We start from the raw sequence: 54,618 nt of genomic DNA, 5'->3' as shown, positions 1-54,618 counted from the left end.
CGGTCCTCACTTTGCTCGCCGCCGTCCTCGGGATGCTTCCGGGGACGGCCCGCGACCTCCCGGCGCCCCGCGCCCCCCGGCTGCTCTCGCAGACGGGGCTCTACGCGGCCCCGGGGCGCGTCGACACCCGCAACCGCCCCTACGCCCCCCAGTACCCGCTGTGGTCGGACGGGGCGGCGAAGTCCCGGTGGGTCCGGCTCCCCGAAGGCGCGGCCATCGACGGCCGGGAGGAGGACGCCTGGACCTTCCCCGTGGGCACGAAGTTCTGGAAGGAGTTCCGGTTCCATGGCCGCAAGGTGGAGACGCGCTTCCTCTGGCATGCCCGGCCCCGCACCTGGGTCTTCGCCAGCTATGCCTGGAACGCCACGCAGACAGAGGCCACCCTCGTGCCGGACGAGGGCCTCCCGGACGTCGCGGAGATCACGCCCGGCCTGCGGCACAGCATCCCCGGCGTGACCGACTGCCGGACCTGCCACGGGAACGGACGCACGGAACCGCTCGGATTCACCGCGCTCCAGCTCTCCCCGGACCGCGATCCCGGGGCCATCCACGGCGAGCCCCTCCAGCCGGGCATGCTCACCCTGGCCGAGCTGGTGGCAGCGGGGCGGCTCCGCCACGCCCGTCCCGATCTGCTGGTGAATCCCCCGCGCATCCGGGCCACCGATCCCGACACCCGCGCGGTGCTGGGCTACCTGGCCGCCAACTGCGGCGCCTGCCACCGCAGGGACCAGCCCATCGACGGCCTGGACCTGGACTTCCGCCATGTCCACGCCGCGGCGGGAGTCCCGGAACCCGGACAGGCCTCCACCGTGGGCCGGCCCAGCCGCTTCACCCTCCCCGGCGAGGCCCCGGGCCGCAGCCACCGCATCCTCCCGGGCGAGGCCGGCCACAGCACCGTGCCCTACCGGATGGCCTCCCGCCGTCCGACCTCCCAGATGCCCCCGCTGGGCTCGGTCCTCGCCGACCGGGAGGCCCTCGACCGCCTCCGAGCCTGGATCGACGCCGGCGCCGGGACTCGTTCCCGCTGACCCCCCTCAACCCGCTGATTCCCGGAGGCCCCCATGCCGCCAGCCCTTCCCCTGTCCACGTCCCGGCTCCTGCTGGAGCGGATGCTGCTCATCCGCGCCTACGAGGAGAAGATCATCGCCTTCCACGAAGCCGGCCCCTTCCCCCACGTCTGCACCTCCGTCGGCCAGGAGGCCGCGGCGGCGGGCGTGGTCTCGGCCCTGGCCCCCCAGGACCAGATCCTCACCAACCACCGGAGCGCCGGACACCTGCTGGCCCGGGGCGCCGATCCCGGCCGCATGCTGGCCGAGGTCATGGGCCGCAGCACCGGCTACTGCAAGGGCAAGAGCGGCACCCTGCACATCTCTGCGAAGGAGCTGGGGGTGATCCTCACCTCCACCATCGTGGGCGGGGAGCTGTCCCTCGCCACGGGCGCCGCGCTCTCCCGGGAGATGCTCGGCGGCGACGGCATCGTCGCGTGCTTCTTCGGCGACGGCGCGGCCTGCGAGGGCATCTTCCACGAGTCCCTGAACCTCGCCTCCATCTGGAACCTGCCCGTGCTCTACGTCTGCGAGAACAACCAGTGGCAGGCCTACGTCCACCGGAAGGAGACCATGGTCGGCGACCACATCGCGCCTCGGGCGGCAGGCTACGGCATCGAGGCCCTCACCGTGGACGGCAACGACGTGGAGGCCGTGTTCGAGGCCGCCACCGCCGCCGTGGCGCAGGTCCGCGCCACCCGGCGCCCCTTCCTCCTGGAGGCCACCACCTACCGCCAGCGGGGCCACATGGAGCCCCACGACCAGTCCTACGTGGACCCCGCGGAGATCGCCGAGTGGCGGGCCAAGGATCCCATCGACCGCCAGAAGGCCCGCCTCCTCGCGCAGGGAGGACTGGAAGAGGCGGACCTGGCCCGGCTGGAGGCGCGGATCCGCCGCGACATCGATGAAGCCGCCGACTTCGCCGCCGCCTCCCCCTTCCCCGATCCCGCCGAACTCGCCACCGAGGTCTACGCCTAGGAGACCGCCATGCCCCTTCTCACCGTGAACGAAGCCATCGGCCAGGCCATCGCCGAGGAGATGCGCCGCGACAGCCGCGTCCTCATCTTCGGCGAGGGCACGGCCACCAAGCATCCGGAGCTGGTGTCGGAATTCGGGTCCGCCCGCGTCCGCAACACGCCCCTGGCGGAGGGCATCATCGCCGGCACCGCCGCCGGGGCCGCCGCCACCGGGCTCCGGCCCATCGTGGACCTGCTCTTCGCGCCCTTCCTCTGCTTCGCCATGGACGAGCTCGTCAACAGCGCCGGCAAGCTCCGCTACATGTCCGGCGGCCAGTTCGCCTTCCCCATGGTGGCCCTGGCCATGACCGGCGGGGGCTGGACCGTCGGGGCCCAGCACAACCACAACCTCGAGGCCTGGTTCGTCCACAGCCCGGGGCTGAAGGTGGTGATGCCCTCCACGCCCGCGGACTTCAAGGGCCTCATGCAGGCCGCCATCCGCGACGAGAATCCCGTGCTCTTCTTCGTGGACCTGGCCCTGGCCTTCGTCCCCGGCGAGGTGCCGGAGGGCGACGTCCTCGTGCCCCTCGGGCAGGCGGCCATCCGCCGCGAGGGTTCGGACGTGACCCTGGTCTCCTACGCCAAGACCGTGCACACCTGCCTGCAGGCCGCGGAGACCCTCGCCGAGGAGGGCATTTCCGCCGAAGTGCTGGACCTCCGCACGCTCAAGCCCCTGGACACGGAGTCCATCCTCCGTTCGGTCCGGAAGACGGGGCGCCTGGTGGTGGTGCACGAGGCCGCCGCCCCCTGCGGTGTGGGCGCGGAAGTGGCCGCCCTCGTGGCCGCCGAGGCCTTCGCCGACCTGAAGGCGCCGGTGGTCCGCATCACGGGGCCCGACGCCCCCGCACCGTCCAGCTACCCCCTGGAGCAGGCCTTCATCCCCCAGCCGGACGCCATCTCGGCCGCCGCCCGGCGGCTGGTGGCGCTGGGCCTGCCCGTCAGCGCCCCAGGATCAGCAGGGTGAGGTCGTCGGCCAGGGGCCGGCCCTGGGTGAAGGCGGTCACGTCCGCGAGGATGGCCGCCTGCAGGTCCTCGGCGGGCCGGGCCAGAAGCTCGGCCAGCCGGGCCTCGCCGTAGAGGGCATCGAAGGGATCGAGGGCCTCGCTGAGGCCGTCGGTGTAGAACACCAGCCGGTCGCCGGGTTCCAGCGTCCCCTCGCAGAGCTCGAGGGCTCCGGCGAACCGGGCGGCGCTGAGGCCCACGCCCAGGCCCCGGGGGTTCAGCCGCTCCACGGCCCCCTCGGCCCGCCGGAGGAAGGCCGGGGGATGGCCGGCGCGCACGAAGGCGAAACGCCCCGTGCGGGGATGGAAGGTGCCGTACACCAGCGTGAGGAAGAGGTTCTTGCCGTGGCCCTCGCACCAGATGGCATTCAAGCGGGCCGCCACTTCGCGGGGATCCAGGGCTTCCTTGTCCAGGGCGGAGAGGACACCCTTGGTCTCCGCGGCGTAGAAGGCCGCGCTGGTGCCCTTGCCGCTGACGTCGGCGATGAGGAAGGCGAGGCTGCCCTCCGGAAGGGGGAACAGGTCGTAGTAGTCGCCGGCCACCTCACGCGCGGGCAGGATCGTGGCGCGGACCGAGGGCAGGTGCAGGGCCTCCAGGTCCGGCAGCAGGCGCATCTGCACCTCGCGGGCCACCCGGAGCTCCTCCTCCATGCGCAGCCGCTCCTCGCGCTCCACGTCCGCCTGCTGGAGGCGGCCCGCCATCTCGTTGAAGGCCACGGTGAGCCGGGCCACCTGGTCCCGACCCCGGGGGCGGATGCGGACGGTGAAGTCCCCGGCGCTCAGGCGGGAGACGCCCCGGAAGAGGCCGTCCACGGCCTTCCCGAGCTGGCGGGCCAGGTAGAACCCCATGACCAGGGCCACCAGCTGGAAGGAGAAGAGGAGGAAGATGCCCACCACCAGTCCGCCGATGATCAGGAGGGTCTGGCCGGAGAGGTTGCCGCCCTTGGACCCGAATCCGAATCCCCGGAAGAGCTCCTCCAGGTTCGTCTCCGGGGTCGCGCTGAGGAGCATGGGCCGGCCCGTCTCCCAGTCGATCACCCGCAGGCCCACGGGGGGCAGGCTGAAGGGGTGGAAGAGGCCGCGGCCCTGGGGCACCTCGCCGTCCTGGTAGGTGGTGACAGGCGAGGCGCCGGTGAACAGGCCCGAGAACTCCAGCGGGGCCTCCTCGTTCCCGAGTTTCGACCGCACCTTGCCCTTCTCGCCGGAGCCCCAATCCAGGCGGTAGATCATGCGCCCGCCCCAGATCTCCCGCCCCGAGGCGCTCATGCGGCCCAGGCCGAGGCTCAGGAGGCGGTGGCGGTCGCCCTCGGCGGCCACCGCCCGCAGGGCCACCACCTTCTTCCCCTCCGGCGTCACGTCGTACACGTAGCCCACGAAGCCGTCCTTCACGCCGGGCGGCAGGGCGTCCACCCGCCGCACGTGCGCCTCGCCCAGCACCTCCAGGGCCTTGAGGGCGGCGGCATCCGAAGGCTGGTTCACCGCCTCGCGCACGGCGGTCTCCATGCGCTTCAGGTCACCCTGGAAGGCGCGGCCCACCTGGGCGCCCAGCCCCAGCCAGCCCACGGACACGAAGAGCGCCGTCAGCGAGAGCGCCGGCAGGAAGGAGACGAGGATCAGGATCACCCAGAGCCGCCGGGAGACCTTGAAGAGGATCCGCCGCCACAGCCACCGGATCCCCAGGAATCCCAGGACGAAGGCGGCCACCCAGAAAGCCAGGCCCGACAGGGTCCACAGGCAGCCCGAACCCGTGACCAGCCGGCTGGACGGGATCAGCAGCCAGGGCAGCCCGCAGGCCAGGGTGATCCAGGCCCAGCGCGGACGCAGGGCGGCCAGCGCCCGCCGGAGCCCGGAGACCATCGGGGAATCCCGCCAGCCGGACATGTCAGGCCATCAGCATCCCGCCGTTGACGCTCAAGGTCTGCCCCGTGATGTAGCCGGCCTCCTCGCTGGCCAGGAACGCCACGGCGGCGGCGATGTCCTCGCCCGTGCCCATCCGTCCCAGGGGAATCTGTCTGGTGAACTCGGCCTTCACATCCTCGCCCAGCCCGGCGGTCATGGCGGTCTCGATGTAGCCCGGCGTCACGGCATTGGCCGTCACGTTGCGGCTGGCCAGCTCCCGGGCCACGGACTTCGTGAGGCCGATGAGGCCCGCCTTGGCGGCCACGTAGTTGGCCTGGCCCGGATTGCCCATCTGTCCCACCACCGAGGCGATGTTGATGATCCTCCCCCAGCGCTGCTTCATCATGGGCTTCGTGGCGGCCTGGATGGCGGTCCAGGCGCCCTTGAGGTTCGTGTCAAGCACCGCGTCCCAGTCCTCCTCCTTCATCTGGATCAGGAGCTTGTCCCGGGTGATGCCCGCGTTGTTCACCAGAATGTGGATAGCGCCATGGCGCTCCACCGTCGCAGCGATGGCGGCCCTCACCGAGGCCGTGTCCGACAGGTCGGCGGCCACCACATCCGCCTTTCCCCCCGCGGACTGGATGGCATCCGCCACCTCCTGGAGCTTGCTCAGCGTGCGGGCGGCGCACACCACCGTGGCCCCCTGGGCCGCGAGGCGCTTCGCAATGGCTTCGCCGATGCCCTGGCTGGCACCGGTGACGAGGGCGACCTTGCCGTCGAGGCGGAACATGGAACCTCCGGATGCGGAAGACCCCAGTCTAGCGCGGGTTCCGGGAGGCCATTGCCTCCGGTGCCGGCCGGGTCCACCCTGGATGACCCCTCCGGAGAACCCATGCGCCGTGTCGCGCTCCTGCTCGCCCTCGCCTCCCTCCTCGCCGCCCAGGAGGTGCGCTCGCCCCGCGTGGAACGGCTCGTGGCCTCCGTGGAGGCCCCGCGGCTGCAGGCCACGGTGGCGAACCTCGTCGGCTTCGGGACGCGGCACACCCTGTCGGAGACCACCTCCCCACACCGCGGCATCGGCGCCGCCCGGACCTGGCTCGCCGGCCAGTTCGCGGACCTGGCGGCGCTTCCCGGTTCCCGGCTCCGGCCCTTCGAGGACCGGTTCACCCAGCCGGCGGCGTCGAGGATCCCGGCTCCCGTGGAGATCGTGAACGTGGGGGCCGTGCTGCCCGGGATCGACCCGGTGCGGGCGAAGGAGGCCATCGTCCTCACGGGCCACTACGACAGCCGGGCCACGGACGTGATGGATGCCACCTCGGACGCGCCGGGCGCCGACGACGACGGCAGCGGCACGGCCATGATGCTGGAGCTGGCCCGGGTCATGGCTGCGGAGCGGCCCGCGGTCACCGTCTATTTCGTGGCCGTCGCCGGCGAGGAGCAGGGCCTATACGGCAGCACGCACCTGGCGAAGCGGCTGAAGGCCGAGGGCGTGGACGTCCTCGCCATGCTGAGCGTGGACATCGCCGGCAACACCGAGGGCGAGAACGGCGTGAAGGACAACGTCACCGCCCGCCTCTGGAGCGAGGGCGTGCCCGCCGGAGAGACGCCCGAGGCGCGCCGGCTGCGGCTGGCCCTGGGCACGGAGAACGACGGCCGGTCCCGGGAATGGGCCCGCTACGTGAAGCGCCTGGGCGAGCGCTACGTGGAGAACCTGGACCTGCTCGTCATGCTCCGCCGCGACCGCATCGCCCGCGGCTCGGACCACATGAGCTTCACGGCCGAGGGCTACCCGGCCGCCTGCCTCCGCGAGGCCCAGGAGCACTACGACCGTCAGCACCAGGACGTGCGCACCGTGGAGGGCCGCGCCTACGGCGACGACCTTGCCCATTTCGATGCACCCTACGCCGCGAAGCTGGCGAAGGCCCTCTGCGCCGCCGTGGCCACCCTGGCCGCTGCCCCGGCTCCGGTGAAGGACCTCACCCTGGGTGGCGCCGTGAGCCCCGACACGCGGCTGCGCTGGACCCTGCCGGCAGATCCGCGCATCAAGGGCCTCCTCCTCTTCCGGCGGCGGGCGGATGGCGTGACCTGGCAGCGCCTCCAGCGCCTGCCTGTGTCGGACCACCTGGTGATCCCGGACGTGGTGCCGGATTCCAACGTCTTCGCCCTGGCCACCGTGGATGCGGAGGGGAACGAGGGCCTGCCCGTGGGGCCCACGCGCCTCGAGTAGGCCTAGCCGCCCACCGGCGGCGGCGCGCCCCGGGCCACGAGCCAGTCGGCCACGGACCGCGCTGCGGGCGCACGGCCCAGCCGCAGCTGACCGCCGTGCCGGCCGGTCTGGATCACCAGCGTGGGGCCGATCCACTCCAGGGCCGCCTCGCGGATGGGCACGTCCAGGCGCCCGAGCCCGAAGGGCTTGCGGAATTGCGTCGTCACCGTGAGGATGCCGCCCTGCACGACCAGCACCTTGGCGTCGAGCCGGAGGGCCCCCTGCCAGATCACGACGGCCTGCAGCAACCGGAGAGCCATCATGAGGGCCGAATCCCCTCCCCAACGGCCCCGGTGCCAGTCCTCCCAGGCGGCGGCGAAGGCGAGGCCCAGGAAGGCCCACAGGCTGACCAGGGCCACCAGCCGCTGGCCCCGGGACACCTCCAGCTTCAGCTCCAGCGATTCGGGCATCGGCGGCTCCTGCGGGGAGTCTAGCCAGGGCCCTTGGAAGCGGCGGTTAAAGGATGTTAAGGCCGGCTACTTCGCGACCAGCCCGCCCGTCACCACCCTCGCCACCTCGGGGCGCTGGCCCGGGGCGGGCACCTTCAGCACCAGGCGGGGAGCCAGGTCCGGGCCGGCGAGCCCCACCTCGAGGGCCTCCGTATTCGGCTCAAGGAAGGTGACGCCCTGCCAGGCCGTCATCTCCCGGCCTTCCATCGATAGGACCGGGAGGCCCGACTGGTCCCCGAGGCGGGGCCGCACCGTCGCCGCGTGGAAGGTGGTGCCCCGCGCCTCCACGCGGAGGCGGACCTGCCGGGCGTCCACGCGCACCACCTCGATGACCATGCCCCGCCCCTCCTTCGCATCGACCGCGGCCTGGAGCTTGGCCAGCGCGCCTTCCCAGGTTTCGGCGCGCAGGCCGGGGAATGCGAGGCCGAGGCACAGCAAGGCGGGGACGAGGCGCATGGGGGCTCCTGTGGGTTGGCTGGAGCAGTCTAACCCCTCCCCGCTATTTCAGGCCCTTCAGCCAGGCGGCCAGGGGGGCCAGATCGGCCAGGGGCGTGCTGTCGCCGTAGGCGGTCATGGCGCTGGCGGGCGACAGCTCCGCGCGGGGCCGGGTCTCCCGCCTGAGCAGGAGGTTCGCCTCCGGCAGGTCGATCACGGCGCCGTGGTAGCTGGCGGGCACCGTGGCCGGGCGCCAGGTCTGGACGTCGCGGTCACCCCACACGATGGCCGCGGGACCGGTGAGCCGGGCCGCCAGGGTCCAGGGATCGAGGTCGAGGGTGTCGCGCACGAAGTCGAGGGTCTCGGGTGCCATGAGGCCCTTGGCGAGTCGGCCCATGGCGGGATACACGTCGGTGCCGGGCTCGGGCGTGGGCTGGTTCCGGCGGATGGCCTGGAACACCTGGTCCAGGTAGGCCAGGTTGGCCGCGGCCTTCTCCGGCGGGAGCTGCGGGCGCAGCTGCTCCTTGATGGTCGTGGCCATGTCCCGGCCCGGCAGGGCCAGCAGGAGCGTGGCATCCGCGCCACCCGCCGCCAGGAGGGAGAGGAGCGCACCCTCGCCGTGGCCCACGAGCAGGAGCTTCTTCCCCCTGGCCTCGGGCAGGGCGCGGGCGGCGGCCAGGGCGGCCTTGAGGTCCCCCATCTGGGCATCCAGGGAGATGTCCAGCTTCGGGTCCCGCGATCCGATGAAGCGCTTGTCGTAGCGCAGGCTCCCGATGCCCTGGGCCTGCAGCCACCCCGCGAAGTCCCGGCCGGCATGGCTGGCCACGGGGATCATCGGGTTCGACCAGTCCCGGTCCGTGGGCCCCGAACCCGCCACCATCACCGCGAAGTAGGGATGCGCCCCGCCGGCCCGGACGCTGGCGTGGAGCAGGAATCCGTTGAAGCCCGGGAAGGTGATCGGCCGATCCGCCGGCGCGGGTGCCGGCTGGGCACCCGCCGGAAGCGCCAGGGCGGGAAGACACAGCCAGACAGGTTTCATGCAGCCTCCGGGGTCGCGCGGCCCACCTCAAGACTAGACGAATCGGGCCACCCACCCTTCGAGTGGGCCGAGGGTCCCGGAGGTTCGGCGGCCGTCACCGGCCTGGCTGATTCCGCCCCACCGGCAGCAGGACGAGGGCCTTCTCCCCCTCCGGCAGGCCCAGGGCCCTTCCCACGGCCGCCAGATCCACGCCGGAGGCGGTGCCGGCGCCCAGATCCAGCGCCGCGGCCTGGAGCAGCAGGGCCTGGGAGGCGGCGCCGCATTCCCAGAAGGTGTAGTCCATCGCCGTGGCCGGATCCCGCGAGGTGATCGGCAGCGGTCTCCCGGTGATCACGAACACCGAGGGCGCCTTGGCGATCCAGGGCTGCATGCCCTTGATGGCACCCAGGAGGGAGGTGACGCCCCCGGCCCCGGTGGCCTGGAGGGTGTGCCCCGCCGGACGGTAGCGGTAGGTTCCCGCCGCGAGGGTGGGGCTCCCTTCTGTGACGAGGTACACCCGCAGCGGATAGCGGGCATGGGCGCTGGGCACCGTGCGCCGCCCCGGGCGGTTCTCCCCCTGGGCGCTCCAGAGGAGCTGGGCGGCCTCGCCCCGGGAGAGGGCCGGACCCGCGAGCTCGCGGAGGGTGCGTCGGGCCTTCAGGGCGCCGTCCAGCGTCGCGGGGCCGGCCGCGGGGGCGGGCAGCGCCAGGGCGGTCCCGGGTGGATCCGCCGGCGGGGCCAAGACGGCCGGGGACGGAACGGCCACCAAGGCGGAAAGGAGGATCGGTCGGAGGAGAGATGGGCGAACCACGGCAGCCTCCTGCAGGCATCCCTTCATTGTTCCACCGTCGTCCACCTGGAAATATCCGCCATACATCCACCCTTCTTCCCGGCAGGGTTGACAGGTGAAGGAGGGATTCTATACATTACTGCTTCGGCAGTAATTGCTTAGGCATCCACATGGAATCCGGGACATGAACGAGGCGACTGGCATTCCCGAACCGCTGTACACCCCCGAGAACTACAACCCGGAGGACAGCATCGGCCGCCTCATCGCGGAGACCTCCAGGCAGATCCTGGCGGCCCTCGACGATGAGCTGCTCCACCGGGGCACCGGCATCACCGGGGCCCAGTGGGCCATCCTCATGCGCATCTCCCGGGGCTGCGCGTCCACGGCCGCCGAACTCTGCCGCTACAGCCGCTACGACACGGGTTCCATGACGCGCATGCTCGACCGCCTGGAGGAGAAGGGCCTGATCCTCCGCGTCCGGAGCAGCAAGGACCGCCGGGTCACGATGCTGGAACTCACCGACGCGGGCCGGGACCTGCTCCCCCAGCTGCCGCCGGTGGCCATCAAGGTGCTGAACGCGCACCTCAAGGGCTTCAGCCAGTCCGAACTGGACCAGCTCAAGGGCTTCCTGAACCGCATCAGGGCCAACGGCGAGGCCTCCGCATGAACCGCACCACGATGCTTCGAAACGAGACGGAGGCTTCCATGTCCTGCCCCAGCACCCGGGCCTTCGGGTTCCCCCGCGTCCCCGGCCGGGCCCCGGCGCTCCTTCTCGCCCTGGCGGGTTCCGCCACCGCCTTCGCCCAGGCGACGGCCCTGCCGCCCGCCGCGAACTCCGCGCCGGCATCGAGCCCGGTACCCGCCGTCCAGCTCACCCTGGCCCAGGCCCTCCGGACGGCCCTGGCCCAGAATCCCCGCGTCCAGCAGTCCCTGCTGGCCGTGGCGGAGAGCCAGGAGGACCGGCGCGCCGCCGCCGCGGCCCTCCTGCCCACGGTGGCCGCCGAGGCCTACGGGCAGCGCAACAAGTACAACCTGGACGCCCTGATGGGCATGGCCCAGCCCAACGGTCCCCAGGTGGTGGGCCCCTTCAACTGGAGCCAGGTGGGCCTGGAGGCCCGTGCCCCGATCTTCGACCTGAGCCTCTGGAAGCGGTGGAAGGCCGCCAGCTACGCCGAGGACTCCGTCCGGGCCCAGGGCCGCGCCGTCCGCGAGGAGATCGCCGCCCTGGTGGTGGGGCAGTACCTGCGGGCCCTCCGGGCCGCCGCCTCCGTGGATGCCTCCCAGTCCCGCGTGGACCTGGCCGGGGCCCTCGCCACCCTGGCGGAGAACCAGCAGAAGCAGGGCGTCGGCACCAAGCTGGACACCCTGCGCGCCAAGGTGCAGCTGCAGACGGAGCGCCAGCGCCTCATCCAGGCCCAGACCCAGCGCCTCACGGCCCTGGCGGGCCTCGGGAAGCTGCTGGACCTGAAGCCCGGCACCCCCATCGAGCTGCAGGACACCCTGGCCGCCCCCGCCCTGCCCGAGCTGGACTTCCAGGCTGCCTACCAGGCGGGCCTGAGCCAGCGCCCCGAACTCGCCGCCCTGGACGCCCGGGAGAAGGCCGCGGAGAGCCTGCGCCAGGCGGCCCAGGGCCTCCGCCTGCCCTCCATCGTCGCCTCGGGCAGCTACGCCTCCACGGCCCTGCAGTCCGAGCCCCGGGCCACCACCTACCAGGTGGCCGTGGGCGTGAAGGTGCCCCTCTTCACGGGCGGCCTCGTCTCGGCCCAGGTCGCCAAGGCAAAGTCCGAGCAGGCCCGGGTCCAGGAGGCCCGCCGCGACGTGCGGTCCCAGGTGGGCCTGGAGGTCCAGGTGGCCCAGGCCGAGCAGGATGCCGCCCGGCACGAGGTGGAAGTGGCCGATCTCGCCGTCAGCCTCTCCCAGGAGGCCCTCACGCAGGCCCGCCACCGCTTCGAGGCCGGCGTCAGCAACAACATCGAAGTGATCAACGCCCAGGACGAGCTGGCCCGCGCCAACGACAACCAGATCAGCGCCCTCTACCGGCTCAACCAGGCCCGCGCGGACCTGGCCCGGGCCATGGGTCAGATCGAGAAGCTCTACCTGGCCGCGGCCGACCGGCCCTGAGGCCCGGGAAACCCCACCCTTCCGCGATTCCGACGACGACATGGAGACTGACATGAACCAAGACGCTGCCTCGCCCCAGGACGCCCCGGCCTCGGAGACCGGACCCGGCGGGACCAGGGCCATGCGGGCCCTGATGATCGGGACCCCCATCGCCCTCCTCCTCGGGCTCGGCCTGTGGTTCTACTCGCGCAACCGCGTCAGCACGGACGACGCGCAGGTCGACGGCCATCTCGTGCCCGTCTCGGCCCGTGTCTACGGCAGCGTGGAGCGGGTGGCGGTGGAGGACAACCAGGCCGTGAAGGCGGGCGATCTCCTGGTGGCCATCGATCCGCGCGACATCCAGGCCAAGGTGGACCAGGCCAAGGCCGCGCTCCTCCAGGCCGAGGCCCAGGTGGAGGGCGCGAAGGCCGACCTGGAGCGGGCCCGCGTGGCCTACCAGCAGGCCCGCAGCTCCGACCTGGAGGGGGCCAAGGCCAACGCCGAAGCCAAGAAGGCGGGCTTCGACAAGGCCCAGTCCGACTTCCAGCGCATGAAGCCCCTGGCCGCACGGGAGGAGATCTCCGCCCTGCAGTTCGACAGCTTCCGCACCCAGGCCGAGGTGGCCGACAGCGACTACAAGGCCGCCCGGGAGCGGCTGGCCTCCCTGCAGCACGAGGCCGAAAGCCGGAAGGTGGCCGTCGTCGCCGGCGAGGCCCGGCTGGCCTCCGCCCAGGCCCAGGTGGCCCAGGCCCAGGCCGCCCTGGAGGCCTTCCGCCTGCAGCTCGGCTACACGCAGGTGATCGCCCCCGTCGAGGGCGTGGTGACCCGGAAGTACGTGGAGACCGGCCAGACCATCCAGCCCGGCCAGGGCCTGCTCACCCTGATCCCCCTGCACCAGACCTGGGTCACCGCCAACTTCAAGGAGACCCAGCTCGCGAATGTGCGTCCCGGCCAGGAGGCGGAGATCAAGGTGGACATGAACGACGTGGTGCTCAAGGGCCGCGTGGACTCCATCGCCGGCTCCACCGGCTCCCGCATGAGCCTCCTGCCGCCCGAGAACGCCGTGGGCAACTTCGTGAAGGTGGTCCAGCGCATCCCCGTGAAGATCCGCATCGACGACGCCGAGGCCGCCAAGGTCACCCTCCGGCCCGGCATGAACGTCGATGTCACCGTGATCACCAAGTGACCACGAGGAACCGTACTTGAGCGATCACGCCCCCCGCCGCATCAATCCGTGGATCATCGCCATCACGGTGATGATCGCCACGTTCATGGAGGTGCTCGACACCAGCGTGGCGAACGTGGCCCTTCCCCACATCGCGGGGAATCTCTCCGCGACCGTGGAGGAGACCACCTGGGTGCTCACCTCGTACCTGGTGGCCAATGCGGTGGTGCTGCCCCTGGGCGGCTACTTCTCCAGCCTCATGGGACGGAAGCGCTTCTACATCCTCTGCGTGAGCCTCTTCACCGCGGCCTCGCTGCTCTGCGGCATCGCCCCCTCCCTGGGCTGGCTCATCTTCTTCCGCATCCTCCAGGGGCTCGGCGGCGGCGGGCTCCAGCCCATCTCCCAGGCGATCCTGGTGGAGACCTTCCCCCACGAGAAGCGCGGCGCGGCCATGGCCTTCTACGGCATGGGCGTGGTGCTGGCCCCCATCATCGGCCCCGTGCTCGGGGGGTGGATCACCGACAACTTCAGCTGGCACTGGATCTTCCTCATCAACATCCCCGTCGGGTTCCTCTCCATCGCCCTCACCACCTCCCTGGTGTTCGATCCGCCGACCTTCCACCGCATCTCGCTCAAGGACAACAAGTTCGACTACTTCGGCATCGGCATCATCACCCTGGGGCTGGCCTCCCTCGAGATCGTGCTGGACGAGGGCCAGCGGAAGGACTGGTTCACCTCGGGCTTCATCGTCTTCTTCGCCATCCTCGCCGTGGCCGCCCTCGTCTTCGCCGTGCTCTACGAGCTGAAAAAGAAGCGCCCGATCGTGGACCTGCGCCTGCTCAAGGACCGCACCTTCGCCGTGGCGGCGCTGATGCTGTTCGTCCTGGGCTTCGTGCTCTACGGCAGCCTGGCGCTCCTCCCGATCTTCCTGCAGACCCTCCTGGGCTACACGGCGGTGCTGAGCGGCTGGGTGCTCAGCCCCGGAGGCATGGCCGTGATGGCGATGATGCCCGTGGTCGCGGTCCTGCTGAAGCGGGTCGACACCCGCTGGCTCATCGGCATCGGCTTCGTCTTCTGCGGCCTGGGCCTCATCCAGATGTCGGGCTTCAACCTCCAGGTGGACTTCCGCACGGCCATGGAATCCCGGATCGTCCAGAGCATGGGCTTCGCCTTCCTCTTCGTGCCCATCAACGTGATGGCCTTCCAGCACATCCCCCACGAGAAGACCAGCTACGCCACGGGGCTGATGAACCTGCTGCGCAACATCGGCGGCAGTTCCGGCATCGCCATCGCCACCACGATGCTGGCCCGGCGGGCCCAGTTCCACCAGGCCAACCTCATCGGCAACCTCGCGCCCGGCAACCCGGCCTACCAGGGCTTCATGGACCGGGCCGCCCAGCTGGGGGTGCTGCGGGGCGGTCTCTCGCCCGCGGATGCGACCCGCATGGCGCAGGGGTCGGCCTACGGCCTGGTGATCCGGCAGTCCACCATGATGGCCTTCGCCGACACCTTCCTCTTCATGGGCGTGATCTGCTTCCTGCTCCTGCCCCTGCTCCTGCTGATCCGGAAGTCCCGGGCCACGGGGCCGGTGATGATCGACTGACGCCGGCGGCTCAAGGCCGCACGGCCACCACCAGGAACACCGGGTACCGCTTCCCGCCGCGGTCGATGACGTAGGGCGTGTCGAACCGGATGTCCCGGAAGCCGGCCCGCTCCAGTCCCGCGCGCAGGCCCTCCCGGTCGAACCCGTGGTGGACCTCCACCCCGGCGCCGTGGAAGGACCCGTCCTCGGTGTCGAGGTCGGCGATGCAGAGCAGCCCGCCCGGCTCCAGCAGCCCGTGGAAGCGCCGGAAGGCATCCTCAGTGTCCGGGATGTGGTGGAGGGTCATCAGGTTGCAGAGGAGGCCGTAGCGGTCCGCCGGCAGCGGCCCCTGGGTGAAATCGTGCTGGAGGGCCTCCATGCCCGGGAGGCCGGACGCGGCGATCTTCTCCCGCAATACCTCGAGCATCCCGGCGGAGGTGTCCGCCAGAGTCATGCGGGCCACGTGGGGCCGCAGGGCAAAGCCCAGAAGGCCGGTTCCGCAGCCCACCTCCAGGGCGCTCCGCCCGGACAGGTCGCCCACCTGGGCCCGGATGGCCGCGGCCACCCGCTCCGCCCGCGCCACCTTGTCGGCGTCCGCATCCCAGTCCCGGGCCTTCAGGTCGAATTCGCTCATGGGTCCATTCTACGGGTACCATCGGCCTGAGGTGCCCTGTGAGTCTCCGAGACCAACCGGCTTCCGAACGGGCCTTCGCGTCCCTGGTGGTGCTGGCCCTGGCTTCCGCCATGGCCCTCGGCGCCACCTTCGTGGCCACGAGGGAACTGGCCCCAGGGCCCGCCGCCGCCCAGGCCGGTCCGCCCCAGCACTCCCGCCTGCTCTCCGTGCTGGACGGCGTCATGGCGGTGAACACCAATCCCGCCCAGGTCGAGGTCTTCCGCACCTGGGTGAAGGGCGGCGCCACGCGAGAGGGCTGGCCGCCGGTGGAATCGATCGTGACCAACAACTGCTCCCGCTGCCACGACGCGGGAGGCCAATTCCCGCGCCTGGCCTCGTACGAGGACCTGCGGCCCATCGCCTTGGAGGAGACGCCGCAGGGACTCATGGGGCTCCTCCGTTCGCGCCCTCTGCACCTCTTCGGCTTCCCCGCGATCCTGCTGCTCAGCAGCCTGCTCTACCTCCGACGGACGGCCTGGTCCGGGAGGAAGGCCCTGATGGCCGCCACCGCGGCGGCCGTGGTGTTCGACCTCGCCCAGTGGATGCTCCGCCAGGGCGCCCCGGCGGGTCGCTGGGCCGCCTGGACTGCGCTTGCGGGCCTGGCCGCCGCCATGCTCGCCCAGGTCGGGGTGGTGCTGGCCGAGCTCTGGCGGCCCCGGAAGGCCTGACGCCCCGTCACGGCGAAGGCCACGAAGGTCGCCCTTCGTGGCCTTCGGGTCGCGGGTTCGGGCCGGCTACTGGGCCGTGGGCTCGTCCACGAAATCCTCGTCCGATAGGCCCGAGTCGGGCGGCAGCTTGGCCAGTTCGGCCTGCACGAGGTCCTGGTGCTGGACCTCCTCGTCCCGGAGTTCCTCGAAGAGGGCCTTCACGGCTGCATCCTTCAGGGCGGGCAGGGCCTCCACGAAGAAGGCGTGGGCCTTCACCTCGGAGGCCAGGGCCGCCTTCATCGCCTGGCGCGGGCTCATGAAGGCCCGGGCCGCATCGAAGTCCGGCGCCTCGATGTCGAAGATCATGGCGCGGGTGACGGCGCTCGGGGCGGAACCGAACAACTCCGCCCGGCGGGCGGCCAGGGCCTCGCCGTGCTTGGCCTCGTTGAGGGCCATGTAGCGGAAGAACCTGGCCGCGTCCGGGGTGCGGTGCTGGTCCATCTGCGCCGCGAAGTCCTCGTAGCGTTCCTTCGCCTCCTCTTCCACGAGGACGGCCAGGTCCAGCGCGTCCTTCAGGCTGAGGGCCTTGAAATCGATGCCGCGCGTCGTCATGGCTGCCTCACTTCTTGATGAAGAGATCGAGGATGCGCTCCTTCGGGGGCGCGTCCTTGGAGAGGGCGGCCTGCCGCTCGCGGATCAGCGCGTCGTAGGTCGGCGCCGGCTCTGGGTTCCGGTAGAAGACGCCGAGGTGCAGCTTCTCGCCGTAGTGCTGGGCCAGGTCCATGGCCGCCAGGCGGTCCGCCGGGTTGTGGCCCAGGCTGGCCAGGTTCTCGCTGATGGCCTTGAGGCCCTTGATCTGCTGGACCTCCTCGCCGTAGGTCACGCAGGGGGACTGGATGTTCACGAAGGCGAAGCCGGGGAAGCGGATGGCCTCCTCGATGATGGCGGCCATGCCCGCGAGGTCCGTGGGCGAGGCCTGCGCGACGAACCCGGCGCCGTAGGCCAACACGTAGAGCAGCGGATTGACGGGATTCTCGAGGCTGCCGTAGGGCGAGGTGCAGGTGGTGCGGCCCTTCTGGGAGGTGGGCGAGAGCTGGCCCTTGGTGAGGCCGTAGATCTGGTTGTCCATCACGAGGTAGGTGATGTCGATGTTGCGGCGGATCAGGTGGGCGATGTGGCCGCCGCCGATGGAGAAGCCATCCCCGTCCCCGCCCGCGGCCAGCACCAGCAGGTCAGGGTTCGCAAGCTTGATGCCCTGGGCGATGGGCAGGGCACGGCCGTGGACGGTGTTGAAACCGTAGGCGGTGGTGTAGCCGGGAATGCGGCTGGAGCAGCCGATGCCCGAGATGAAGGCGACCTCGTGGGGCGGGCGGCCGACGGCGGCCAGGGCGCGATAGATGCCCTGCACCACGGAGTAGTCGCCGCATCCGGGGCACCAGATGGGCTTCAGGTCGCTCTTGTAGTCCTTGGCCTGGAATTCGCAGGTGGCGTTGGCGCTCATGGTGGACCTCACTCCTGGGGCTGAAGCTTGCCCTCGTGGCTGCGCTGCAGCTCCGAGAGGAGATGGTGGAGGGCCGCGACGATCTCGCCGGGCAGGAAGGGGTTCGCGCCGCTGCGGGCCAGGGACTGGAGGCCCTTCGGAAGGTCCAGGTGCATACGCAGCACCTTGAAGGTCTGGGCCAGGTGGGACTGCTCGACGACGAGGCCCTTCTGCACGGAGGCGAAGAAGTCGCGGTAGGTCTGCTCGGCCACGGGGTAGAGCAGGTAGGGCACCATCAGCTTGACGTCGAGGCCCTGCTCTCTGGCCATCTGCAGCGCCTCGCGGCACACGCCGGCCACGCTGCCCCAGGCGATGAGGGCCAGCGGGGCATCGGGATTGCCGGTGATCTCGAAGAGGTCCCTGCGATCCTTCAACGGGTCGAACTTCCGGATGCGCTTGTCGTTCATGCGGGCGTGGACGGAGCCGCTGTTCGTCGGCGCGCCGGATTCGACGTGCTCGATCCCGGAAGCCAGGTAGGTGCCGCCGAGCATGCCCGGATGGCTGATGGGGCTGATGTGGTTTTCCGTCTGCTTGAACCGCTTGTAGTCCTGCAGATCCGACCCCGTGGGGAGCAGGCGGTTGACGATCTTGAACTGGCTGGTGTCGATGGGATCCAGGGTCTCCTTGCGCGAGGCGATCTCCTGGTCGGACAGCACGATCACCGGCGTCTGGTAGTACTCGGCGATGTTGAAGGCCTCGATGGTGGTCCGGAACATGTCCGCCACGGAGGTCGGGGCCAGCACGGGTCGGATCACATCGCCATGGGCGGAGAAGGCCGCCGCGAAGAGATCGGACTGCTCGGTCTTGGTGGGGAGGCCCGTGGAGGGGCCGCCGCGCTGCACGTCCACGATCACCAGGGGCAGCTCGGCGATGCTGGCGAGTCCCATCATCTCCGACTTGAGGGAGAGGCCGGGGCCGCTCGTGGCGGTCATGGCCTTCTTGCCCGCGAAGGAGGCGCCCACCGCGGCGCCGATGCCCGCGATCTCATCCTCGGCCTGGAGCACGGCGCCGCCGTACTTCCAGACGTGGTGGGTGAAGAACTGCATGATCTCGGTGGAGGGCGTGATGGGATAGCCGCCGAAGAACTGGCAGCCCGCGAAGATCGCCGCGGCGGCGCACATGTCGTTGCCATCCGTCAGGAGCTTCACGGCGCCCTTCGTCCGGGAGGGCTCGACGGTCATGTCGGCCTTGAGGGGATGGGTCTTCGCGAAGGCCACCCCGGCGTCGAAGGCCTTCTGGTTGGCGTCGACGAGTTCCTGGCTCTTCTTGGCCAGCTTCTTGGAGATGCCCTTCATCACCGCCTCGCCGCCGATGCCGAACCACCCGGCGATGAGGCCCAACACCACGGTGTTCTTGGCGCGCTCGGTGCCGGCGGTGCTCTTGGCCATCTCGGCGATGGGCACGGCGATCACCTGGAGGGGCGTCACGCCCACCAGCGGGATCTGGTTTTCCGGCACCCCCGTGGCGGCCTCGTAGATCACCACGGTCGTTCCGGCCACGGGCAGCTCGGCGCCGAACTTGAGGAAGTCCTCCCAGTTCAGGGCCACGGCCACATCAAGGTTCCCGCCCGGGTTCAGGACCGGATCCGTGCTGATGCGCACGCGGCAGGAGGACTCGCCGCCGCGGATCTGGGACCCGAAGCTCTTGGTCATCACGCCGTGGTAGCCCTCCGCCGAGGCGGCCTGGAGCAGCGAGTCGCCGGCGGAGACGATGCCGTCGCCTCCCGAGCCGGCCATTCCGAAGACGAGATCCTTGCGCATAGGCCCCTCGCGATGCGGAAAGGAGCGGCGTCGCCCTCCGGCGCAGCGCCCTTCCCCCCCGTTCCCGAAAATGATACCGGTATCAGCATCCAGGAATGGGCGCACGGGCCTTGCTTTTCGTCACATCTCGGACGCATCGCGGTGGAGGGTCGTCTCCGCCGGCAGGCACCCTCAGCCCAGCTGGGCGAGGTCCTCCGGAGTGCCCAGGTTGACGGCGACAACCTCCATCCCCCGCTCCTTGGCCTGCCGCTTCACGAGGCCGGACAGCACCTTGCCGGGGCCCAGTTCCAGGAACGTGGTGACACCCTGGTCCAGCAGGAACGACAGCGTGGCCTCCCAGCGCACCGCGCCGGGGATCTGGCGGATGAGGCCGTCACGAAGGGCCTCGGGGCCGCTCACGGCGGCGGCGTCCACGTTGTTCACCAGCGGGCAGCGCGGGGCCTTGAAGGCCAGGCCCCGGAGGATGGGCTCCATGCGCGCCTTCGCGGGCTCCATGAGGGGGGAATGGAAGGGCGCGCTCACGGGCAGCTTCATGGCCTTGCGCCCGCCCCGGGCCTTGGCGGCCTCCAGGGCCGCGTCCACGGCCTCGGCATGGCCGGCGATCACGATCTGGCCGGGACCATTGAAGTTGGCGGGCACCACGATCTTCCCCGTGGCCGCGGCGGCCTCGGCGCAGCTGGCCTCCACGTCGGCGAGGCTCATGCCCAGCAGGGCCGCCATGGCGCCCACGCCCACGGGCACGGCCTCCTGCATGGCCCGGCCGCGTTCCCGCACCGTGGTCACGGCCTCATGGAAGCTGAGCGCCCCCAGGGCCACCAGCGCGCTGTACTCGCCCAGGGAATGGCCGGCGGCGAAGTCGGGCCGCGGCAGCCGATGGGCGAAGGCCCGCACGGCCATGGTGCTGTGGGTGAGGATGGCGGGCTGGGTGTGCTCCGTGAGCTTCAGCGCCTCCTCGGGACCCTCCGCCATCAGCTGGGAGAGCCGGAATCCCAGGGCCGCATCCGCGTCCTCGAGCACCGCCCTCGCCGCCGGCTCGGAGGCGGCCAGGGCCATCCCCATGCCCACCGCCTGGGAACCCTGACCGGGGAACAGCCATGCCACCTTGCTCATGGGCACCTCAAAGAATCGGGAAGTCGGGCGCGCGCCCTCAGTCCTGCGGCAGCAGCTGGGCGACGCGCTCCTGGATGCGCTCGTGGAGCCGGTGCTCCACGGCCCGCAGGGCGGCGCGGATGGCGTTGCGGACGGCCTTGTGGTCGCTGCGGCCGTGGCCGATGATGCTCACGCCCTTCACGCCGAGGAGCGGGGCGCCGCCGTATTCGGTGTAGTCGAGCCGCTGCTTGAACCGCCGCAGGGCCGGGCGCGCCATCAGGCCGGCCAGCTTGGTGATGGCGCTCTCCATGAAGCTGTCCTTCAGGCCGCCGATGATGCCCTCGGCCAGGGCCTCGCTGGACTTCAGCACCACGTTGCCCACGAAGCCATCGCAGGCGATGACATCGAAGTTGCCGTTCCAGATGTCGCGGCCCTCGGCATTGCCCTCGAACCGGATCTCCAGCTCGCGGAGCATGGCGGAGGCGTCCTTGGTCACGTCCGTGCCCTTGCCGTCCTCCTCGCCGACGCTGAGGATGCCCACGCGGGGCCGCTCGAGGCCGAGCACCTCCTCGGCATAGACCGAGCCCATCACCGCGAACTGGGCGATGTGGTCGGCCCGGCAGTCCACGTTGGCGCCCACGTCGAGGAGCACCGTGGGCCCGCCCTGGGTGTTGGGCATGACGCTCGCCAGGGCCGGCCGGTCCACGCCCTCGAGCTTGCCGATCACGAGGCTGGAGGCCACCATGGCCGCGCCGGTGTGGCCCATGGACACCATCCCGTGGGCTTTCCCCTCCCGGACGAGCTGGGCGGCGATGCGGATGGAGCTGTCCTTCTTCTCCTTCAGGATGGAGGTGGCCTTGTCCTCCATCGAGACGACCTGGGAGGCATGCACCACCTCGGCCCGCGCCAGGAGGGCGGCCGAGAATCCGTGCTTCGCCAGGGCCGGGCGCAGCACCGCCTCGTCCCCCACCAGGTAGAGGAACAGGCCGGGCCAGGCCTCGAGGGCCTCCCGGGCACCCTGCAGGGTCACGTGGGGGGCATGGTCGCCCCCCATGGCATCCAGCGCGATGCGGTGGCCGTCCACGCTGTCAGGTCTCAGGCGGTCTCGGCGGTCCGCACCGCCAGCTTGCCGCGGTAGAAGCCGCAGCTCGGGCACACGCGGTGAGGCAGCTTGGGGGTCTGGCAGTTCGGGCAGGTGCTGGCGCTCATGACTTCGAGGGCATCGTGGGTGCGCCGGCGGTCGCGGCGGGCCCGGGAGTGGCGGCGCTTGGGATTCGGCATGGCTTGCTCCTAGCTTGAAACACGAATGTTCCAGGATAAATGCATCAGGATTCGGGGTCCAGCTTGATTCCTGCGAGGGCCTTGGAGAGGGCCCGGCTGAGGGCGGAAGGCGCCCGGTCCGCCTCGGGGCGGCACTGGCAGGGTCCCTTGTTCCAGTTCTTGCCGCAGGTGGGGCAGAGCCCCTTGCAGTCGTCGGAACAGAGGGGATGCATGGGGGCCTGGAGCTCGAACTGCTCGCGGACCACCTCGGCCTCCTCCAGGGTGTCCTCGGGGAGGAACACCACGTCCAGGTCCTGGGAGCCCAGGGTGTGCGCCCCCCGTCCCACCAGGTCGGGGTCCTTGCTGCCCAGGAACTGGCTGGACACCGCCAGGGGCCGGTCCAGCGGCACCAGGCAGCGGCTGCAGGTGCCTTCCCAGATGGCCTGCCCCTTCACCTCCAGGAAGATGTCCTGGCCGGAGGGCAGCGCGAACAGGGCCCATTCGAGGTCCCGCAGGGCGGCGTCGCCCTCCAGGGGGAGGCGGTCCACGGCGCCGTTCAGGCGGAGCCCCTCCGGGGGCAGCTTGTAGAGGTCGATCACTTCCCGCTCCCCGGTGCCGCCGGGGGCGGGGCACCGCCCTCCGCCGGGGCACTTCCGCCGGTGACCTGGCCCTGGCCGGGCGTACGGGTGAAGGGCTTGAACTCGTCCGGATGGTCCGGGTCGCCCTGGCACTTCAGCTCGTAGTTGCCGTGGGAGGCCTTGCCCTCGTAGGGCTGGCTGAAGGGATCCATGGGGCTCATGCCCACCTTGATGAGGCTCTCCTTCACCAGGGGCGAGTTGCCGTCCACCATGGCCTCGTAGCTGCTGAAATCCGGATAGCGGGCGTGCTTCAGGTAGTACTGGTCCAGGCCGTCGGCCACGATCTTGAGATCGTCCTGGGCCTTGAGGTAGCGGGCGTTGGCGCTGTATTTCTGGTACTGCTTGAAGCCCAGGGTGGCGATGACCGCGATGATCATCATGGCCACCAGCAGCTCGAGCAGCGAGAAGCCGCGGGCCTTGCGTCGGGAGGGGGTCGTCATGGGGCGGGTCCGTGAAAGGGGCTCGGGAGGATCCCCCGCGAGCGTTCCAGTGTGACAGGGATGGCCGGAAATGCAAGGATCCATGGGCATCATGCGTCCTTCGGCCCCTCGGTTCCGCCCTCATCCACGGAGGGCGCCGGATAGTCCTCCGGCCAGGGGAAGGCCGTCGGAAGGGCCTCCACCCCGCCGAGTTCTGCCAGCCAGTACCGGTAGGCGCGGAAGCTCATGCCCAGGCGCTTTCCGGCCTTGGTCTTCACCCCGCCCACCTCGTCCAGGGCGCGGCGCAGGAAGTGCCCCTTGAGGGCCGTGAGCCAGGCCTCCAGGTCGAAGCCGTCCGGGGGGATGGCCAGGGGGACGGGGCGGTCCGGGGCGGTGCCGGGCCCGCCGGAGGCCAGGTTCTCCGGGAAGAGCTCCCGGGTGATGGGGCCGCCGGGGTTGAGCGCCACGCAGCGCTCCATGAGGTTCTCCAGCTCCCGCACGTTGCCCGGGAACCGGTAGCCCAGCAGCAGGTCCATGGCCTCGGGGTGCAGCTGCATGGGGGGCTTGGCCAGCTTCTGGCAGAACCGGCGGATGAAGTGCTCCGCCAGCACCGGCAGGTCCTCGGGCCGCTCCCGCAGCGGGGGCAGCTCGATCTGCAGGATGTTCAGGCGGTAGAACAGGTCGTCGCGGAAGGCCCCGCTCTCCGCCCGGGCCCGCAGGTCCCGGTTGGTGGCGGCGATGACGCGGACATCGACCGGCCGCTCCTCGGTGGCCCCCAGGCGCCGCACCCGGCGCTCCTGGAGCACCCGCAGCAGCTTCACCTGCAGGGCCAGGGGCATCTCCCCGATCTCGTCCAGGAACAGGATGCCCCCGCCCGCCTCCTCGAAGAGCCCCCGCTTCATGGCGCTGGCGCCGGTGAAGGCCCCCTTCTCGAACCCGAAGAGCTCCGACTCCAGCAGGGCCTCGGGCAGGGCGCCGCAGTTCACGGCCACGAAGGGGCCCTTGGCGCGGTCGGAGTAGCGGTGGATGAGGCGGGCCACCACCTCCTTGCCCGTGCCGCTCTCCCCCGTCAGCAGCACCGTGGTGTCCGCCCGGGACACCTTGCCGATGAGGGCGTTGATCTTCCGCATGGTGGGCCCCACGCCCACCAGCTCGCCCAGGTCCTGGGGCGGGGCCCCCTCCGGCGCCTCCGCGGCCAGGAGGCCCTTCAGCGTGGCGATGAGGTCCTCGTGCTTGAAGGGCTTGGTGATGAAGTCCACGGCCCCCTGGTTCAGGGCCTGCACCGTGGTTTCCGTGGTGGCGTAGGCGGTCATGATGACCACCGGCGTCTCCAGGCCCTGCTCCTTCATCCAGGTGAGCAGCTCGATGCCGGAGCCGTCCTTGAGCTTGAGGTCCGACAGCACCCCGTCGAAGGTGGTCTCCGCCAGGGCCCGCTGCCCCTCCTCGATGCCCGAGACCGCCTCGCACTTGAAACCCGCCCCCTCCAGGGCGAGGGTCAGAACCTCCCTGAGGCTGGGCTCGTCCTCCACCAGGAGGATCCGTTGGGTCGTGGCGAGGGACATGGCAACCTGTGCGAGCAGCGCCCAAATAACGCCAGAGGGCTGTGACGCATTACGTCAATCACCCATCCTACCCTAGACCCGTTTTCGCAAGCACCTGAAAGAGATCAGATACCCCGCCCGCAACAGCGCAGTACGTCCTTATTCTTACGAAACAAAACTCTGAAAATCGATCCATCATCTATAGAATCACACTTGATATTATTCGCACATCTGGCAATAAAACAACAATTAGATTTATGGCTGACCCATGTAAAACACGATTGGGCTCTTCATGGGTCAGCCAGACAGATTAAAAAATTAGTGTCGATTCCCTTGACTATAATGACAATCCCATGTGGCTAGGTTATAACCGTAATACTGATAAAAGTAGGAAGGATCAATGCCCCATCTAGTGTAAACAACGAGATTACCATCATTTTGTATTTTAAGATAGTACCCATATCGCCCCATCGCAGGTTGAAAATGAGTATTTTGCCCAATATCCCAGTAAGGATAATTGTTTGAGTTATAAATTACAAGATTACCATCAGATTGCATTGTAAGTCGACCACTACTTCCAATCCAATACCCGGAGGTTGCAGAATCCCAGTAGGCGACCGTCAAATTTCCATTATAAACAACCAAGTTGCCATCACCTTGCAAAAGAACTCTATAAGCACCATTCTGAGAAACCAGAGATTGACCCACACCTAATGACTGGTTTTCCAGAAGAGTATCACCTGGCAGGGTTGGGATCGGGCCCCAGGGATATCCTGGCGAGGTCGTAATATCATAGGCAGGAAGAGTTGGTGTTGTACTGCCCGTTCCTCCACCCGTCCCACCTGTTCCTCCACCTGTCCCGCCGGAACCATCGGTGATAGGAGGCATTCCCATCAGAAGCGCAGGGGCAAACAGTAGAGTTAGAAAGATTTTTCGTAGCACGTATTCCTCCTAAATAGGGGTGTGTGGGTTGCCACACCAGACGATAACCATGATCAAACTACTCCAAGATAGAATTCCTCTGAACGGTATCAAAACCACCCCCGAACGGTATTCGAGCTGATCTCATAGGGGGACTTTATACCAATCGTATTCAGCCAATCCAGGTTGTACTATAATAGGCTCAACCTCGCCCATTCTAGACCTTTAAACCAGTAAGCACATCGTCGAAGGCGGCCCCACACACGGGCCACAACCCATACTTGATTCTTGAGAGGGGCTTGCCCCATGAAGCGGCTCCTGCCTGGAAGGTTTCAGGGCCCCCAAGGGGCGGGCCGTCTTCTCACTAGCGAAATCTATTGGGGGGAGACAGAAGTCCCAACATCTCGGGAATTGAGGCTCGGAAAGGCACACAAGAGTTGCGATGCCCTGGAACGATCGTTCTATCCTTAACAATTCAAGGGAGCCCTGTGAAGCAATCTGTGCCCGGTCTCAACACGCTGTCCTTCAAAGACAGCGAGTGCGTGTTTCTGGTTTTTTTATGCACCGGACCAATCGCGAGCGCTCCCGGATGCACGCTATGCGCTTCCTGATTAGCCGGACAGATGCCATCGGGGACCTAGTTGTCAGCCTGAGTCTGGTGGAGCGCATTCTGTCGAGGAACCCTTTGGCAGAGATTCATCTCCTGGTACGCGAGAACACCGCGCCGGTGCTGGAAGCACATCCCGGAATCCATGCCATCCACCTCCGGGGGAATGGGTCTGAGCTTGAGCGCCTTTTTAAGGAAATTCGGCCAGAGGCCGTCTTGAACCTTTTCCACAGGGATCAGATCGTGACCGTCGCCGCGAAGCGGGCCGGAGTGCCTATCCGAGTTTCAAGGGCCCGCGGCCTGAATCAGATCCTCTCCGCTACCCACCTCATCTGGAAAGGACGATACGGGACCGGGAGGCATGAATCCGAAAATGTGCTCGATTTCCTGGCGCCATTCGGATGGGACGGAGGATGGCCCTCTCCTCCGAGGCTGTTCCTGACAGACGAAGAACGTTCGCGAGGCCTTGCAGAACTGGGGAGATATCCGCGTCCCAGGATCGGCATCGTGCACAGGGGCAGCGGCGCGGGCGCGAATCCCTCCGACCGATGGTGGGATCGGGCCGACTCCACTTTTCGCCAAGCGGGGTGGCTCCCCATTTCGCTAGCCCCCGCCGAGGCCAGTGAACTCCCAGCCACCGGATTGAGGGGGCTCATGGCGCGCATCGCCGCCTGCGATGCAGTCATTAGCCCATCGACAGGCCCCGCCCACATCGCCGCAGCTCTGGGTGTGCCCCTGCTGGTCCTCATGGGCCTCCGTCCGAATCATTCTCCCGATCGCTGGGCTCCAATGGGTGCACGGGTCCAGGTGATCCAGTACCCTGGCCCGGAGGCCGACCTCGAAGACGGCATGGACCGCCTCGATCCCAATTCCCTCCTTACCCACCTGGATCGCCTTCGATGATCCCCGACCACGCCACCTGGGTGCGCTTCCCGCGGTTCGTCGGAGACGCCGCCATGCAGCTGCCCGTGCTGCGGTTGCTCCGGGAAATCGGGGAAGGCCCCATCGTCGTGTGGGGCCCGAAGGCGGCGGTGGGCCTGGTGGAGGGCACCGGCCTCTGCGACGCGACCGTCCCGGATGAGGGCAAGCCCGGCCCCTGGGCCATGGCCCGCCTGCTCCGGAAGCACCGGGCCGCCCGGAGCATCCACTTCCCGAAGTCCCTGCGCCCGGCCCTCGCCGCCTGGCTGGCCCGGGTGCCTGAGCGCATCGGCGTGGACGAGAGCCTGGCGGGCCCCTTCAACACCCACAGCGGCCCCTTCTGGAAGGCCGACGGCCCCTTCCTCCTCCGCTACCACGCCGTGCTGAAGCGGCGGTGGCCGGACCTGCCCCCCATGCCCTTCGCGGACTTCGACCCCGGGGTCCCCATCGACCGCCCGGCCCAGCCCTACCTCTGCCTCATGCCCGGCTCCACCTGGGCCTCGAAGGCCTGGCCGGCCGAGTCCTACCGGATGATCCTGCTCCGGGCCCGCGTGGAGGGCTTCGCCGTGGCGGTGCTGGGGTCCCCCGACGAGGCGGCCGTCTGCGCCGCGGTGGCGGGCACGGAGGGCATCGACCTCTGCGGGCGCACCACCCTCCAGGAGGCCGCCGCCTGGCTGCGGGGCGCGCGGGGGGCCCTCGGCAACGATTCGGGCCTGAGCCACCTGGCCGCGGCCTGCGGGGCCCCCACCCTCGCCATCTACGGCGCCACGGACCCCCGGGGTTCCACGCCCTGGGGCCCCAGGAGCCGCGGGCTCCGCCGGAACGACGTCCCCTGCGCGCCCTGCTTCCTGCCCGTCTGCGCCGTGGAGGGGCACCCCTGCCTCACCCGCATCGGCCCCGACGAGACCTGGAAGGCCTTGATGGAGCTGATCTCCGCGTAGCATGCTGTCTTCCCACCCCGAGGTGCCCGCATGATCCGCCGTCTCCTGTTCGCCTGCGCCGCCGTCACCCTCATGGCCCAGGCCCCCGCCATCCACTTCGACAGCTTCAACCACGACTTCGGCCGCATCACGCCCGACCGGAAGGTCTCGGCGAAGTATCGGGTGACGAACACCGGCAACGCCGTGCTGAGCATCTCCCAGGTGCGCCCCTCCTGCGGGTGCACCGCGACCGTCCTGGGCAAGTGGTCCATCAACCCGGGCGAGAGCACGGAGCTGGAGGCCACCTTCGATCCACGGGGCTACCGCGGCCAGGTGCGCAAGTCCATCGAAGTGCTGTGCAACGATCCCAAGACCCCGGCCGTCACCCTGACCTTCGAGACCGAGGTGGTGCAGGAGGTGATGCCCTCCCAGGACGCCGTCTACTTCAACACCGCTCGGACCGCCTCGGCCCATGCCACGGTGCGCTACGCCTCCGGCAACGGCGATCCCGTGAAGATCACCGAAGCCCGCGCCCCCGGAGCTCCCTTCCTGGCCTTCACCTGGCGCCAGGACGGCAAGGACGCCCTCCTGGACGTGGCCTTCACCGGCCGGAGCGTGCCCAAGGGCCAGTTCCGCGGGGTGGAGACGGTCACGGTCCGGTTCACCAGCGCCCACGTCCCCCAGCTGCCCCTGGACGTGCAGTGGGAGCTGAAGCCCTCGGTGGTGGCCAGTCCCGCGGGCCTGGTCTTCGAGGGCAATGCCGGGACCGACCTGCGGGACAAGCTGGTGCTCAAGCAGGCCGAGGGCCGTGCCTTCCGCGTCACCGGCATGTCCTGCTCCCTGTCCCAGGTGCGGGTGGAGGGGCTGCTGCAGAAGGCCGCGCCCCAGCAGGAGCTGACCATCGTGGTGCCCGCGTCCATGAAGGCCGGTCGGTACAGCGAGACCCTGGCCCTCAGCACGGACGATCCCGACCAGCCGGAATTGACGATCCGCATCAGCGCCATCCTCAAATAGGCTCCATCCGTCAAGGGAACCGTCCGCAGCCTTGCGGATCGACGGCAATTCTCTAGTCTGAAGGGATGCAGGCATCCCGCAGGTCCCATCTCGTCGCCGTCATCAGCCTGGCGCTCACGGCCGCCATCTGGGGCGGGGGATTCCCGGCCACCAAATACGGCCTCCAGGCCGGCCTCTCCGTGGGCGCGCTGCTCACGCTCCGGTTCGCCATCGGCACCGCGGGGCTGGGCCTCATGGTGGCGCTCCTGCGGGTCCCCATCCGGCGGCAGGCCGTGAGGGACGGCCTCTGGCTGGGCCTGGTGCTGGCCACCCTCTTCTGGCTGCAGACGGATGGCCTCCGCTTCACCACCACCTCCAAGTCGGGGTTCATCACGGGCCTCTATGTGATCTTCACGCCCCTGGTGGCCCTCCTGGCCGGGGACCGGCTGCGCCCTTCCCACGGCCTGGGCGCGGCGGTGGCCCTGATCGGCCTCCTCCTGCTCGTGCGGGAGCCCGGGGCGGCCTGGGGCGGCTGGAACCGCGGCGACTCCGAGACCCTGCTGGCGGCGGTGCTCTGCGGGTTCCACATCGTCATGACGGCCCATTTCTCGCGCCGCTCCTCGGGCTGGATCCTGGCGCTCATGCAGGTGGCGGTGACCGGCCTGGCCTCGCTCCTCATCACCCTGGCCCTGCCCGCCCCCTGGGGCTTCGAGGGGGCGGCCCGGGCCCTGGCCCGCCCCGGGACCTGGGTGGCCCTGGCCTTCATGGGGATCCTGGCCACCACCCTGGCCTTCTACGTCCAGAGCACCATGCAGGCCCGCCTGGGCGCCACGGAGAGCGCCATCCTCTTCTCCACGGAGCCCCTCTGGACCGCCCTGCTCGCCATCAGCGGCTGGATCCCCGGCATCCGGGAGCACCTGGGCCCCGTCCAGCTGGCCGGGGGCCTGCTCATCCTGGCGGCCACGCTCGTGGCGGAGCTGGGGCCGCGCCTGCTGCGGCGCCTCCAGGCGTCCGAGGCCGAGGACGCGATCGGCTAGCCGCCGGTATCCTGGGATCAGGCAGAGGAGTTCCCGATGTTCATCGTCACCGGCGGCGCCGGATTCGTGGGCAGCAACCTGGTGAAGGCGCTGAACCGCTCGGGCCACACCGACATCCTGGTGGTGGACAACCTGGCCCGGGGCGAGAAGGCCCGGAACCTGGCGGACCTGGTCATCTCCGACTACCTGGACAAGCGTGAGTTCCGGGCCCGCCTGGACGCCGGCACCCTCGACCTCCGCCCGGAGGCCGTGTTCCACAACGGGGCCTGCTCCGACACCATGGAGGCCGATGGCCGCTACATGATGGAGAACAACTTCGGGGACTCGAAGGCCCTCCTCCACTGGTGCCTGGCCCGGCGCACGCCGCTGGTGTACGCCTCCAGCGCCGCCACCTATGGCGCCAGCCGGGACTTCGAGCCCGTGCCCCGCAACGAGCGTCCCCTCAACGTCTACGGCTACTCGAAGCTGGCCTTCGATCAGCACGTGCGGAGCCTGCTCCCCGCGGTGCAGAGCCCCGTGGTGGGCCTCCGGTACTTCAACGTCTTCGGCCCGCGGGAGGACCACAAGGGCCGCATGATGTCCGTACTGCACCAGCTCCTGCGCCAGCTGAGGGAGCAGGGCGTCTGCCGCCTCTTCGAGGGCACGGACGGCTACGGCGACGGCGGGCAGCTGCGGGACTTCGTCTTCGTGGAGGACATCGTCGCCATCAACCTGCACTTCGGGGGCTCCTCCACGGCCAAGGGCATCTTCAACGCCGGCACGGGCCGGGCCCGCAGCTTCAACGACATCGCCACCACCCTGATCCGACTCCTGGGCCGGGGCCGCATCGAGTACATCCCCTTCCCCGAGGCCCTGCGGGGCAAGTACCAGAGCTTCACCCAGGCCGACGTGCGGAGCCTCCGCGAAGCCGGCTTCACCACCCCCTTCACGGAGCTGGAGGACGGCATCGAGGCCACGCTGGCGGAGCTGGGCTAGGCCCCTCCGTCCATCCGGTCGACGATCACCAGGGTCACGTCGTCGATGAAGGCCGCGGGGGCGTTCTGGGCCCGCGCCTGCGACACCACCACATCCGCCGCGGCGTCCGCGTCTTCGGGCAGCTCGGCGCAGATGCGGCGCAGGCCGGCCTCCTCGAGCATGGTGCGGTCCTCCCGTTCCACCTCCACCAGGCCATCCGTGTAGAGCAGCAGACGGTCCCCGGGCAGGAACTCGGCATCCTGCTCGACGAAGGGGAGCTGGGCGTCCAGGCCCAGCATGAAGCCCTTGCCGCGCAGCACCTCGGAGCGCCGCAGGCCGCCCCGGGCACCGCCCACGATGCGGAGGGGGGCGCAGTGCCCCGCGACGACGTACCGCACGACGTTGCGGACCGGATCCACGCGCCCCAGCCACGCCGTGGCGAACTGCTCGGCCAGGGTGGAGCGGCAGAGATCCTCGTTCATGCCCTGGGCCCAGGCCAGGGGCCCCCCGCCCAGCCGCACCTGGTTCTCGAAGGAGGTCTTCACCATGGCGGAGATCAGGGCCGCGGTGACGCCATGTCCGCTCACGTCCGCGATCATGACGGCGGTGCCTCCGTCCGGGAGGGGCAGCACGTCGTAGATATCCCCGCCGATGCCGGAAGCGGGCAGGTAGCGGTGGGTGTAGCGGACGCCGTGGGCCTCGCCCGGCAGCTTGGGCAGGAGCCCCATCTGGAGCGCCGCGGCCAGTTCCATCTCCTCCTGGACGCGGGTCTGGAAGGCGGTCAGTTCGCGGTTCTGCCGCTTGATCTCCTTCTGCATCCCGATGAGGCGGAAGGTGGAGTCCACCTTGGCCAGCACCTCCTGGGCGTGGAAGGGCTTGGGGATCATGTCGTCAGCCCCCAGCGACAGCCCGCCGATGCGGGAGGCGGTGCCATCCAGGGCCGAGAGGATGATGAAGTAGATGTCCTGGGTCGCAGGATCCGCCTTCACCCGCTTGCAGAGCTCGTCCCCGGGCATCTCCGGCATGCGGAGATCCGAGATGATGAGGTCGGGCTTCAGGTGCCCCATCTCCACCAGCGCCTCTGCGCCGTTGCCGGCCGTCAGGACCTGGTAGTCGGCCCGCTTCAGGTAGAAGCTGAGGATGTCCCGGATCGGGGCCTCGTCATCGACAACCAGAACGACGCCCTTGGCCATGGGAACTCTTCACTGGGGGATGGTGGAAGGCTTCAGACGCGCGCACCCGGCTCCGCCAGGGCCATGCGTGGGGAGCGCGAGGGGGACGCGGTGCGACCAGAGGGCGCAGGCAGTCCCCCCTCGAACAGGTCAGGCGCCGCGGAGGGCATCCTGTTCGGTGGCGAAGATGGAGAAGTAGTTGGTGAGGTTGGTCTGGTCGAAGGTCTTCTTGACCGGGGGAGGCAGGCACGCGAGGTGCAGCTTCCCCCCGGACTTGTCCACGCTGTTGCGGGCAGCGACCAGCAGGCCCAAGCCCGAGGAATCGATGAAGCTGACGCCCTCCAGGTTGATCACGAGGAGCTTGGGCTGAGCCGTGGCCACCGTCTCGCGGATCACGTCGCGGAGCTGGGCGGTCACCTCGAAATTGACCTTGCCCTGGATGGACACCACAGAGGCGGTTCCGTCTTGGCGGGTCTGGATGTTCAGCATGGTTCCTCCTGAAGGATTCCCTGGAGCACTCGCCGCCGGGCGGCGTCCCGCTGGCGCTGTTTGTATTCCGAATGTGAAGCGGGCCCGGATTGGGCGCTTTGGAAACCTGATCTCTCCATCACTTGAACTTCGTGTGCGAAGAAGAAGGTAAACTCCTCCTGTTCCTGGATCAACATCGGAATTCGGGCGGGGTCAGCCAGATGCGTCTGACCCGGTTCCTTCGCGGGTGTTCCGGGGGCCCCCACCCCCTGGGACCAGGGGCTGGGGAGGCGGATGAGGGTGCGGGCCGTGAACTGAACCGCCGAGTAATCCTTGCTTGAAAAGGGGTTCTGTTCCGTGGACGGCCGCTTGGCGGCCAGGGTCCGGTTCAGCTCCAGGCGCTCGGAGGGGCTGAGGTCCTGGATGCAGAAGGCCGGGGGGAGGGCCTCCATCCAGGTTTCCAAGGCCTGCATGTCGATCATCAGGTTGCGGCTGCGGCTGGGCTTGATGTGGGTCGGCATGAGCACGTGGTGGTCCAGGAGGAACCGGATGACCATGAGCACGCCCAGCTGGTCCTCCGCCACCAGGCGGATGCCGATCTGGTCGTAGATGGTCTCCGCCACGTTCTCCGGCTTGTGGAGCATCTTGAGCAGCATGGACACGCGGTCCTTGTTCTCCTTGCGCTCCACGGCCACCAGGGGCACCTCGTAGGCCCCCCGGAGCAGCCACTGGTTCCCTTCCCGCACCAGGTACCGGTCGTAGCGCTCGAAGACCTGGCGCTGGATCTCCGGCAGGAAGCGCAGGTTCACGTTGTGGTCCACATGGAAGAGGGTGTGCATCACCCGGAGGAGGGCGCAGGCCCAGCGGCCGCGGAGCGAGCGGGGACGCTCCGAGGCCCACAGCAGGAGGTCCAGGGGATCCTCGAGTTCCTGGAGGTCCGGGGGGACGTGCAGGTCCGTGCCGTCCAGGACCACGGCCTCCAGGAAGTCCACGGCGTCCTCGAAGACCCTCACCACATGGGCCCGCTGGGCGGGGATCCCCATGTCGTAGCCGTAGTTCAGGGCGAAGTCCCGGGCGTCCTCGGGCGCATGGATCCGCAACCCGTCCAGGTCGATGGGCGACCCCCCACCGAGGACCACGCGGGTCACCTCGGGGGGCATGGGGAAGAGGGGCTGGGGAGTCATGGCGTCGAAAGTCTCATCGGCAGGACGATAGCATCATAAAAAAACGGGGCGCCCAGAATCCGGGCGCCCCGCAAGGTCGGCGTTCGGCCTACTTGATGGCGAAGGCGGCGACGAGCACGTAGATCACGAGGGCCTCGATGAGGGCCAGGCCGATGATCATGGTGGTGCGGATGTTGCCGGCGGCCTGGGGGTTGCGGGCCACGCCCTCGCAGGCGGCGACCACGGCCTTGCCCTGGGCCAGACCGCAGCCGGCGGCGGCGATGGCGAGCGCGATGTGGGCGGTGAACTGGCCCTCGAAGAGGCTCTTGGCCACGGGGGCGGCCGCGGGCGCGCCCTGGGCGAAGGCGACGGCGGCCAGGGTGAAGAGGAAGGCGGTGGTGAGGAACTTCTTCATGGGAGTGCTCCTGGTTGTGCCCGGAGGGTTCGGAATCCGCCGGACGGGTGAAGGTTTTCACATGCGCAGAAAGCGGCTGCGCCGCTTTCTGCGTCAGGTTCAATGCTCGTGGCTGACCGCGCCACTCAGGTAGATCACCGCGAGCATCGTGAACACGAAGGTCTGGATCAGGCCGAAGAAGAGGCCGAGCACCATCATGGGCACCGGCAGCAGGAGCGGCATCAGGCCGAAGAAGATGCCCGCCACCACGTGCTCGCCGGCGATGTTGCCAAAGAGTCGCAGGGAGTGGCTGAGGATGCGGCTGAGCAGGCCGAGGATCTCGAGGGGGAACATCAGGGGCATCAGCCACCAGATGGGGCCCGCGAAGTGCGCCCAGTACTTGCCGAAGCCCTGCTCCTTCATGCCGTGGAAGTTGTAGTAGGCGAAGACCACCAGGGCCGCGCCGAGGGTGACGTTCCAGTTGCTGGTGGCGGGGCTCAGGCCCGGGATGAGGCCGAAGAGGTTGTTGAAGAACACGAAGAGGGCCATGGTCCCGATGAAGGGGAGGTAGCGCTCGCCGTGGTGGGCGATGTTGTCGCCAATCATGCCCTGCACCCACTCGACCACCCCCTCGAAGACCTGCTGCAGGGGGCCGGGAATGCGGGAGAGGTTCTTCCGGACCAGGGTCGTGATCGCCATGGCCACCAGGGCGGCCAGCAGGGCGTTCAGCAGGTGGTCGTAGCGCTCCAGGACGGAGAGCGGTTCCCCGTGGGCGAAGCCGGGCCAGGCGTGGCGGGCCAGATGGAGGATCTGGGTGAGCCACTGGGCGAGGAGCGAGGGGTGGTGTTCCATCTCGGGTGGACCTCAGGCGGGAGGGATCGGGTCGACGCGGTGGAAGGCCAGCCGGATGGCTTCCAGGAGGATGCCGCCCACGAAGAGCAGGACCCCCGTGGCGAGCGGCAGGGCTTCCGCCGGGTATCGGTCCATCATCCCACGCAGCACCAGCGCGATCAACGCCAGTTTTCCCAGCGAAAGGAAGCCGTAGAGCCAGCGCCGGCGCACCGAGGGGGTGAGCATCCGGGCCGTGAGGTACCGGTGGAGGGCCCAGAAGGCCAGGCTGGTGACGCCGCCCACGAGGAAGGCCAGGGCGGCCTGCCCCGAGCGCAGGAGCCCCCACAGGGGCACGCCCAGGGCCAAGAGGCCCACCTGGAAGCGGGTGGCCCAGCGGAGGTGGTCCTCCCCCTCAGCGGCCATCGGTCCCCCGGTCGTCGCCGTCCTTCCGGTCCCCCTGGGATCGGCGGAGTTCCTCCTCGTCCCTGCGGGACATGCGGCGGCTCACCTTGTAGAGCTCCCAGAAGGCGGTGCCCACGCCCCAGACCAGGCCGACCCACTGCCCGCCGGCGGCGTGGCCGAACCACCCGCCGATCCACCGGCCCAGGAAGAAGCCCAGCACGATGCATAACGGGAAGGTGAGCCCCAGGGACAGGAGGTCGCCCCAGAGGGCCCGCTCCCCCGGATCCACACCCTCCTTGTCGCGCCGCAGGATCACCCGGAACCCCAATGGAAGAGGGCGCGGGAACCTCCCGCGCCCTCCAGTGTAGGGCCCAACGTCAGCTCAGGGCGACCTTGCCGGCCCACTCCAGCAGCCAGGGGCCGAAGGCCGTGCCGACCAGGATCACCAGGCAGGCCACGCCCACGATGAAGGTGGGCAGCGTCCCCAGGGCCGGAGCCTCGCCCTCCGCGGGTTCCCTGAAATACATCTGGTTCACGACGCCCAGGTAGTAGTAGGCGCTGACGGCACTGGTGAGGAGGGCGATGACCGTGAGGGTGACGTGGCCCTGCTCGATGGCCAGCTTGAAGAGGTAGAACTTCCCGAAGAAGCCCAGGAGCGGCGGGATGCCGGCGAGGCTGAGGAGGAACATCATCATGGCGAAGCCGAGGACGGGGTGCTTCCGGCCCAGGCCCTTGAAGTCCTCGATGCGCTCCCCCTCCCCCTTGCCCTGGAGGTAGATCACCACGGCGAAGGCGCCGATGTTCATGAAGATGTAGATGGCCATGTAGAGCCACACAGCCTGGGCGCCGGCCACGGGATCGGCCGACAACACCCCCAGCAGCATGTACCCCACGTGGGCGATGCTGGAGTAGGCCAGCAGGCGCTTCATGCTGACCTGCTTCACGGCCGCCACGTTGCCGAGGATCATGCTGGCACCGGCGATGTAGGAGAGGGGCAGGACCCACTCCGTGAACAGGCCGTGGAAGCCCGTGCCGAACACGCGGAGGAAGGCCGCCAGGGCCGCGGCCTTGGGGGCGGTGGCCATGAAGGCGGTGATGGGCGTGGGCGCGCCCTCGTAGGCATCCGGCGACCACATGTGGAAGGGCACCGCGGCCACCTTGAAGGCCATGCCCACCAGCACCATCAGCACCCCGCCGAAGACCAGCAGGGAATCCGGCTTGGGCACGAGCGCCAGGGCCTGGTTCAGGTCCGCCAGGTTCGTGGTGGTCCCGCCGGCGGCCCCGTAGAGGAGGCTGATGCCGTAGACCAGGATGCCGCTGGAGAAGGCCCCCAGCAGGAAGTACTTCATGCCGGCCTCGACACTGGTGCTCCAGTCCCGCAGGTAGGCCACCAGGATGTAGATGCAGACCGCCATGAGCTCGAGGCTGAAGTAGACCGAGATGAGGTCCGTGGCTCCGCAGAGGAAGAGCATGCCCGACAGGGAGAAGAGGATCAGGGCGTAGTACTCCACCGTCTGCTGCTTCAGGCCGTTCAGCACCCGCTGGCTGAGGGCCACGGCGCCGGCGGCGCCCAGGATGCTGAGCAGCTCGAAGCCGCGGGTGAGGCCGTCCATCTGGAACATGCGGCCGAAGCCCAGGCCGTTCTCGGTCCGGACGACCAACATGGCCGTGATGGCCAGGATGACGAGGGTCACCGGGGCCCACTGGTGCTTCGACCCGCGGTTCACGAAGAGGTCCCCGGGCCACAGCATCAGCGTGGCGACCGTCATCAGGAAGAGTTGGGGGGTGATCAGGTGCGCATCCCGGAGGAGCGCATCCAGAAGCCCCTGCGCGAAGCCGGTCATCAGTGGCCTCCCCCGTGGGTGGTCTCGGCCGGGACCTCATGGCCTTCGGTTCCATGGGCGGCCGGGGCCTCCATGCCGCGGAACCCCACCTTCGCGGCCTCGGCCTGCCGGGCGGACAGGTTCTCGGCGGCGTAGTAGCCGGGGTTGACCTGCATCACCAGCTTGCGGACAGGCGCGTCCATCACGTCCATGATCGGCTTGGGATACATGCCGATCCAGAAGGCGGCGACGACCAGGGGCGCGAAGTAGAGGATCTCGCGCATGCTCAGGTCCTCCATCTTCTCGTTGACGGGGGTGATGGGTCCGAACATCACGCGCTGGTACATCCACAGCAGGTAGGCCGCGCCGAGGATGATGCCCAGGGTGGCCACCAGGGCGGCCCAGGGGAAGGCCTGGAAGGAACCCATGAGGATGATGGCCTCGCCCACGAACCCGTTCAGCAGGGGCAGCCCCAGGCTGCTCATGGTCATGATCATGAAGATGGTGGCGTAGACCGGCATGCTCTTCGAGAGGCCGCCGAAGTCCGCGATCATGCGGGTGTGCCGGCGCTCATAGACGATGCCCACCGCGAGGAAGAGCCCGCTGGTGCTGATGCCGTGGTTGAGCATCTGGAAGAGGCCGCCCTTGATGCCGTAGGGGTTCAGGGCGAAGAGGCCCAGCATGCACATGCCCAGGTGGCTCACGGAGGAATAGGCCACCAGCTTCTTCATGTCCTTCTGGATCATGGCCACCAGGGCGCCGTAGACGATCCCGATGAGCGCGAGGGCGATGAACCAGGGCATCAGGTCCTTGGTGGCGCCCGGTAGGATGGGGAGCAGGAACCGGACGAAGCCGTAGGTGCCCATCTTCAGGAGGATGGCGGCCAGGATCACGGAGCCGGCGGTGGGCGCCTGCACGTGGGCGTCCGGCAGCCAGGTGTGGAACGGGAACATCGGCACCTTGATGGCGAAGCCGATGAAGAAGGCCAGGGCCATCAGGTACTGGAAGGCCTTGGTCTGCTGGGCGATCACGGGGGCCATGGCCTGGAAGCTGGCCAGGGAGAAGTCGTAGGTTCCGGTGGTCTTGTGCTGCAGGAAGTAGATGGCGAGAATGGCCACCAGCATCAGCACCGAGCCGGCCAGGGTGTAGAGGAAGAGCTTGATCGCGGCGTAGAGCTTCTGCGGGCCGCCCCAGATGGCGATGAGGAAGTACATCGGCACCAGCATCACTTCCCAGAACAGGTAGAAGAGGAACATGTCCTGGGTGATGAAGACGCCCAGCATGGCGGTCTGGAGCACCAGCATCCAGAGGTAGTACTCCTTGTGCCGCTCCGTGATGGAGCTGAAGGAGCAGGCGATGGCGATGGGGCCGATGAAGGTGGTCAGCAGCCAGAGCAGGAGGCTGATGCCGTCCATGCCCACGGCGAACTTGACCCCGATGGACGGGATCCAGGTCCAGGCGGCGAACCACTGCACCGCGTCGCTGGTGCGGTCGTAGCCGAACCAGAAGGGCAGGCTCAGCAGGAAGCTGACGATCATCACGGCCAGGGAGCCGTACTCGAAGACCTTGCGCTGGCCCTTGGGCACCAGGAGCAGGACCAGCGCGCCCAGGAAGGGCAGGAAGGTCGCCACCAGCATCAGTGTCGTGTTTGCGGTGAACATGGGGACTCCAACCAGAAGGGCGTGGGCCTAGACCAGGAATTTCCAGAATGCGAAGACGAGGAAGCCGAGGAACATGACGAAGGCGTAGTGCTGGACCCGGCCGCTCTGGAGGCGCCGGAACACCAGGCTCACCTGGTGGATGAGCCAGGCCACGCCGTTCACCAGGCCGTCCACGATCTTCTGGTCGACCCAATGCATGCTGTCGGCCCAGAGCACCGTGAAGCGGGCGGCGCCGTTCACCATGCCGTCCACCACCCAGGTGTCGAAGCTCCAGAGCTGCGCGGAGAGCCGCTTGCAGGGACCGATGAGGGCCGCCTCGTAGAACTCGTCCACGTAGTACTTGGCGTTCACCCAGCGGTAGAGGTTCGGGAAGCGGCCCACGAAGGCCTTGGCGCGGCTCCAGCTGGGATCCACCTTGTAGATCCACCAGGCCAGCAGCATGGCGCCGGGGGCCCACACCAGGGTGGCCCAGGCCATCAGGCCGTATTCGATGGCCGGCGGCACGTGCTCGCCGTGGGCGGCAGGCGCCACCTGGTAGAGCAGCGGTTCGATCCACTTGGTGAACAGCTCGGCCGGCACGATGGGCAGGATGCGGTGGAGGCTCTCGGGGTAGTTGAGGAAGCCGCCCACCACCGCCAGGCCCGCGAGGATGGACACCGGCAGCCACATGCGCCAGGTGACCTCGTGCGGATGGTGCCCGGGGACGAAGTCGTGGTCCTCGGGATCGTCCACGTGGTGGTCGTGGGCCTTGTCCAGTTCGTGGACATGGTTCTCGCCGTGGGCGTGCGCATCATGGCCATGGGCGCCGTGGCCGTGATCGTCGTGGGCGTGGTGGGCCTCGGACTGCACGGTCAGGCCGTAGGGATCGTCCCCTGCCCCGCGGTAGTTGCCGTAGAAGGTCATGGCGATGAGGCGGGTCATGTAGAAGGCGGTGCAGAACGCGCCGAGCATGCCCAGGATCCAGGCCACCAGGTTCAGCGTGGGGCCGTCGTAGTGCCCATGGTGGTACCACCCCTCGAAGACCTTCCAGAGGATCTCGTCCTTGGAGAAGAAACCCGAGAAGGGGAAGATGCCGGCGATGGCGAAGGTCGCGAGGATCATCGCCATCGAGGTGATGGGCATGAGCTTGCGCAGACCGCCCATGTTCCGCATGTCCTGCTCGTGGTGGCAGGCGGCGATCACCGCGCCGGAACCGAGGAAGAGGCTGGCCTTGAAGAAGGCGTGGGTGAAGACGTGGAACATGCCGGCCGCGAAGGCGCCGGCGCCCATGCCCATGAACATGAAGCCCAGCTGGCTGACGGTCGAGTAGGCCAGCACCTTTTTGATGTCGTACTGGGCCAAGCCCATGGTGGCCGCCACGAAGGCCGTGAGGGAGCCGAAGGCCAGCACCACCGACAGCGCCACGGGGGCGTTGATGTAGATGAAGTTCAGGCGGGTGATCATGTAGAGGCCGCTGGTCACCATGGTCGCGGCGTGGATCAGGGCGCTCACGGGGGTCGGGCCCGCCATGGCGTCCGGCAGCCAGACATAGAGGGGGATCTGCGCGGACTTGCCCATGGCGCCCACGAAGAGGCAGCAGCCGATGAGGTTGAACCACCAGGTGGGGGTGGCGGCGTGGCCGAAGAGGGTGATGGACGGCAGGGCCATCACGCCGCGCACGGAACCCATGAGCGTGTCGTAGTCCAGGCTGCCGAAGACCATGAAGATCAGGAAGAACCCGATCATGAAGCCGAAGTCGCCGATGCGGTTGGTGACGAAGGCCTTCTTGCCCGCGACCGCGGCGAACTCCTTCTCGAAGTAAAAGCCGATGAGCAGGTAGGAGCAGAGCCCTACGCCCTCCCAGCCCAGGAACATCATCAGGATGTTGGCGCCCAGGACCAGGTTGAGCATGCTGAACACGAACAGGTTCATGTAGGCCATGAACCGGTAGTAGCGGCCGTCGTTGCGCTCCTCGGCCATGTAGCCGGTGCTGAAGAGGTGGATGAGGAAGCCCGCCCCGGTCACCAGCAGGGCCATGCAGCCGCTGAGCACGTCGAACTTGTAGGCCCACTCGATCTTGTAGGTGGAGAGGCCGCCCAGCACGCGCGCGCCACCGGCGTCGAACCAGGTCCAGAGGCTCTGGTGGATGGATCGTTCATCGGCGGGCAGCCCGATGAGCTGGCCGAAGTGGACCAGGGTGAGGACGAAGGCCAGCCCCACGCTGCCGAGGGCGAAGAAGTCGACGACCTTGGTGTTCTGCAGCCTCCGGCCGGAAAGACCGTTGATGAGGAAGCCGAAGAAGGGCAGGAAGGGGATCAGCCAGAGGAGGCTGCCCGCGTGGGATGCGGCGGTCATGGCGGATGGCTCCGTGATCATGGCGAGACTCATGGTCGTCATCCCTTCAGCAGGTTGATGTCGTCCACCTGGACGGTGTCCCGCCTCCGGTAGAGGGCCACCACCAGGGCGAGGCCCACGGCCACCTCGGCAGCCGCGAAGCCCATCACCAGCAGCGCGAAGGCCTGCCCGGAAGCCGAGCCGCTGTGCCGGGCGAAGGCGATGAAGTTCAGGTTGGCGGCGTTGAGCATCAGCTCCACGCACATGAGGATCACCAGGGCGTTCCGCCGGATGAGCACCCCGGCCACGCCGATGGAGAACAGGGCGAAGGAGATGAGGAGGACCGAGTTCAGGCTGACCATCACACCCTCTCCGACTTGGCCAGGACCACGGCGCCCACCAGGGCGACGAGGAGGATCACGCTCAGGATCTCGAAGGGCAGCAGGTAGTCCGCGAAGAGGCCGCGGCTGACGGCCTGCGCGTTCTGCTTGGCCACATCCAGCCCCCGGGCCAGTTCGGGCCGCAGCACCAGGGCATCCGGCGAGGCCTTGCCGAAGATGGCGTTGCGGAACACCCCGGCGAAGGCCGCCACGCCCGCGAGGACCGCCACGATGGCCACGCGGGACTGGTTCTGGAAGACTTCCAGCCTCGCCTTCTGCTTGAACTTGCTGATCTCGACGAGCATCACGACGAACAGGAACAGCACCACGATGCCGCCCGCATAGACGAGGATCTGCGCCACGCCCAGGAACTCGGCCTCCAGGGATAGGAAGCAGCCGGCCACGCAGAGCATGGTGAAGAGGAAGGCCAGGACGCTGTGGACCGCGCTCCGGGCCGTCACCATGAACGCGGCTCCCGCCAGGGCCAGGAGCCCGAAGATCCCGAACATGTTCCGGCCGAGCGTTTCGAGTAGGTGTTCCATGGGGTGTCCTTCGAGTCCGTGTTGGGGCGGTTCAGTCCTCGGCCACGCTGTACTTGCCCACCGGCGAGGGGACGAACATGTTCTGGCCGTCGCCCTCCATGCCGAGCGAGAAGTCCTCGCGGTTGTAGGTGGCGAGCTCGAACTGGTGGTTCAGGATGATGGAGTCGAAACCGCAGCTCTCCACGCAGAACTCGCAGAAGATGCAGCGCTCCATCTCGAAGTCGTAGCGGACCGGGAAGGGCATCTTGCGCCCCTCCTTCTTGCCCTTCTCGATGGTGATGACCTCGGTGGGGCAGATCTTCTCGCAGGCGAGGCAGCATACGCACTTGATCTCGCCCTGCTCGTCCTTCAGCAGGGTGAGCCGCCCGCGGAAGCGGGGCGCCAGGCGCACCGGGATCTCCGGGTACTCCTGGGTGAAGTGCTTCAGGTGGGCGCGGACCTTCTTGCGATTGGCGGACAGGAAGACCTTGCCGAAGTACTTGCCGGTCAGCGCAAGGCCGGCCGCGATGTCGGAAGGGATCAGGGTCTTGAGCAGGCGCACGGATCCTCCCTCAGTAGGCGAAGCGGATCAGGGCCGCGACGAACAGGTTCACCAGGGTGAGCGGGATGAGGTACTTCCAGCCCACGTCCATGAGCTGGTCGTACCGGTAGCGGGGCAGCGTGGCCCGCACCCACAGGTAGGTGAAGAGGATGAAGAAGACCTTCCCGAAGAAGAAGATCAGGCTCGGCTGCCCGAAGAAGGGCACCGTGGCGGGGATGAACCGCTGGAGCCCGAAAGGCAGGAAATGGTAGCCACCCAGGAAGAAGCCGCTGGCGAAGGTGGAGACCACGATCATGTTGGTGTACTCGGCCAGGTAGAAGAACCCGAACTTCATGCCCGAGTACTCCGTGTGGAAGCCCGCCACCAGCTCGTTCTCCGCCTCGGGGAGGTCGAAGGGGGTGCGGTTCGTCTCCGCAAAGCCGCAGGTCGTGTAGATCAGGAAGCCCGCCATGAGGGGGAAGGTCGCCAGCCAGCTCATGCCCTCGCCCGTGGCCAGGCGGAGGGACATCTCGCGGAAGTTGAGGGAGCCGGACAGCACCACCGGCACCAGCAGGCTGAGGGTGAGCGGGACCTCGTAGCTCACGATCTGGGCGGCGGAGCGCAGGCCACCGAGCAGCGGGTACTTGGAGTTGGAGGCCCAGGCACCCAGCACGATGCCGTACACGCCCACGGAGGCCAGCCCGATGATGTAGAGCAGGCTCACGTTGACGTCGGAGATGAAGCCCATGAAGGGCAACCCGCCCACCACCGGGAAGCCCGCGGGGAAGGTGAACAGGACACCGGGATAGAAGGCGATGGCGGAGAACACGCCGAAGGCCGCCATCACGGAGAGGATAGGGGCGAGGGTGAACACGGCGCGGTCGGCCTTCTCAGGAATGATGTCCTCCTTGAGGATCAGCTTCAGGATGTCGGCGATGAAGACCGGCAGGCCGCGGAGGATGGAGAGCACGGGCACCTTCCCCATGGCCCACATGCCGCGGTTGAGCGCGCCGGTGAGGCCGCGGTGGCCGCCGGCGGTGCGGGTGGCGCCCAGGCGGACCTGGACGTAGCCGATCACCTTGCGCTCGGCGAAGGTGAGAAGGGGCACCATCACGAAGATCAGGACCAGCACGGCCACGATCTGGATCAGGCCCATCACCAGGGTTTGTGTCAGGGTCATCGTCGGCATGGAGGGAATCCTCAGCGGTCAATCTCGCCCAGCACCACATCAAGGGTGCCGATGGCGGCAATCACGTCGGCCAGGAGCCGGCCTTCGACCATCTTGGACAGGGCCTGCATGTTCACGAAGCTGGGGGCCCGGACATGCATGCGGTAGGGCGTGGTCCCGCCCTTCTCGCCCACGAAGTAGTAGCCCAGCTCACCCTTCGGCGCCTCGATGGAGTGGTAGACCTCGTTCACCTCGGACTTGAGGATCTTGGGGATCTTGGCCATCACCGGGCCCTCGGGCAGCCCGTCGATGCACTGCTGGATGATGCGATGGCTCTGGCGCATCTCGGCGAGCCGCACCAGGTACCGGGCGTAGGTGTCGGCCTCGGGCCGGGTGGGGATCTCGAAGTCCATCTCCGCATAGGCGGCGCTGGGGAAGGCCTTGCGGATGTCGTAGGGCACGCCGGCCGCGCGCAGCACGGGGCCGGTGACACCCAGGGCGATGCAGTCCTCGGCGCTGATCTTTGCCACGCCGACGGTGCGCTTCTTCCAGATGCGGTTCTCGGAGAGGAGGGTCTCGTACTCCTCCAGGCAGTCGAGGAAGATGCCCTGGAAGGCCTGGGCCTGCTTGATGAAGCCGGGAGGCAGGTCCTCGCGCAGGCCGCCGATCCGGAAGGCCGTGGTCGTGAGGCGGGCGCCGCAGAAGGCCTCGAAGAGATCGAGCAGGTACTCCCGTTCCCGGAAGGTGTAGAGGAAGACCGTCATGGCCCCGATGTCCAGGGCGTGGGTGGCCAGCCACAGCAGGTGGGAGGCCAGCCGGTTCATCTCGGTGAGCATGGTCCGGATGTACCGCGCCCGCCGGGGGACCTCGATGCCGAAGAGCTTCTCGACGCCCTCGGCCCAGCCCAGGTTGTTGCTGATCGCCGCCACGTAGTCCATGCGGTCGGTCCACACCTGGCCCTGGAAGAAGGTCTTGTTCTCGCAGATCTTCTCCACGCCGCGGTGCAGGTAGCCGATGATCGGCGTGCACTTCACCACCGTCTCGCCGTCGAGCCTCAGCTTCACCCGGAGCACACCGTGGGTGGAGGGGTGCTGGGGCCCGAGGTTGATCTCCATTTCCTCGTTCTTGAACACCGTCCGCTCCTAGTCCGCCTGGGGTTGCTTCAGGTTGATGCCCATCTGGCCGGCCTTCTCCATGGCGATGCGCATCAGCACGCCGCCCCGGTCCTCCCGGAGGTCGATGTCGCGCTGACCCCAGCCCACGGTCGGGTATTCCTTCCGCAGCGGGTAGCCCTCCCAGTCCTCCGGGCAGAGGATGCGGGTCATGTCCGGGTGGTCCTTGAAGCGGATGCCCAGCATGTCGTAGGTCTCGCGCTCCATCCAGTTCGCGCCGGGGTAGAGGGAGCAGGCGCTCTCGGGCTCGAAGCCCTCCGGCACCAGGATCCGCACCCGCAGGCGCTTGCGCCGGCTGATGCTGGTCAGCTGGTACACCACGGAGAAGGCGAAGTCCTTGGCGGCCGGATAGTGGGTGCCGGTCTGGTCCGCCAGCATCTCGTACTTGAGGGACGCGTCCTCGCGGCAGAAGCGGAGGGTCTCCAGCAGGGCCTCCTTCCGCACCTGGCAGGTGAGTTCACCCGCCTGCTCGAAGACCTCCTCGACCTTGTCGCCCAGCAGCTCCTGGAGGCGCAGCAGGTCGGGGTCCTTGGCCTCCTGCGGCCAGGGGGTCTTCATGTCGTTGTCGTCCTTCCGCGGCACGGGCTTCACCGGGGGCTTGGGAGCCTCCTTGCCCTCCGCCTCGGCCTTGGCCTTGGCGGTCTCGTAGTCCGCCTGCATCTTCTGCCACTTGGCCTCGTCCGCGGCCTGCTGGGCGGCCACCTCGGCCCGGTAGGCCTTCAGGCTGGGCAGGGGCACGGTCTTCGGCAGGACGATCTGGCGCTGGGGTGAGGCGGCGTAGTCGTAGACATAGGGACCGGCGGGGACCTCGGGCTCGGCCGGGGTCTGGGGTTCGATCGGTTCGGACATCAGCCGACCTCCTCGAAGATCTCCTTGTACCGGTCCGCCAGGCTGCTGGTCATGATCTTGTCCTGCAGCTTGAGGAACCCGTAGATGAGGCTCTCAGGGCGCGGGGGGCAGCCCGGGATGTAGATGTCCACGGGCACGACCTTGTCCACGCCCTGGATGGTGTGGTACGAGTCGAAGGGCCCGCCGGCGGTGGCACAGGAGCCCATGGCGATGACCCACTTGGGCTCGGGCATCTGGTCGTACAGCTTCCGGATGATGGGCGCCATCTTGTAGGTGACGGTCCCCGCCACGATCATCAGGTCGCTCTGCCGGGGGGTGGCGCGGAAGATGCCGGCCCCGAAGCGGTCGAAGTCGAAGCGGCTGGCCCCGGCGGCCATCATCTCGATGGCGCAGCAGGCGAGCCCGAAGGTCATGGGCCACACGCTCGAGGCCCGCGCCCAGTTGACGACCTTCTCCACCTTGGTGGTGATGAGCACATGCTCCAGGGCGGTGGGTTGATTTACTCCCATGTCAGGGCTCCCTTGGACCAGATGTAGCCGTAGCCGAACAGCAGGAGGAAGAGGAAGATCCCCATCTCGATGATTCCGAAGACGGCCAGTTCCTTCATTTGAATGGCCCACGGCATCAGGAAGACCGTCTCCACGTCGAAGACCAGGAACATGACGGCCACCAGGTAGTAGCGGACGCTGAACTTCTCCCGGGCCTCGGAAGTGGCCGTGATGCCGCACTCGTAAGCCGAGTATTTCGTGGGATTGGGGAATCGCGGCCGCAGCAGCCGGGAGAGGGTCCAGACCAGCACCGGCAGGATGGCGGCGATCAGAACCAGAAGCAGTATTGGCGCATACCCACGCATGGGCCCTCCCGAGCAGGACGATTGTGCCGCCTGTGTCACGGAAGGGTCAATGTTTCAGACCTGACCGGACGGTCGGTTGTGATCCATGACCGCCCCACCTCACCCGCCGGTTTTCTCCGCTAGGATGCTTCCATGTCCCCACAGCCCCCCACGGCCCCCGCGGAACCTGTCGAGCCCGGCGATTCGACCCTCACGGACTTCCGTCCCGCCCGGGAGCTGTACCCGACCCTGGACCTCACCCGCGAGCCGGTGGATTTCGCCCTGTTCCAGGCCCTGCCCCTCGACCTGATGCTCAAGCACCACTTCGTGCCCGTGCAGGAGCGGGAGGGCGTCCTCTGGCTGGCCATGGCCGATCCCCTGGACATCACCACCCAGGATCTGCTCCGCCTCCGCCTCAAGCGCCCCCTGCGCTTCGCCGGCGCCCCCCAGGCCCAGATCCAGGAGGTCCTGAAGAAATCGGAGAGCGGGCAGAAGGTCATGGACGAGGCCGGCGAGGCCCTCAAGATCCAGGTGCTCCACGAGGAGGATCTCGACGACGAGGTGCTCGACCTGGAGCGCCTGACAGACAAGGACGAGGCCCCCATCGTCCGCCTGGTGGACACCACCGTCTTCAACGCCCTGCAGCGGCGCGCCTCGGACATCCACCTGGAGACCACCAGCACCGGCTTCCAGATCAAGTACCGCATCGACGGCAGCCTCTACCCCGCGGCGGATCCCATCGACCGCCGCTTCGCCTCGCCCATCATCAGCCGCATCAAGGTCATGTCCGAGCTGGACATCGCCGAGAAGCGCAAGCCGCAGGACGGCCGCTTCAAGCTGAAGGTGCGCGGCCGGGCCATCGACTTCCGCGTCAGCATCATGCCCACCATCCACGGCGAGGATGCGGTCATCCGCATCCTGGACAAGGAGAACCTCACCGAGGAGTTCCAGTCGCTCACGCTGGAGATCCTCGGCTTCTCCGCCCACGAGCTGCAGCGTCTCCGGCGCTTCGCCCGCGAGCCCTACGGCATGTTCCTGGTGACCGGCCCCACCGGATCGGGCAAGACCACCACCCTCTACGCCGTGCTGAGCGAGATCAAGGCCCCCGAGGACAAGATCATCACCATCGAGGATCCGGTCGAATACCAGCTCGAGGGCGTCACCCAGATCCCCGTGAACGAGAAGAAGGGCCTCACCTTCGCCCTGGGCCTCCGGTCCATCCTGCGCCACGATCCCGACAAGATCCTCGTGGGCGAGATCCGCGACCCCGAGACGGCGCAGATCGCCATCCAGTCGGCCCTCACCGGCCACCTGGTCTTCACCACCGTCCACGCCAACAACGTGCTGGACGTGCTGGGCCGCTTCCAGCACATGGGCGTCGAGGTCTACAACTTCGTGTCCTCCCTGAACTGCATCCTGGCCCAGCGCCTGGTGCGCGTGCTCTGCCCCAAGTGCAAGCGCCCCGCCCCGCCGCCCAGCCCCCAGGAGCTGGAGGAGAACGGCGTGGACGAGGCCTGGCTCCGCAGCGCCACCCTCTTCGACCGGGTGGGCTGCGTGGACTGCCATGGCACGGGGTTCCGCGGCCGGCAGGCCATCATCGAGTTCATGGGCCTCAACGACGAGCTGAGGGAGCTGCTGGTCCAGCGGGCTCCGGTCCGCGAAGTGAAGGCAGCCGCCCGCCGGGGCGGCATGCAGTTCCTCCGGGAGAGCGCCATCGAGAAAGTCAAATTGGGGATCACGACTTTCGCCGAGATCAACAAGGTGACGTTCCGCGAAGGAACCTGAGGCCGGGGTTCACGCCCCCCGCACCAGCTCCCGCTCCAGGCTCTGCAGCTGCTTCAGGCGGGCGTAGGTGCCCGGCTGGGCAGCCAGATCCTCGGGGGTGCCGAGCTGCTGGACCTTCCCCTCGTGCAGCACGAGCACGCGGGCGCAGGTCTCGGCCACGAAGACGCGGTGGGTGGCCAGCACCAGGGTGGACTTGCCGAGGAAGGCCCGGAGGTTCTCCAGGATGCGGCTCTCCGTCTCGGCATCCACCGCGGACAGGGCGTCGTCCAGCAGCAGCAGCCGGGGGCGGCGGAGGAGGGCCCGGGCCAGGGCGGCCCGCTGACGCTCGCCGCCGCTGAGGGCCACGCCGCGTTCGCCCACCACGGTGTCCAGCCCCTGCGGCAGCCGCTGGATCAGCTCGTCCAGGCACACCACCCGGGCGATGTCCCAGACCTCCTCCTCCGTGGCCTCGGGCCGGCCCATGGCCAGGTTCACCCGCAGGGTGTCGGAAAACAGGAAGGCCTCCTGGGGCACCCAGCCGAGGCCGGCCCAGTGGCGCCGGAGGCCGGTCTCGTCGAGGGTCTCGCCGTCGACGCTCAGGCGCCCCCCCTGGGGTTCCCGCAGGCCGGCCAGCATCTGCAGCAGCAGCGTCTTCCCCGACCCGATCCCGCCCACCACGGCCAGGCTGTCGCCGGGGGCCAGCTCCAGGTCCAGGGGACCCAGGCCGCGGCCGCTATCGAAACGGTGAACGGCCCCCTCCAGGCGGAGGGCGGCGGGCTGCTCCGGCAGCAGGATGGCTACGGCCGGCGGCAGGGCCGGCTCCGGGCTGTTCAATACGAAGTCGATGCGCTCCTGCCCCGCCCGGGCCCGCTGGAAGAGGTTCACGGACCAGCCCAGGCTCATCATGGGCCAAGCCAGGGCCACCAGGAATCCGGTGAAGGCCGTGAGGTCGCCGAGGTCGAGGACCCCCCGCACCATCAGGCTGCCGCCGTAGGCCACCAGCACCAGGGCGGAGACCCCGCTGATGAAGGCGGAGAGGGGGGCGTAGGCGCTGAACACCACGGTCTGCTGCATGCTGAGCGCCGCATGGCGCAGGCTCAGCTCCCGGAAGTGGCCCACGCGGGCCTCCTCCAGCCCGAAGGCCTGGACCACCCGCTCCCCGCTGATGGTCTCGTGGCTGAAGGTGGACAGGGCCGAGAAGGCCAGCTGGAGCTTCTGCTGGATGGCGTGGCTGGCCTTTCCGATCAGGTAGAAGCCCAGCGCCAGCAGGGAGAAGGGCAGCATCACCGCCAGGGTGAGCCGCCAGTTGATGTGGATCATCAGGGCCAGGGTGACAGGCAGGATCGACACCACCTGGAGGAAGCTCATGAGGCCTGGTCCCGTGGCCATGCGGACCGTGCCCACGTCGTCGCCCACACGGGACATGAGGTCACCCACCCGCTGCCGCTCGTAGAAGGCGAAGGGGCGCCCCAGGAGGTAGGTGTACAGGCCCTCCCGCTGCTCCCGCTCCACCTCGCGGCTGAGGCCGATGAGGGTGTTCCGCATGAAGTAGCGGCCGATCCCCGCCGTCAGGGTGAATGCCAGCATCCAGAGCAGGTAGATCCGTGACCCGTGCCAGTCGCGAAGCTCCAGGGCGTGGACCGCCTTGCCGGACCAGAAGGGCACCACGGACGCGGCCACGCTGCACCAGACCGTCGCCGCCAGCCCCCCGTAGAGCTTCCGCCGGTGGCGGGCCAGCAGGGGCCACCACCAGAACAGGCTGGATCTCGAAGCGTCCGCCACGGTTCCTCCTCGTTCAGAGTAGCAACACCCATCCCCCTGCCGGGGCATGGCCCCCGAAGGGGACTTGGCAAGCCCCGGCCGCCGGCGCATCCTGGGAAAATTCAGGAATGACACCATGCGGAACAAACTCGCCATCCTCCTGCTCTCCCTGGCCACCCTCATGGCCCGGGCCCAGATGGTGGAAGAGAGCTTCGCCCGGGACCCCGGCCCCCTGGATTTCGTGAAGGGCGAGGGCTACGAGCAGGCCATCCTCCAGGCCCTCACGGGCGACGCCCTGGTGGGTCTGGATGCCGCCGGCAAGGTGGTGCCCCGCCTGGCCGCCTCCTGGAAGCTGAAGGACGGCACGTACCTCTTCAAGCTCCGCAAGGATGCCCGCTTCACGGACGGCAGCCCCGCCGAGGCCGAGGACGTGGTCTGGACCTTCCGGGCCATCCTGGCGGATCCCAAGGCCAGCCCCACCAAGCGCGCCATCCTGGAAGGCGCCCGCGTCGAGCTGAAGGATGGCCAGGTGGCCCTGCAGTCCCCCCGGGCGCCGGGCCGCCTCCTCATGGAGCTGGCCCGCATCCCCATCGCCCAGCGCGGCCACCCGGACCGCGGCACCGGGCCCTTCCTCCTGCGGCATGACAACGGCGAATGGCGGCTCCTGCGCCGGGACCACTTCCTCAAGCCGGGCATCGAAGGCCTGCGCTTCCGCATCCTCGGCGACGGCCAGGCGGTGGCGCAGGCCCTCCAGAAGGGCTGGCTCAGCCTCGGCGTGCCCCCGGCCCGCCTGCAGTCCCAGCCGCCCCCGGGCTACCGCGTGGTGACCCAGCCCATGACCTACCAGCTCGTGGTGTGGAGCCGCATGGGCCTGGCCCCCCTCCAGGCCATGGAGCGCTGGCGGAAGGACGCCTTCCCGCCCCAGCTGCTGGGTGCCGGCGCTCGCCCCAGCCGCGGCCTCTGGCCCGGGGTGCTCGGCTTCGAGGACCAGGAGATCGACGCGGCCACCCTGCCCCTGCCGAAGGGGCGTCCCCTGCCCCTGCTCTACGCCGCCGGCGACGAGCCCGTGGAGAAGCTCCTCATGGCCCTGCGCGAGCGGGCCCGCAGGGACGGCGTCCAGATCGACCTGCAGCCCCTGGACCCGGCCCTCCTCGCCGACCGGCTCCAGAAGGGGGACTTCCAGCTGGCCTGCTACCTCGCCACCTTCGACCCGGAGCCCTGGTCCGTGCTGGAGTACATGGAGCCCCACGGCCCCCTCAACTTCACGGGCTGGAGCAGCCCCGCCCTCGCCCGGATCGTGGCCAGCCTGAAGGCTCCCGGCGACGCCGCCTGGACCGACCTGCAGGCCCTCTGGGCCAAGGCCCCGGGCGCCCTCCCCCTCGTGGACTTCCACAGCATCCTCTGGGTGGACAAGCGGCTGCAGGTGACGCCCGGCCTCCTGGGCCTCTACCTCTCCACACCCGGCGCGGCGGGATGGCGCTGGGAGAAGTAGGGCGCGACCGCCTCCAGGGGCTCGCGGTCTGGGGCCTCGGCCTCGGCCTGGCCCTGCTCCTCCCCGGCGTCCTCTGGAAGTCCGCCCAGCCTCCGCCCTTCCCCGCGCATGCCCTGCTCCCGGCGGCGCTGGCGCTGGGTTCCCTGGCCCTCGCCGCCCCCCTCGTGGTCTGGCTGGGCGGGCCGGAACTCGCCCGGCGCAGGACCCTGGCGCTCCTGGAGGCCCCACCCGATCTGCTGTGGGCGGCCCTCCTCTTGGCGCTCTGGCCCGCGGCCTGGGGCCCGCCCGGCCCCGGCGGCTGGACCCTGGCCTTCCTGCTGGCCGCCCTTCCCTCCGAGGTGCGCTGGCTGGCCCAGGCCCTGCCGCCCGAATCGCCCTTCCCCGCCGCATGGGGGCCCCGCGCCGTGCGCCTCGCGCGGGGGATGGCCCTGCGGCGCCTCTGGAGCCGCTGGCTGGCGGCCCGCCTGCCCCTCTGGCTCACCGCCGCCCTGGTGATCGAACGGCTGCTGGGCGTGCCGGGCCTCGGCACGGACTGGATGGACCGCATCGCCCGCCGGGACCGGGCCGGCCTTGCCGCCTGGATCCTGGTCTTCGCCCTCCTGTGGCTGCTGGGCCGCCCCCTGGAACGGGAGGAGGCATGAGGGGCCCGCGCCTCGCCGTCGCCTGGCGGCTCGCCTTCCTGGGGGCCTTCCTGCTGCCGGAGGTGCCCCTGGATCCCTGGCGCGGCGGGGCGGGACCGAGCCTGCGGCATCCCCTGGGCCTCGACGACCTGGGCCGCGACGGCCTCCTGCGGCTAGGCCTGGCCGCGGCCCGGAGCCTGGGCTTCGCCAGCCTCTGCGCCCTGCTTGCCCTGGCGGCGGGCCTGGCCCTCGCCCTCGGCGGCGGCCGCTGGCGCGGGGCCCTCTCCGCCCTGCGGAACCTGCCCCCCCTGCTCTTCCTGCTGCCCCTCGCCGCGGCCTTCGGGGGCCTGGCGCCGTTGCCCCTGGCCCTCCTGCTGGGCGGCCTCCTGGCCCTGCACCTGGAGGCCCCCCTGCGGGCGCGGATCGAGGCCTTCCGGCGTTCGCCCGCCTGGCTGTCCGAGACCCTCATGGGCGCCGGCCCGGGCTCCCGCCTCCGCCGCTGGGCCCCCTGGGGGCTGGATCAGGTGGCCCCGCTCCTCCCCAGCGCCTGGCTCGGGGCCCTCTGGGGCGAGGCCACCCTGTCGGCCCTGGGGCTCGGTCCGGGCCCCACCCACGACAGCCTGGGCCGCCTCCTCGCCGAGGAGCTGCCCCGATTGGCCACGGACCCCAGCCCCCTCGGATGGGCGGCCCTGGCGACCGTCCTGGCCTTAGCATGGACCTCCACCCTTCCGGAGCCCGCATGAGCCTCGTCGGACAGCCCCTTCCCGCCTTCTTCCTGCAGGACGACCAAGGCGTGACCGTCACCGACCGCGACCTCCGCGGCGCGTGGACCGTCCTCTACGCCTACCCCAAGGACAGCACCCCGGGCTGCACCACTGAGGCCTGCGACTTCCGCGACAACCTGGCCCGCGTGCAGGCCCTCGGCGCCCGGGTCTACGGCCTCAGCCGCGACAGCCTCAAGAGCCACCAGAACTTCAGGACCAAGCAGGCCCTGACCTTCCCCCTGCTCTCCGATCCCGACTGCGCCCTGCTGAAGCCGCTCGGCGCCTTCGGAAAGAAAGTGATGTACGGCAAGGAGGTCGAAGGCATCATCCGCAGCACCTTCCTCGTGGATCCCAAGGGCATCGTCCGCCACGCCTGGCCCAAGGTCTCCGTGAAGGGCCACGTGCAGGACGTGATCGACACCCTGGCGAAGCTGCGGGGCTGAGGTGAACTGGACCGTCCTCCGGATCGAGGCCCTGCTGCCCCTGGTGCAGGGCCTGGGCCTTACCCTCCTGGCCAGTGCGGCCTTCGCCTTCCGCCTCCACCGGCAGGGCGGCCGTAGCGGGGTGGCCCTTCGCCGCTTCCTGCGCTTCGCGGCCATGGGCTTCCTCGTCACCTTCACGCTCGCCTCCCTCTGGAATTCCCGTCACGCGCTGGCGGGTGTGACCAGGGCCCTGCGTGGACGGCCGCGGGATCAGTACGCCCTGGGACTCCTGCGGCAGAGCGGCCGGGGCTTCCTCGCCCGCGACGCCGGGAAGGCCGCCGCCTGGTTCCGCAAGGCCGCCGACCATGGGGATCCCGACGCCCAGCTGGCCCTGGCACGGGCCAGCCTGCGAGGGGAGGGCATTCCCCGGAATCCCGTCGAGGCGCAGCGGCTGGCTCTGGCCTCCGCCGCGGCGGGGAACACGGACGCCATGCTCCTGGCCGGGGACCTGCTCAAGGGCCAGGATCCCGCCCGGTCCCAGGCCCTCTATCAGCAGGCCCTGGGCCTTCTTCGCGCGAGGGCTGGCCGGGGCGAGGCGGAGGCCATGCTGACCCTGGGCCTCCTGCACCTCCAGGGCCGAGGCGTCCCGGCCGATCCCGTGGAAAGCTATGCCTGGATGCTCGCGGCCAACCGCCGGGGTCTTCCGCCCCTTGAGCGCGTCCTGCTGGTCCTCACCGGCAACCGCCTCACCCCCGCCCAGCGCGCCCAGGCTGCCGAACGCGCCAAGGCCCTCGGCCCGTCCGCAGCGAAACGCGGGGACGCCCCGCTCAGTCCGCCATGATGCTGTAGCCGCCGTCCACGTAGAGCACCTGGCCGGTGATGCCGCGGCCCATGGCGCTCACGAGGAAGAGGCCGGCGTCGCCCACCTCCTCCTGGTCCGTGTCCTTCTGCAGAGGCGTGCGGGTGCGGTGGTGCTTCAGCATGGAGCCGAAGCCCGAGATGCCGGAGGCGGCGAGGGTCTTGATGGGACCCGCGGAGATGGCGTTCACGCGGATGCCCTGGGGGCCCAGGTCGGCGGCCAGGTACCGCACGCTGGCCTCCAGGCTGGCCTTGGCCACGCCCATCACGTTGTAGTTGGGCACCACCCGGGTGCCGCCCAGGTAGCTGAGGGTCACGATGGAGCCGCCCTCGGCCATCAGCGGCGCCGCCGCATGCGACACCGCCGCCAGGGAGTAGGCGCTGATGTCGTGGGCCACGCGGAAGTCCTCGCGGCTGGTGTCGAGGAAGCGGCCCTCCAGGGCCTGCCGGGGCGCGTAGGCCACCGCATGCACCAGGAAGTCGAGCTTGCCCCACTTCTTCCGGATCTCGTCGAAGGCCATGACGATCTGGCTGTCGCTGCCCACGTCCATGGGCAGGATCAGGGGGTGCTTCAGGTCGGCGGCCAGCTCCCGCACGTTCTCGCCGAGCCGCTCGTTCTGGTA

At 69.1% G+C, this 54,618-nt stretch carries 57 protein-coding genes (2 of these 57 running past the window's edge); 20 read left to right on the top strand and 37 right to left on the bottom strand.

The features are described 5' to 3' along the window. The 3 genes in view from QSJ33_RS13380 to QSJ33_RS13370 are tightly spaced (at most 33 nt apart) and all read left to right on the top strand, a layout consistent with a single transcriptional unit that may run on beyond the window. A protein-coding gene (locus tag QSJ33_RS13380; RefSeq protein ID WP_285726992.1) for a hypothetical protein crosses the window boundary here: on the top strand, positions 1-1,028 show its 3' portion. It extends 7 nt beyond the left edge of the window; the window shows 1,028 of its 1,035 coding nt (coding positions 8-1,035); its start codon lies beyond the left edge, outside the window; it ends in the stop codon at positions 1,026-1,028. 33 nt (positions 1,029-1,061) lie between these two features. Next, a complete protein-coding gene (locus tag QSJ33_RS13375; protein ID WP_285726990.1) occupies positions 1,062-2,024 on the top strand; it encodes a thiamine pyrophosphate-dependent dehydrogenase E1 component subunit alpha in 963 nt (320 codons plus the stop codon). Between the two features lie 9 nt (positions 2,025-2,033). Next, positions 2,034-3,026, top strand: a complete 993-nt coding sequence (locus tag QSJ33_RS13370; protein WP_285726988.1) for an alpha-ketoacid dehydrogenase subunit beta — start codon at positions 2,034-2,036, stop codon at positions 3,024-3,026. Here QSJ33_RS13370 and QSJ33_RS13365 read toward each other — a convergent pair. Further along, positions 3,001-4,920, bottom strand: coding sequence for a PP2C family protein-serine/threonine phosphatase (locus QSJ33_RS13365; RefSeq protein WP_285726986.1), 1,920 nt, complete (start codon positions 4,918-4,920; stop codon positions 3,001-3,003). The genes QSJ33_RS13370 and QSJ33_RS13365 overlap by 26 nt on opposite strands. A 25-nt stretch (positions 4,921-4,945) precedes the next feature. After that, complete coding sequence (fabG, locus tag QSJ33_RS13360) at positions 4,946-5,692, bottom strand: 3-oxoacyl-[acyl-carrier-protein] reductase (RefSeq protein WP_285726983.1); 747 nt, start codon at positions 5,690-5,692, stop codon at positions 4,946-4,948. Positions 5,693-5,794: 102 nt separating this feature from the next. On the opposite strand from fabG, the gene QSJ33_RS13355 reads away from it, so the two are divergent. After that, positions 5,795-7,129 carry a M20/M25/M40 family metallo-hydrolase gene (locus QSJ33_RS13355; protein WP_285726981.1) on the top strand — a complete coding sequence of 445 codons (1,335 nt, stop codon included), beginning with the start codon at positions 5,795-5,797 and terminating at the stop codon, positions 7,127-7,129. 2 nt (positions 7,130-7,131) lie between these two features. Here the strand turns inward: QSJ33_RS13355 and QSJ33_RS13350 are convergent, their stop codons facing one another. From QSJ33_RS13350 to QSJ33_RS13335, 4 genes are all read right to left on the bottom strand, one after another. Further along, positions 7,132-7,578, bottom strand: a complete 447-nt coding sequence (locus QSJ33_RS13350; RefSeq protein WP_285726979.1) for a hypothetical protein — start codon at positions 7,576-7,578, stop codon at positions 7,132-7,134. A gap of 66 nt (positions 7,579-7,644) precedes the next feature. Beyond that, complete coding sequence (locus tag QSJ33_RS13345) at positions 7,645-8,073, bottom strand: hypothetical protein (protein ID WP_285726978.1); 429 nt, start codon at positions 8,071-8,073, stop codon at positions 7,645-7,647. Positions 8,074-8,116: 43 nt separating this feature from the next. Then, positions 8,117-9,091 carry a hypothetical protein gene (locus QSJ33_RS13340; protein ID WP_285726977.1) on the bottom strand — a complete coding sequence of 325 codons (975 nt, stop codon included), beginning with the start codon at positions 9,089-9,091 and terminating at the stop codon, positions 8,117-8,119. Positions 9,092-9,185: 94 nt separating this feature from the next. Next, positions 9,186-9,881 (bottom strand): nitroreductase family protein, encoded by a 696-nt coding sequence (locus QSJ33_RS13335; protein ID WP_285726976.1) that lies wholly within the window; start codon positions 9,879-9,881, stop codon positions 9,186-9,188. A 163-nt stretch (positions 9,882-10,044) separates the two neighbouring features. Here QSJ33_RS13335 and QSJ33_RS13330 point away from each other — a divergent pair, with 163 nt between their 5' ends. The 4 genes from QSJ33_RS13330 to QSJ33_RS13315 are packed head-to-tail and all read left to right on the top strand — an operon-like array spanning position 10,045 to position 14,728. Next, on the top strand, positions 10,045-10,527 hold the full coding sequence (locus QSJ33_RS13330) for a MarR family winged helix-turn-helix transcriptional regulator (RefSeq protein WP_285726975.1): 483 nt from the start codon (positions 10,045-10,047) through the stop codon (positions 10,525-10,527). A 38-nt stretch (positions 10,528-10,565) separates the two neighbouring features. Next, positions 10,566-11,981 (top strand): TolC family protein, encoded by a 1,416-nt coding sequence (locus QSJ33_RS13325; protein WP_285726974.1) that lies wholly within the window; start codon positions 10,566-10,568, stop codon positions 11,979-11,981. Between the two features lie 52 nt (positions 11,982-12,033). Further along, entirely contained in the window at positions 12,034-13,146 is a 1,113-nt protein-coding gene (locus QSJ33_RS13320) for an HlyD family secretion protein (RefSeq protein ID WP_285726973.1), read from the top strand. A 16-nt stretch (positions 13,147-13,162) separates the two neighbouring features. Beyond that, complete coding sequence (locus tag QSJ33_RS13315) at positions 13,163-14,728, top strand: DHA2 family efflux MFS transporter permease subunit (RefSeq protein WP_285726972.1); 1,566 nt, start codon at positions 13,163-13,165, stop codon at positions 14,726-14,728. Between the two features lie 10 nt (positions 14,729-14,738). On the opposite strand, the gene QSJ33_RS13310 is transcribed toward QSJ33_RS13315, so the two are convergent. Next, entirely contained in the window at positions 14,739-15,341 is a 603-nt protein-coding gene (locus QSJ33_RS13310) for a class I SAM-dependent DNA methyltransferase (RefSeq protein WP_285726971.1), read from the bottom strand. 38 nt (positions 15,342-15,379) lie between these two features. Here QSJ33_RS13310 and QSJ33_RS13305 point away from each other — a divergent pair, with 38 nt between their 5' ends. Then, positions 15,380-16,048, top strand: a complete 669-nt coding sequence (locus QSJ33_RS13305) for a hypothetical protein (RefSeq protein ID WP_285726970.1) — start codon at positions 15,380-15,382, stop codon at positions 16,046-16,048. Between the two features lie 66 nt (positions 16,049-16,114). Here the strand turns inward: QSJ33_RS13305 and QSJ33_RS13300 are convergent, their stop codons facing one another. The 10 genes from QSJ33_RS13300 to QSJ33_RS13255 form a co-directional block, all read right to left on the bottom strand. Continuing rightward, the gene (locus tag QSJ33_RS13300; protein WP_285726967.1) at positions 16,115-16,639 is read right to left on the bottom strand and encodes a ferritin-like domain-containing protein; all 525 of its coding nucleotides are present in this window, start codon (positions 16,637-16,639) and stop codon (positions 16,115-16,117) included. A 7-nt stretch (positions 16,640-16,646) separates the two neighbouring features. Beyond that, positions 16,647-17,528 carry a 2-oxoacid:ferredoxin oxidoreductase subunit beta gene (locus QSJ33_RS13295; protein WP_285726965.1) on the bottom strand — a complete coding sequence of 294 codons (882 nt, stop codon included), beginning with the start codon at positions 17,526-17,528 and terminating at the stop codon, positions 16,647-16,649. 8 nt (positions 17,529-17,536) lie between these two features. Next, the gene (locus QSJ33_RS13290) at positions 17,537-19,327 is read right to left on the bottom strand and encodes a 2-oxoacid:acceptor oxidoreductase subunit alpha (RefSeq protein WP_285726963.1); all 1,791 of its coding nucleotides are present in this window, start codon (positions 19,325-19,327) and stop codon (positions 17,537-17,539) included. 171 nt (positions 19,328-19,498) lie between these two features. After that, positions 19,499-20,437: an ACP S-malonyltransferase gene (gene fabD / locus QSJ33_RS13285; RefSeq protein WP_285726961.1), complete on the bottom strand. Its 939-nt coding sequence runs from the start codon at positions 20,435-20,437 to the stop codon at positions 19,499-19,501. Positions 20,438-20,474: 37 nt separating this feature from the next. After that, the gene (gene plsX, locus QSJ33_RS13280) at positions 20,475-21,500 is read right to left on the bottom strand and encodes a phosphate acyltransferase PlsX (RefSeq protein WP_285726959.1); all 1,026 of its coding nucleotides are present in this window, start codon (positions 21,498-21,500) and stop codon (positions 20,475-20,477) included. An 11-nt stretch (positions 21,501-21,511) separates the two neighbouring features. Continuing rightward, positions 21,512-21,697, bottom strand: coding sequence for a 50S ribosomal protein L32 (gene rpmF / locus QSJ33_RS13275; RefSeq protein ID WP_285726957.1), 186 nt, complete (start codon positions 21,695-21,697; stop codon positions 21,512-21,514). 44 nt (positions 21,698-21,741) lie between these two features. Then, the gene (locus tag QSJ33_RS13270; RefSeq protein WP_285726955.1) at positions 21,742-22,275 is read right to left on the bottom strand and encodes a YceD family protein; all 534 of its coding nucleotides are present in this window, start codon (positions 22,273-22,275) and stop codon (positions 21,742-21,744) included. Beyond that, the gene (locus QSJ33_RS13265) at positions 22,272-22,754 is read right to left on the bottom strand and encodes a prepilin-type N-terminal cleavage/methylation domain-containing protein (protein ID WP_285726953.1); all 483 of its coding nucleotides are present in this window, start codon (positions 22,752-22,754) and stop codon (positions 22,272-22,274) included. Before QSJ33_RS13265 ends, QSJ33_RS13270 begins: the two co-directional genes overlap by 4 nt. An 89-nt stretch (positions 22,755-22,843) precedes the next feature. Further along, a complete protein-coding gene (locus QSJ33_RS13260; RefSeq protein ID WP_285726951.1) occupies positions 22,844-24,295 on the bottom strand; it encodes a sigma-54-dependent transcriptional regulator in 1,452 nt (483 codons plus the stop codon). Positions 24,296-24,592: 297 nt separating this feature from the next. Then, positions 24,593-25,216 carry a hypothetical protein gene (locus QSJ33_RS13255; RefSeq protein WP_285726949.1) on the bottom strand — a complete coding sequence of 208 codons (624 nt, stop codon included), beginning with the start codon at positions 25,214-25,216 and terminating at the stop codon, positions 24,593-24,595. Between the two features lie 421 nt (positions 25,217-25,637). On the opposite strand from QSJ33_RS13255, the gene QSJ33_RS15605 reads away from it, so the two are divergent. The 5 genes from QSJ33_RS15605 to rfaD all read left to right on the top strand — a co-directional run bounded on the left by QSJ33_RS15605 (position 25,638) and on the right by rfaD (position 30,645). Further along, positions 25,638-26,705, top strand: a complete 1,068-nt coding sequence (locus QSJ33_RS15605) for a glycosyltransferase family 9 protein (protein WP_420801402.1) — start codon at positions 25,638-25,640, stop codon at positions 26,703-26,705. Next, positions 26,702-27,661 (top strand): glycosyltransferase family 9 protein, encoded by a 960-nt coding sequence (locus QSJ33_RS13250; protein ID WP_285726946.1) that lies wholly within the window; start codon positions 26,702-26,704, stop codon positions 27,659-27,661. The genes QSJ33_RS15605 and QSJ33_RS13250 overlap by 4 nt, the downstream gene beginning before the upstream one ends. A 30-nt stretch (positions 27,662-27,691) precedes the next feature. After that, the gene (locus QSJ33_RS13245; RefSeq protein ID WP_285726944.1) at positions 27,692-28,654 is read left to right on the top strand and encodes a DUF1573 domain-containing protein; all 963 of its coding nucleotides are present in this window, start codon (positions 27,692-27,694) and stop codon (positions 28,652-28,654) included. Between the two features lie 65 nt (positions 28,655-28,719). Continuing rightward, positions 28,720-29,670, top strand: a complete 951-nt coding sequence (locus tag QSJ33_RS13240) for a DMT family transporter (protein WP_285726942.1) — start codon at positions 28,720-28,722, stop codon at positions 29,668-29,670. Positions 29,671-29,706: 36 nt separating this feature from the next. After that, complete coding sequence (rfaD, locus tag QSJ33_RS13235; RefSeq protein ID WP_285726941.1) at positions 29,707-30,645, top strand: ADP-glyceromanno-heptose 6-epimerase; 939 nt, start codon at positions 29,707-29,709, stop codon at positions 30,643-30,645. Here rfaD and QSJ33_RS13230 read toward each other — a convergent pair. From QSJ33_RS13230 to QSJ33_RS13145, 18 genes are all read right to left on the bottom strand, one after another. Continuing rightward, the gene (locus QSJ33_RS13230) at positions 30,642-31,817 is read right to left on the bottom strand and encodes a PP2C family protein-serine/threonine phosphatase (RefSeq protein WP_285726939.1); all 1,176 of its coding nucleotides are present in this window, start codon (positions 31,815-31,817) and stop codon (positions 30,642-30,644) included. The genes rfaD and QSJ33_RS13230 overlap by 4 nt on opposite strands. Before the next feature lie 129 nt (positions 31,818-31,946). Then, entirely contained in the window at positions 31,947-32,285 is a 339-nt protein-coding gene (locus QSJ33_RS13225; RefSeq protein ID WP_285726937.1) for an anti-sigma factor antagonist, read from the bottom strand. Next, positions 32,279-33,448: a TIGR04552 family protein gene (locus QSJ33_RS13220; protein ID WP_285726935.1), complete on the bottom strand. Its 1,170-nt coding sequence runs from the start codon at positions 33,446-33,448 to the stop codon at positions 32,279-32,281. Before QSJ33_RS13220 ends, QSJ33_RS13225 begins: the two co-directional genes overlap by 7 nt. Before the next feature lie 88 nt (positions 33,449-33,536). Continuing rightward, positions 33,537-33,842 carry an ATP synthase F0 subunit C gene (locus QSJ33_RS13215; RefSeq protein WP_243305056.1) on the bottom strand — a complete coding sequence of 102 codons (306 nt, stop codon included), beginning with the start codon at positions 33,840-33,842 and terminating at the stop codon, positions 33,537-33,539. A gap of 99 nt (positions 33,843-33,941) precedes the next feature. Next, positions 33,942-34,673 carry a F0F1 ATP synthase subunit A gene (atpB, locus tag QSJ33_RS13210; protein WP_285726930.1) on the bottom strand — a complete coding sequence of 244 codons (732 nt, stop codon included), beginning with the start codon at positions 34,671-34,673 and terminating at the stop codon, positions 33,942-33,944. Positions 34,674-34,685: 12 nt separating this feature from the next. After that, complete coding sequence (locus QSJ33_RS13205; RefSeq protein ID WP_285726928.1) at positions 34,686-35,075, bottom strand: hypothetical protein; 390 nt, start codon at positions 35,073-35,075, stop codon at positions 34,686-34,688. Continuing rightward, positions 35,065-35,370 carry an AtpZ/AtpI family protein gene (locus QSJ33_RS13200; protein ID WP_285726926.1) on the bottom strand — a complete coding sequence of 102 codons (306 nt, stop codon included), beginning with the start codon at positions 35,368-35,370 and terminating at the stop codon, positions 35,065-35,067. The genes QSJ33_RS13205 and QSJ33_RS13200 overlap by 11 nt, the downstream gene beginning before the upstream one ends. A 61-nt stretch (positions 35,371-35,431) precedes the next feature. Further along, positions 35,432-36,898, bottom strand: coding sequence for an NADH-quinone oxidoreductase subunit N (locus QSJ33_RS13195; protein ID WP_285726924.1), 1,467 nt, complete (start codon positions 36,896-36,898; stop codon positions 35,432-35,434). Continuing rightward, positions 36,898-38,538, bottom strand: coding sequence for a complex I subunit 4 family protein (locus QSJ33_RS13190; protein WP_285726923.1), 1,641 nt, complete (start codon positions 38,536-38,538; stop codon positions 36,898-36,900). Before QSJ33_RS13190 ends, QSJ33_RS13195 begins: the two co-directional genes overlap by 1 nt. A gap of 27 nt (positions 38,539-38,565) precedes the next feature. Further along, complete coding sequence (gene nuoL, locus QSJ33_RS13185; protein ID WP_285726921.1) at positions 38,566-40,872, bottom strand: NADH-quinone oxidoreductase subunit L; 2,307 nt, start codon at positions 40,870-40,872, stop codon at positions 38,566-38,568. A gap of 38 nt (positions 40,873-40,910) precedes the next feature. Continuing rightward, positions 40,911-41,213 (bottom strand): NADH-quinone oxidoreductase subunit NuoK, encoded by a 303-nt coding sequence (gene nuoK / locus QSJ33_RS13180; protein ID WP_285726919.1) that lies wholly within the window; start codon positions 41,211-41,213, stop codon positions 40,911-40,913. Further along, positions 41,213-41,773, bottom strand: a complete 561-nt coding sequence (locus tag QSJ33_RS13175; protein WP_285726917.1) for an NADH-quinone oxidoreductase subunit J — start codon at positions 41,771-41,773, stop codon at positions 41,213-41,215. Before QSJ33_RS13175 ends, nuoK begins: the two co-directional genes overlap by 1 nt. A gap of 31 nt (positions 41,774-41,804) precedes the next feature. Beyond that, a complete protein-coding gene (locus QSJ33_RS13170) occupies positions 41,805-42,314 on the bottom strand; it encodes a NuoI/complex I 23 kDa subunit family protein (protein WP_285726914.1) in 510 nt (169 codons plus the stop codon). Between the two features lie 10 nt (positions 42,315-42,324). Beyond that, complete coding sequence (locus QSJ33_RS13165; protein WP_285726912.1) at positions 42,325-43,482, bottom strand: complex I subunit 1/NuoH family protein; 1,158 nt, start codon at positions 43,480-43,482, stop codon at positions 42,325-42,327. Between the two features lie 11 nt (positions 43,483-43,493). Next, positions 43,494-44,594: an NADH-quinone oxidoreductase subunit D gene (locus QSJ33_RS13160; protein ID WP_285726910.1), complete on the bottom strand. Its 1,101-nt coding sequence runs from the start codon at positions 44,592-44,594 to the stop codon at positions 43,494-43,496. 9 nt (positions 44,595-44,603) lie between these two features. Beyond that, entirely contained in the window at positions 44,604-45,482 is an 879-nt protein-coding gene (locus QSJ33_RS13155; protein WP_285726908.1) for an NADH-quinone oxidoreductase subunit C, read from the bottom strand. Further along, positions 45,482-45,991 (bottom strand): NADH-quinone oxidoreductase subunit B, encoded by a 510-nt coding sequence (locus QSJ33_RS13150; protein ID WP_285726906.1) that lies wholly within the window; start codon positions 45,989-45,991, stop codon positions 45,482-45,484. The genes QSJ33_RS13155 and QSJ33_RS13150 overlap by 1 nt, the downstream gene beginning before the upstream one ends. Further along, on the bottom strand, positions 45,982-46,335 hold the full coding sequence (locus tag QSJ33_RS13145) for an NADH-quinone oxidoreductase subunit A (protein WP_285726904.1): 354 nt from the start codon (positions 46,333-46,335) through the stop codon (positions 45,982-45,984). The genes QSJ33_RS13150 and QSJ33_RS13145 overlap by 10 nt, the downstream gene beginning before the upstream one ends. A gap of 132 nt (positions 46,336-46,467) precedes the next feature. On the opposite strand from QSJ33_RS13145, the gene QSJ33_RS13140 reads away from it, so the two are divergent. Further along, on the top strand, positions 46,468-48,099 hold the full coding sequence (locus QSJ33_RS13140) for a GspE/PulE family protein (protein WP_285726902.1): 1,632 nt from the start codon (positions 46,468-46,470) through the stop codon (positions 48,097-48,099). Between the two features lie 9 nt (positions 48,100-48,108). On the opposite strand, the gene QSJ33_RS13135 is transcribed toward QSJ33_RS13140, so the two are convergent. Then, positions 48,109-49,860, bottom strand: coding sequence for an ABC transporter ATP-binding protein (locus QSJ33_RS13135; protein ID WP_285726900.1), 1,752 nt, complete (start codon positions 49,858-49,860; stop codon positions 48,109-48,111). A 115-nt stretch (positions 49,861-49,975) separates the two neighbouring features. Here QSJ33_RS13135 and QSJ33_RS13130 point away from each other — a divergent pair, with 115 nt between their 5' ends. From QSJ33_RS13130 to QSJ33_RS13110, 5 genes are read left to right on the top strand one after another with little or no spacing between them, the layout of a single operon-like run. Continuing rightward, entirely contained in the window at positions 49,976-51,331 is a 1,356-nt protein-coding gene (locus QSJ33_RS13130) for an ABC transporter substrate-binding protein (protein ID WP_285726898.1), read from the top strand. Continuing rightward, on the top strand, positions 51,313-51,972 hold the full coding sequence (locus QSJ33_RS13125; protein ID WP_285726895.1) for a hypothetical protein: 660 nt from the start codon (positions 51,313-51,315) through the stop codon (positions 51,970-51,972). The genes QSJ33_RS13130 and QSJ33_RS13125 overlap by 19 nt, the downstream gene beginning before the upstream one ends. Further along, positions 51,969-52,694: a hypothetical protein gene (locus QSJ33_RS13120; protein ID WP_285726894.1), complete on the top strand. Its 726-nt coding sequence runs from the start codon at positions 51,969-51,971 to the stop codon at positions 52,692-52,694. The genes QSJ33_RS13125 and QSJ33_RS13120 overlap by 4 nt, the downstream gene beginning before the upstream one ends. Then, the gene (locus tag QSJ33_RS13115) at positions 52,691-53,158 is read left to right on the top strand and encodes a peroxiredoxin (RefSeq protein ID WP_285726892.1); all 468 of its coding nucleotides are present in this window, start codon (positions 52,691-52,693) and stop codon (positions 53,156-53,158) included. Before QSJ33_RS13120 ends, QSJ33_RS13115 begins: the two co-directional genes overlap by 4 nt. A 1-nt stretch (position 53,159) precedes the next feature. Further along, on the top strand, positions 53,160-53,978 hold the full coding sequence (locus QSJ33_RS13110; RefSeq protein ID WP_285726890.1) for a tetratricopeptide repeat protein: 819 nt from the start codon (positions 53,160-53,162) through the stop codon (positions 53,976-53,978). Here the strand turns inward: QSJ33_RS13110 and QSJ33_RS13105 are convergent. Further along, on the bottom strand, positions 53,965-54,618 hold the 3' portion of the coding sequence (locus QSJ33_RS13105; protein WP_285726888.1) for an enoyl-ACP reductase FabI. The gene runs 126 nt beyond the window's last position; the window shows 654 of its 780 coding nt (coding positions 127-780); its start codon lies beyond the right edge, outside the window — the gene reads right to left on this strand; it ends in the stop codon at positions 53,965-53,967. The genes QSJ33_RS13110 and QSJ33_RS13105 overlap by 14 nt on opposite strands.

This window comes from Geothrix rubra (assembly GCF_030268065.1).
GTDB classification, from domain to species: Bacteria; Acidobacteriota; Holophagae; order Holophagales; family Holophagaceae; genus Geothrix; species Geothrix rubra.
Note: the sequence above shows the minus strand (reverse complement) of the source record. Positions and strands in the feature narration are given on the sequence as shown.

Bases quoted from the DNA above. Each gene is read 5' to 3' on its own strand.
- QSJ33_RS13375 (WP_285726990.1), top strand. From the start codon at position 1,062: ATGCCGCCAGCCCTTCCCCTGTCCACGTCCCGGCTCCTGCTGGAGCGG.
- QSJ33_RS13370 (WP_285726988.1), top strand. From the start codon at position 2,034: ATGCCCCTTCTCACCGTGAACGAAGCCATCGGCCAGGCCATCGCCGAG.
- QSJ33_RS13365 (WP_285726986.1), bottom strand. From the start codon at position 4,920: ATGGTCTCCGGGCTCCGGCGGGCGCTGGCCGCCCTGCGTCCGCGCTGG.
- fabG (WP_285726983.1), bottom strand. From the start codon at position 5,692: ATGTTCCGCCTCGACGGCAAGGTCGCCCTCGTCACCGGTGCCAGCCAG.
- QSJ33_RS13355 (WP_285726981.1), top strand. From the start codon at position 5,795: ATGCGCCGTGTCGCGCTCCTGCTCGCCCTCGCCTCCCTCCTCGCCGCC.
- QSJ33_RS13350 (WP_285726979.1), bottom strand. From the start codon at position 7,578: ATGCCCGAATCGCTGGAGCTGAAGCTGGAGGTGTCCCGGGGCCAGCGG.
- QSJ33_RS13345 (WP_285726978.1), bottom strand. From the start codon at position 8,073: ATGCGCCTCGTCCCCGCCTTGCTGTGCCTCGGCCTCGCATTCCCCGGC.
- QSJ33_RS13340 (WP_285726977.1), bottom strand. From the start codon at position 9,091: ATGAAACCTGTCTGGCTGTGTCTTCCCGCCCTGGCGCTTCCGGCGGGT.
- QSJ33_RS13330 (WP_285726975.1), top strand. From the start codon at position 10,045: ATGAACGAGGCGACTGGCATTCCCGAACCGCTGTACACCCCCGAGAAC.
- QSJ33_RS13325 (WP_285726974.1), top strand. From the start codon at position 10,566: ATGTCCTGCCCCAGCACCCGGGCCTTCGGGTTCCCCCGCGTCCCCGGC.
- QSJ33_RS13320 (WP_285726973.1), top strand. From the start codon at position 12,034: ATGAACCAAGACGCTGCCTCGCCCCAGGACGCCCCGGCCTCGGAGACC.
- QSJ33_RS13310 (WP_285726971.1), bottom strand. From the start codon at position 15,341: ATGAGCGAATTCGACCTGAAGGCCCGGGACTGGGATGCGGACGCCGAC.
- QSJ33_RS13300 (WP_285726967.1), bottom strand. From the start codon at position 16,639: ATGACGACGCGCGGCATCGATTTCAAGGCCCTCAGCCTGAAGGACGCG.
- QSJ33_RS13295 (WP_285726965.1), bottom strand. From the start codon at position 17,528: ATGAGCGCCAACGCCACCTGCGAATTCCAGGCCAAGGACTACAAGAGC.
- QSJ33_RS13290 (WP_285726963.1), bottom strand. From the start codon at position 19,327: ATGCGCAAGGATCTCGTCTTCGGAATGGCCGGCTCGGGAGGCGACGGC.
- fabD (WP_285726961.1), bottom strand. From the start codon at position 20,437: ATGAGCAAGGTGGCATGGCTGTTCCCCGGTCAGGGTTCCCAGGCGGTG.
- rpmF (WP_285726957.1), bottom strand. From the start codon at position 21,697: ATGCCGAATCCCAAGCGCCGCCACTCCCGGGCCCGCCGCGACCGCCGG.
- QSJ33_RS13265 (WP_285726953.1), bottom strand. From the start codon at position 22,754: ATGACGACCCCCTCCCGACGCAAGGCCCGCGGCTTCTCGCTGCTCGAG.
- QSJ33_RS13260 (WP_285726951.1), bottom strand. From the start codon at position 24,295: ATGTCCCTCGCCACGACCCAACGGATCCTCCTGGTGGAGGACGAGCCC.
- QSJ33_RS15605 (WP_420801402.1), top strand. From the start codon at position 25,638: ATGCCCTGGAACGATCGTTCTATCCTTAACAATTCAAGGGAGCCCTGT.
- QSJ33_RS13250 (WP_285726946.1), top strand. From the start codon at position 26,702: ATGATCCCCGACCACGCCACCTGGGTGCGCTTCCCGCGGTTCGTCGGA.
- QSJ33_RS13245 (WP_285726944.1), top strand. From the start codon at position 27,692: ATGATCCGCCGTCTCCTGTTCGCCTGCGCCGCCGTCACCCTCATGGCC.
- QSJ33_RS13240 (WP_285726942.1), top strand. From the start codon at position 28,720: ATGCAGGCATCCCGCAGGTCCCATCTCGTCGCCGTCATCAGCCTGGCG.
- rfaD (WP_285726941.1), top strand. From the start codon at position 29,707: ATGTTCATCGTCACCGGCGGCGCCGGATTCGTGGGCAGCAACCTGGTG.
- QSJ33_RS13230 (WP_285726939.1), bottom strand. From the start codon at position 31,817: ATGGCCAAGGGCGTCGTTCTGGTTGTCGATGACGAGGCCCCGATCCGG.
- QSJ33_RS13225 (WP_285726937.1), bottom strand. From the start codon at position 32,285: ATGCTGAACATCCAGACCCGCCAAGACGGAACCGCCTCTGTGGTGTCC.
- QSJ33_RS13220 (WP_285726935.1), bottom strand. From the start codon at position 33,448: ATGACTCCCCAGCCCCTCTTCCCCATGCCCCCCGAGGTGACCCGCGTG.
- QSJ33_RS13215 (WP_243305056.1), bottom strand. From the start codon at position 33,842: ATGAAGAAGTTCCTCACCACCGCCTTCCTCTTCACCCTGGCCGCCGTC.
- atpB (WP_285726930.1), bottom strand. From the start codon at position 34,673: ATGGAACACCACCCCTCGCTCCTCGCCCAGTGGCTCACCCAGATCCTC.
- QSJ33_RS13205 (WP_285726928.1), bottom strand. From the start codon at position 35,075: ATGGCCGCTGAGGGGGAGGACCACCTCCGCTGGGCCACCCGCTTCCAG.
- QSJ33_RS13195 (WP_285726924.1), bottom strand. From the start codon at position 36,898: ATGACCGGCTTCGCGCAGGGGCTTCTGGATGCGCTCCTCCGGGATGCG.
- QSJ33_RS13190 (WP_285726923.1), bottom strand. From the start codon at position 38,538: ATGTTCACCGCAAACACGACACTGATGCTGGTGGCGACCTTCCTGCCC.
- nuoL (WP_285726921.1), bottom strand. From the start codon at position 40,872: ATGACCGCCGCATCCCACGCGGGCAGCCTCCTCTGGCTGATCCCCTTC.
- nuoK (WP_285726919.1), bottom strand. From the start codon at position 41,213: ATGGTCAGCCTGAACTCGGTCCTCCTCATCTCCTTCGCCCTGTTCTCC.
- QSJ33_RS13175 (WP_285726917.1), bottom strand. From the start codon at position 41,773: ATGGAACACCTACTCGAAACGCTCGGCCGGAACATGTTCGGGATCTTC.
- QSJ33_RS13165 (WP_285726912.1), bottom strand. From the start codon at position 43,482: ATGCCGACGATGACCCTGACACAAACCCTGGTGATGGGCCTGATCCAG.
- QSJ33_RS13155 (WP_285726908.1), bottom strand. From the start codon at position 45,482: ATGTCCGAACCGATCGAACCCCAGACCCCGGCCGAGCCCGAGGTCCCC.
- QSJ33_RS13150 (WP_285726906.1), bottom strand. From the start codon at position 45,991: ATGGGAGTAAATCAACCCACCGCCCTGGAGCATGTGCTCATCACCACC.
- QSJ33_RS13145 (WP_285726904.1), bottom strand. From the start codon at position 46,335: ATGCGTGGGTATGCGCCAATACTGCTTCTGGTTCTGATCGCCGCCATC.
- QSJ33_RS13140 (WP_285726902.1), top strand. From the start codon at position 46,468: ATGTCCCCACAGCCCCCCACGGCCCCCGCGGAACCTGTCGAGCCCGGC.
- QSJ33_RS13130 (WP_285726898.1), top strand. From the start codon at position 49,976: ATGCGGAACAAACTCGCCATCCTCCTGCTCTCCCTGGCCACCCTCATG.
- QSJ33_RS13125 (WP_285726895.1), top strand. From the start codon at position 51,313: ATGGCGCTGGGAGAAGTAGGGCGCGACCGCCTCCAGGGGCTCGCGGTC.
- QSJ33_RS13120 (WP_285726894.1), top strand. From the start codon at position 51,969: ATGAGGGGCCCGCGCCTCGCCGTCGCCTGGCGGCTCGCCTTCCTGGGG.
- QSJ33_RS13115 (WP_285726892.1), top strand. From the start codon at position 52,691: ATGAGCCTCGTCGGACAGCCCCTTCCCGCCTTCTTCCTGCAGGACGAC.